The organism is Actinomyces gaoshouyii (assembly GCF_002072175.1).
Taxonomy (GTDB): domain Bacteria; phylum Actinomycetota; class Actinomycetes; order Actinomycetales; family Actinomycetaceae; genus Actinomyces; species Actinomyces gaoshouyii.
Window position 1 is genome coordinate 56,315 of record NZ_MVIV01000006.1, and the last position, 57,671, is coordinate 113,985.

Sequence of the window (57,671 nt, forward strand, 5' to 3'; positions counted from 1 at the left end):
GGGCAATGACGACGCCATCCGCTCCGTCAGCCTGCTCACCCGCGTCGTCGCCGACGCCGCCGCCGAGGGCCTCCTCGCCCGCTCCGCCGGCCGCGCCCGCACCGGCTCCGAGGCCGGCACACCCGAGGCTGAGCCGCTGCCCGAGTGGGAGGCCGAGCTCCTCGCCGGTGCCGAGGCCGCCGCGGCCGAGCAGCCCGCTGAGGCGGCCGCCGAGGCTCCCGCCGACGCCCCGGCTGAGGCCGACCCCGACGGGCCCTCGGCCGAGCAGGCCTGAGCGCCCCTGACGACATTCCCCACGCTTCAACACCAGGAGAATCCATGGCGAACTACACCACTGCTGACATCAAGGCGCTCCGCGAGAAGACCGGCGCCGGCATGCTCGATGTCAAGAAGGCCCTCGACGAGGCCGACGGCGACGTCGACAAGGCCATCGAGATCATTCGCGTCAAGGGCCTCAAGGGCATCGCCAAGCGCGAGGGCCGCGCAGCCTCGGCCGGACTCATCGCCGCCAAGGTCGTTGACGACGCCGACGGCCAGACCGGCGTGCTCGTCGAGATCAATGCCGAGACCGACTTCGTGGCCAAGAACGAGAAGTTCCTCGACTACGCCGACAAGGTCCTCTCCGCCGCTCTGGCCTCCTGCGCCGAGTCCGCCGAGGCCCTGGCCGAGGTCGAGGTCGACGGCTCCACCGTCAAGGACCTCACCGACTCCATGCAGGCCGTCATCGGCGAGAAGATCGTCGTGCGCCGCGTTGGCCGCCTGAGCGCCCCCAAGGTGGAGCTCTACCTGCACCGCACCAATCCCGACCTGCCCGCCCAGGTGGGCGTGCTCGTCGGCACCGACGCCAAGGCCGCCGAGGTGGCTCACGACGTTGCGATGCACACCGCCGCCTACTCCCCGGCCTACGCCACCCGTGAGGACGTCCCCGCCGATATCGTCGACAAGGAGCGCGCTATCGCCGAGGAGACCACTCGCGCCGAGGGCAAGCCCGAGAAGGCCATCCCGAAGATCGTCGAGGGCCGCCTGGGCGGCTTCTTCAAGGAGAACTGCCTCGTCGAGCAGGCCTTCGCGAAGGACCCCAAGACCACGGTCGGCAAGGTCATCGAGGCCACCGGCGGTGAGCTCGTCGGCTTCGTCCGCTTCCGCGTCGGCGCCTGATCACGAAAGCCCGCTGACTCAGCGGTCAGCGATAGCACGGCCCCCGGTCCCTCGTGGACCGGGGGCCGTGGCGCGCAGCGCGACCAACGCGGAACCCGGCCCGTTGAGGATGCGCTTGGTGCTTGTGAACGCGCCCGGGGCTTGACGACGCGCGCCGGGGGCGCGTCCGCAAGCATTCCGCGCGTCCGCACGCGCGCGACGGTAACCGGGAGGCGCGATGCGGCGATGGGGGATCCGAGTAGTGGCCGGGCTCAGCCCTGGCGGTGGGCCCCGGGATCGGAGGGCGAGTCGCCCGATCCCTTGCCGGAGTCGCCGGGGGAGACGCCCCACCACAGGGCCATGAGCACCGCGACGACGACGAGGGCGATGCCTGCCCACAGGTTCGCGTTGACGCCGCCCGTCTTGGCCATCTCCTCCGCGCCGTTGAGGAATCCCGAGCAGATGAGCAGGAAGAGGCCGAAAATACCGAGGACAGCGGCGATCACCGTGCGGATATCGGCCAGGATCTTTGACAGCAATGACATGTCTGCGGCTCCTCAGTGGAAGATCGAGTTGAGCAGGATGACGAGTGCGCCCGCGCAGATCGCCAGCGGGACCGGCTTGCGGAACCAGGGCAGCGCCGCCTCGTTCGGGTCCGTGCGCGCCTCCTGCGGCGTGAGGGAGTAGACGAAGCCCTCCAGCTCCGCGGCGGGCTTGGGCGCGGTCATCAACGAGACGACGACGGTCACGAGGATGTCGACGGCGAAGGCCGTGCCCGCGGCGAGGAAGGCCAGGCCCTGGCCGGGCAGCGTCAGGTGCCCCGTCCGGGACGCCACGTTGAGGGCGAGCGCCGCCAGTGTCCCGCAGGCCAGCCCGGACCAGCCCGCGTGGCTCGTGGCCCGGCGCCAGAACATCCCGATGATGAACGTGGCGAACAGCGGCGCGTTGAACATGGAGAAGAGCTGCTGGAGGTAGTCCATGAGGTTGGAGTAGTTCGAGGCGATGAGCGCGGTGAAGATCGCGACGATCGTGGCGATCGCCGTCGTGAGCTTGCCCATGCGCAAATAGGTGGCGTCATCGGCCTTCGTGTTGATGTAGCGCTCGTAGAGGTCCACGGTGAACACCGTGTTGAAAGCGGAGATGTTCGCCGCCATGCCCGCCATGAAGGAGGCCAGCAGACCGGTGATCGCCAGGCCCAGCAGGCCATTGGGCAGGACCTCGCGCATGAGCAGCAGGACGGCGTCGTTGTAGGTGATCTCCCCACTGGCGGTCGCGCCGCTGAGCGAGGACTGCTTGAGTGCGATGATCTCGGAGACGAGGACCGCGGACACCATGCCCGGGATGATGACGAGGAAGGGCACGGCCATCTTGGCGAAGGTGCCAATGATCGGGGCTGAGCGCGCCGCCGAGATCGAGTCGGCCGCCATGGCGCGCTGGACCTCCACGAAATTCGTCGTCCAGTAGCCGAAGGACAGAACGAAGCCCAGGCCGAAGACGATGCCGAAGACGGACAGGGCCGAGGAGTCGAAGCCGGACAGCAGGTTGCCGGGCCAGGAGTGCAACTGTGCGCTGGGGTCCGCGTAGGCCCCGGTGCCGTGGGTGGTGGCCGCCTCTGTGATCCTCTCCTTGAGGCCGCTCCACCAGCCCACGCGGTTGAGGCCGACGAGGGTCAGCGGCAGCAGCGCCACGATGATGACGAAGAACTGGAGGACCTCGTTGTAGATGGCTGCGGACAGCCCGCCCAGGCTGATGTAGCTGAAGACGATGACGGCGGCGACGATGAGCGCCACCCACAGCGGCCACCCCAGCAGGCGGTGGACGATCGAGCCCAGAAGATACAGGTTGACGCCGGCGATGAGCAGCTGGGCCAGCGCGAAGGAGAGGGCGTTGATGAGGTGAGCGGCCTTGCCGTAGCGCTTGAGCATGAACTCGGGCACCGACCGCACTCCGGAGCCGTAGTAGAAGGGCATCATGACCAGGCCCAGGAAGATCATGGCCGGGATGGCGCCGATCCAGAAGTAGTGGAAGGTCGGCAGGCCGTACTGGGCGCCGTTGGCGGACATGCCCATGATCTCGACGGCGCCGAGGTTGGCCGACACGAAAGCGATGCCGGTCACCCAGGCGGGCAGGGAGCGGCCGGAGGTGAGGAAGTCATCGGATGAGGCCGTGCGCCGTTTGGCCATGAAGCCGACTCCCATGACGAAGGCGAAGTAGACGATGATGGGGAAGTAGTCGTACCAGCGGGCCTCCAGCAGTGTGGAGGAGCCCGACGCGGCGAGGGGAGGGATCAAGTGGGATGCGGTCATCAACGCCTCCTGGATGTGAACCGAGACACATGAATGGGTCTTCTGTGCGAGCCTAGCGTTCGTGTTAAGGGCTTGTGACCGTTTTGGTACACCGATCTGCCTGGATCGCCTGCCTGCGCGCCGCCGTCCCGCCGCCCCATGCGGGTCTCCCGCGACGGTGCGAGCGGGTAGTCTCTACCAGACGGCTCAAGGCCCGCCCGCGACCACCGCCCCGCCGAAGCGCGGGCGTTGTCCGGCGGCCGCGCGGGCGGGCCACGGCACAGGCAGAGAAGCGGAGAGGCAGAGATGGCAGACAAGAGCAGCAGAGACGACCGCGTCGCGCACGGCCACCACCCGCGGCGCGTCCTGCTCAAGCTCTCGGGCGAGGTCTTCGGCGGAGGGTCCATCGGCCTCGATCCCGACGTCGTCTCCGATGCCGCCACGCAGATCGCCGACGCCGTGCGCGCCGGGGTCCAGGTCGCCGTCGTCGTCGGCGGGGGCAACTTCTTCCGCGGCGCCGAGCTGTCGGCCCGCGGTATGGAGCGCGCCCGTGCCGACTACATGGGCATGCTCGGCACCGTCATGAACGCCCTGGCACTCCAGGACTTCATCGAGAAGGCCGGGGTGCCCGCCCGCGTGCAGACCGCCATCGCCATGGGGCAGGTCGCCGAGTCCTACATCCCGCTGCGCGCCATCCGCCATCTGGAGAAGGGACGCGTCGTCGTCTTCGGGGCGGGCGCGGGCCTGCCCTACTTCTCCACGGACACCGTCGCCGCCCAGCGGGCCTTGGAGACCGGCTGCGACGAGCTGCTGGTCGGTAAGAACGGGGTCGACGGCGTCTACACGGCGGACCCCCGCAAGGACCCCAGCGCCGTCAAGCTCGACCACCTCACCTACGAACGCGCCCTGGCGGACGGGCTCGCCGTCGTCGACGCCTCCGCCTTCGCCCTCTCCCGCGACAACGGCCTGACGATGCGCGTGTTCGGGATGGGCGAGGACGGCAATATCACCAGGGCCCTCCTGGGTGAGAAGATCGGCACGCTCGTCTCCAGGGGGAGGCCCTGAGTCACGGGGCGCGAGAACCGGTTCAGTCCGATCCAGCACGTGCCGCGCCGCGGTGCGATGACCACCCAGATACCCCCCAAGCGAAGGAAGAACGATGATCGACGATGTCATGCTCTCCACCGAGGAGAAGATGGACAAGGCCCTGGAGGCCGCCAGGGGCGAGCTCGCCGCCATCCGCACCGGCCGAGCCAACCCCTCCATGTTCAACTCGATCCTGGTGGACTACTACGGCGCCCCCACCCCCCTCCAGCAGCTCGCCTCCCTGACGATCCCCGAGGCCCGCACGGTCATCGTCAGCCCCTTCGACCGCTCCGCGATGAAGGCGATCACCACCGCCATCCGCGAGTCCGACCTCGGGGTCAACCCCACCGATGACGGAACGGTCATCCGGGTCACCCTGCCCGCGCTCACCGAGGAGCGCCGCAAGGATTATGTCAAGCTCGCGCGCTCGCGCGCCGAGGAGGCCCGTGTCCAGGTCCGCGGCGTGCGCGGCAAGGCCAAGAAGGAGCTCGAGGCCATCAAGCGCGATGGCGAGGCCGGTGAGGACGACGTCAAGCGCGCCGAGGGTGAGCTCGACCAGCTCACCAAGCGTTTCGTCGACGCCATCGACAAGTCGCTGGCCTCCAAGGAGGAGGAGCTCCTCTCCGTCTGATCCGCCCGAGCCCGCCGGCCTCTCGCGGGACTTGACGGAACGGCGACGCCCCACCCCGACCCGAAGAACCCCTCGTGACCATTCTGAGCGCTCTGCTGACACCGCCACCGACGCGCAATCGCGCGCCCCTGCCCGCCACGGGTCGGGCCGGCCGCAACCTGCCGGCCGCGATCGGCGTCTCCGCGGTCCTCATCGGCGGGATCCTGGCCTCCCTGGTCTTCGAGAAGAAGTACTTCGTCGGCGTCGTCATCCTCGCCGTGTGCGGGGCGCTGTGGGAGCTCGCGGGCGCTTTCGCGCGCAAGGGCATCGCCCTGCCACTCCTGCTCCTGTGGGTGGGGACCGCCGGTATCGCCATCACCGCCTGGACCCTCGGTGCCGAGAGCGCCTTCGGCGCCTACCTGGCGACCGCCGGGGCCTGCGTCCTGTGGTCCTTCGTGGAGCACGCCGAGGCCGAGGACGGGACCGTCCTCGAGGCCAGCCCCCACGACGTGCCGCGCACCGATGCTCACGACGAGGTCCGGCGCTCGCGCTCCGTGGACGCCACGGCCTCCGTCCTGGCCGCCACCTACCTCCCGTTCCTCGCCAGTTTCGCCGTGCTGCTCGTCGCCCAGGACCACGGCGTCGCCAAGGTCATCACCCTGCTCGCCCTGCCGATCGCCAACGACACCGGGGGCTGGCTGGCCGGCATCACGATGGGTCGCCACCCCATGGCCCCCGCGGTCTCCCCGAAGAAGTCCTGGGAGGGATTCGCCGGATCGTTCATCGCCGCCGTCGGGGCGGGCGCGGCCTGCCTGCTGTTCCTCGACGGGCCGCTGTGGGCGGGCGCGGCGCTCGGCGCCTGCTGCACGATCGTGGCCACGCTCGGCGACCTGGGGGAGTCGCTCCTCAAACGCGATCTCGGCCTGAAGGACATGGGTAGGCTTCTGCCCGGGCACGGCGGCCTCATGGATCGGCTCGACTCGATCCTGGTCACTGCGCCTATCGTGTACCTGTTCACCCTCATCCCCTGGTGACGGCCGCGCGGGACGAGACCATGAGCCACCAGTGAGACAAATTGAGAGAAAGGACCCCGAGCCCCGTGAGCTCCACCGTCGGTCGCGCCCGCACCGGGCGCCCTGAGCCCGTCGCCCTGCGGCGCCGGGCCAGCGGTCCAGTGCCCGGCGAGGTCCAGGTGATGCCCACGGACCAGCCTCCCGAGGGCGCCGCTACCTCTGACGCGCGCCCCCGCCTGTCCTTCGCCGTCCCGCCCGCCCGCGGCAAGGCTCCCCGCCACCTGGCCGACCTCGACCTCGCGGGCAGGAAGGCGGCGCTGGCCGAAGTCAGCCTGCCAGCCTTCCGCGCCGACCAGCTCTCCCGCCACTACTTCACCCGCTTCACCCGTGACGCCGCGGAGATGACGGACCTGCCCGCCTCCGTGCGCGAGCAGCTGGCCGCCGAGCTCCTGCCCGAGCTCATCACCGAGGTGAGGACCATGCGCGCCGACGGCGGCCGCACCCTCAAGCACCTCTGGGAGCTCCACGACGGGGTGCGCGTGGAATCCGTGCTCATGCGCTACAAGGACCGCACCACCCTGTGCGTCTCCTCTCAGGCCGGCTGCGGCATGGCCTGCCCCTTCTGCGCCACCGGGCAAATGGGCCTGACCCGCAACCTCACCACCGCCGAGATCGTTGAACAGGTCCGCCACGCCGCCCGTGTCTGCGCCGACGGTGCCCCGGCCGACGGCCCCGCGCGCCTGAGCAATGTCGTTTTCATGGGCATGGGCGAGCCGATGATCAACTACAGGAACGTCGTCGCCGCCCTCCACCGCCTCATCGACCCCTCACCGGAGGGCTTCGGCCTGTCCGCCCGCGGCATCACAGTCTCCACTGTCGGCCTCGTGCCGCTCATCCGCAAGCTGGCGGGGGAGGGGATGCCCGTCACGCTCGCCGTGTCCCTCCACGCCCCCGACGACGAGTTGCGGGACGCCCTCATCCCGGTCAACTCCAAATGGCGGGTTGGCGAGCTCCTCGACGCCGCCCACGACTACTTCCGCGCCACCGGCAGGCGCGTATCCATCGAGTACGCCCTGATCAAGGACATGAATGACCACGCTTGGCGGGCTCAGATGCTCGCCGATGAGCTGAACCGGCGGGGCCGCGGCTGGGCGCATGTGAACCCGATTCCGCTCAACCCCACGCCGGGATCGATCTGGACGTGCTCCGAGCCCAGCGTGCAAGATCTATTCGTGGGCACGCTTCGGCGCGCCGGCATCACCACCACCGTGCGCGACACGCGCGGAAGCGACATCGACGGCGCCTGCGGCCAGCTGGCGGCGGAGGTTCTCAAGCAGGAGAGGATCAGGTCATGACCATGTTCCCCAGGACGTCGTTCTTCCGCCGGGGATACCGTCCCTCGCAGGTGGACGGCTACTTCGAGACGGCCAAGGACATCTACGAGTCCGAGGACCTCGACGAGATGGACTCCGAGGGCGTGCGCACCGTCGCCTTCGACATCGTGCGCCGGGGCTACGAGCCCGGCGCCGTCGACGCGGCCCTCGACCGTCTCGAGACCGCCTTCCTGCAGCGGCGCCGGGCCGAGTTCGTCGCCCAGAACGGGCGCCAGGCCTGGATGGACCAAGTGGCCGAGCTCGCCACCACGCTCTACCCCCGCCTCCTTCGCCCCGCTGGGGAGCGCTTCGCCCCGGCCCGCCGCCACGGCTACGCCAAGGCCGACGTCGACGCCCTCATGGACCGCATCGCCGCCTACTTCGACTCCGAGGAGCCCCTGACCTCCGCCGAGGTCCGCACGGCCGTGTTCAGCAGCGCGCGCGGCTCCAAGGCCTATGACGAGTCCAGCGTCGACCGCTACCTCGCGCGCGTCGTCGAGGTCGTCTTCTCCGTTGAGTGAGGCCCGCCCGGGCCGAGTCCGGAAGGGGACGAGCATCATCAGCATGACCGCCCGCGCCGGCGCCCCCGGGGCTCTCGTCCTCCTGGGCTCCACGGGATCCATCGGCACCCAGGCCCTCGAGGTCGCCCGGCGCCTCGGGCGGGGCGCCCCCCGTGTCGCCGCGCTGGCCGCCGGCGGCTCCCGCCTCGATCTCCTGGCCGAGCAGGCTCTGCGCTTCACCGTTCCGCTCGTGGCCCTGGCCGATGAGCGTCCGGGAATCGAGCGGGCGCTGCGCGACGCCCTGACCGCCGCCTCCGAGCGCCTGGGCCGCCCCGACCCCGTCACCACGATCCTGACCGGCCCGGACGCCGCCGCGGACGCCATCGAGGCCTCCGGCATAGGGGAGGGGGACACGGTCCTCAACGGCATCACCGGCTCGGTGGGCCTTCGCCCCACCCTGGCCGCGCTCGCCAGCGGGGCGCGCCTGGCCCTGGCAAATAAGGAATCACTCGTTGTCGGCGGGGCGCTGGTCAAGGAAGCGCTGCGCCGCCCCGGCCAAGTGGTCCCCGTGGACTCCGAGCACTCCGCGATCGCCCAGGCCCTGGCCTCCGGCCGTCATGAGAAGGGCCTGACCAGTCCCGTCATCACCGGGACCAGCGAGGTGCGCCGCCTGATCCTGACCGCCTCCGGCGGCCCCTTCCGCGGACGCGACCGCGCCTCGCTCGCCGGTGTCACCGCCGAGCAGGCCCTGGCCCACCCCACCTGGGCGATGGGCCCGGTGGTGACCATCAACTCCTCCACCCTTGTCAACAAGGGGCTCGAGCTCATCGAGGCGCACCTCCTGTTCGACATCCCGCCCGAGCGCATCGACGTCGTCGTCCACCCCCAATCGGTCATCCACTCAATGGTCGAGTTCATCGATGGCGCCACGATCGCCCAGGCCTCCCCTCCGGACATGCGCCTGCCCATTGCGCTGGGCCTCACCTGGCCCGAGCGCCCGGACCTGGCCGGGCTGGTGGCCCCCAACGACTGGAGCGCCCCTGTGGCCTGGGGCTTCGAGCCCCTCGATGACGACGCCTTCCCCGCCGTCGGCCTGGCGCGCTCCGCCGTGGCCGCCTCAGCCACCCACCCCGCCGTCCTCAACGCCGCCAACGAGCAGGCCGTCGCCGCCTTCCTGGCGGGCGGTCTGGAATGGCTGGACATCGTGGGCATCGACGCAGCCGTCCTGGGCGAGCACGAGGGCTTGGCCGCGCCGGGCCTCGACGAGGTGGCGCAGGTGGAGGCCTGGGCGAGGGCGCGCGCCGACGAGCTCATCGCCTCCCATGGCAGACTGCGCGCATGACTCAGGCCCTCGCATACGCCCTCGGCATCCTCGTCCTCGTGATCGGCATCGGCATCTCGGTCGCGCTTCACGAGCTCGGGCACATGATCCCCGCCAAGCGCTTCGGCGTGAAGGTCCCCGAGTACTTCATCGGTTTCGGGCCCCGCGTCTGGTCCACGCGCCGGGGGGAGACCGAGTACGGGGTGAAATGGATCTGGCTGGGTGGCTATGTCAAGCTCGTCGGCATGATCCCCCCGGCCAGGTCGGGCCGCCCGGATAAGCCCGGCTCCCAGATCGCCGAGGCCCGCGCCGAGGCTCTGGCGGAGATCGGGCCGGGCGAGGAGCACCGCGCCTTCTACCTCCTCAGTGTGCCCCGCAAGCTCCTCGTCATGGCGGGCGGAATCCTGACCAACCTCGTGCTGGGCGTCCTCCTGCTCGCCGTCGCCTTCTGCGGCATCGGCATCCCGGGCGGCACCACCACGCTCAAGAGCGTCTCGACCTGCCTGACCTCCGACGTCGACTCCGACACCGCCTGCACGGACGCCGATCCGGCGGCGCCCGGGGCGGCCGCGGGCCTCCGGGCGGGTGACGAGATCCGCTCCTGGGACGGCGCGCGGACATCCTCATGGAAGGACGTCCAGGCCGCGATCGCCGCCTCCGGCACGCGCTCCGTGCCCGTCGTCGTCGAGCGCGACGGCGCTGAGGTCACCCTGACCGTCACCGCCGCCGAGCTCCAGCGAAAGGTCCTCGATCTCCAGGGCAACCCCGTGCTCGACTCCGACGGCAGCCCCACGACCACCAGCCGCCCCTACGTCGGCATCAGCCCCGTGTACGGGGCGGTGCCCCTGCCGATCGGCGAGCTCCCATCCACGATCGGGCAGGCCGTGACCGGCACGGTTGAGGTGATCGCCACCCTGCCGGTGGGCCTCTACCACGCAGTGGCCGCCGGGCTCGGTCACGAGGAGCGCTCCGCCGGCGTCATCGGCCTCGTGGGCGTCGGGCGCATCGCGGGCGAGGTGTCCAGCGCCGGCACGGGCACATCCGCGGTGAGCGTCCCGCTGGAACTGCGCGTGGCCCAGATGCTCATGCTGCTCGGCTCGCTCAACCTGGCGCTCTTCGCCTTCAACCTCATCCCCCTGCTGCCCCTCGACGGCGGCCATGTGGCCGGCGCCCTCTGGGAGGGGGCCCGACGCCGCTGGGCGCTGGCGCACGGGCGCCCAGACCCCGGCCCCGTGGACACCGCCCGCATGCTGCCCGTGGGGCAGGTGGTCTTCGGCATCCTCATCGTCATGACCGTCATCCTCGTGTGGGTCGACCTCGTGGCCCCGATCGCCGGATAGGCGCGCTGCCCAAGTGATCTCCTGCTGACGGGCCGGACTCGTGGCGCGGTGGCGGCATGTCTCCGCACTATCCGAGTGACACACCAGGTGACCTGGTCGGCTGCGGCATCGCGCGCACCACACCCTCCGGCGTCGTGCGCGCGCGCAGCGCGGTGCCATACTGGGGCGCGTGACTGAAGCGATCGCCCTTGGCATCCCCTCCATGCGCGAGGAGCGCCCTGTTCTCGCCCCCCGCAGGCCCACCCGGAGGATCCGGGTCGGCGACCTCTCCGTCGGCGGCGATGCCCCCATCACCGTGCAGTCGATGACGACGACGAAGACCCACGACATCGGGGCCACCCTCCAGCAGATCGCTGAGCTCACCGCCTCCGGCTGCGACATCGTGCGCGTCGCCTGCCCCACGGACAAGGATGCCGAGGCCCTGCCCATCATCGCCAAGCAGTCTCGCATCCCCGTCATCGCCGATATCCACTTCAAGCCGAAGTACGTCTTCCAGGCGATCGAGGCCGGATGCGGGGCCGTGCGCGTCAACCCGGGCAACATCCGCAAGTTCGACGACCAGGTCGCCGCGATCTGCAAGGCCGCCTCCGACGCCGGCGTGAGCCTGCGCATCGGCGTCAACGCCGGCTCCCTGGACCCGCGCCTGCTCAAGAAGCACGGCAAGGCGACCCCGGAGGCCCTCGTGGAGTCCGCCGTCTGGGAGGCCGGCCTCTTCGAGGAGTGCGGCTTCCACGATTTCAAGATCTCGGTCAAGCACCACGACGTCGTCACCATGGTGCGGGCCTACCAGCTGCTCAGTGAGATGGGCGACTGGCCCCTCCACCTCGGCGTCACCGAGGCCGGCCCCGCCTTCCAGGGCACCATCAAGTCCTGCGCCGCCTTCGGCACGCTGCTGGCTCAGGGCATCGGGGACACCATCCGCGTCTCCCTGTCCGCCCCGCCGGTCGAGGAGGTCAAGGTCGGCACCAAGCTCCTGGAGTTCATGGGCCTGCGCGAGCGCAAGCTCGAGATCGTCTCCTGCCCCTCCTGCGGCCGCGCCCAGGTGGACGTGTGGTCCCTCGCCGAGTCCGTCGAGGAGGGCCTGAAGTCCATCAGCGCCCCGCTGCGCGTGGCCGTCATGGGCTGCGTCGTCAACGGGCCCGGAGAGGCCCGCGAGGCCGACCTCGGCTGCGCTTCGGGCAACGGCAAGGGCCAGATCTTCGTCCACGGCAAGGTCGTCGAGACCGTCCCGGAGGACCAGGTCGTCGAGACCCTCATCAAGCATGCCGAGGCCATGGCCGAGCAGATGCGCGCCGAGCTCGGCGAGGACGCCCTCAAGGGCACGGCGCCCTCGGTCCTGGCGCTCTGAGGGACAGCAGTGGCGGGTGCGGTCCGCTCCGTCCGCCTCGGTATGCCCCTGTTCACGCGCCGACTGACCCCCGTGAGCCCCCGCCGCGCCGGGGGCGTGCTCGCCCTGTGCTCCCGCGATCCCGTCCTGTTCCTGCCGCTCGCCCAGCAGCTCGAGCGCTGGAGGCACTGGGGATCGGGGGACGTCGTCGTCCTGGGACGGCCCGCGGCCCCCGACGCCGCCGCCTGGTCCACGGGCTCCCTCATCGTCATGGGCCTTGCCCCGCGCCCCGAGCTGGGCCTGCCCGGGGCGGGCCGCGTCGGCGCCCAGGCGCTCGCCGAGCACGCCCGCCCGCGCCTGACGCGCAACGGCTCGATCCTCGGCAGCCCCGAGGACGTCTCCCTGCTGTGGGAACGCCTGGAGGCCGCCGGGATGCGCTACCGGGAGGCGCGGTGGAACCAGCCCGTCCTCATCGCACCGAGCCCACCCGGGGGACTCGCCGCCCAGGCGGTGGCCCGGCGCCCATCCTTGGACTGGGCCGCGCGCGGGACTCGCCGGGCGCGCCCCGAGGAGGAGCCCCTCGTCCTGCCGGCCTCGGTGGCCATGTTCACCGAGGAGGTCGGCTACGACCCCATATCCTCCGGCGGCTCCTACGCCCGCCACGTCTCATGGCTCGTGGGCGAGGGCCGCAGTTACGTACTCCTCGACGACGGCCAGGGGCGCCCCGCGCGCCCCGGGGGCCCGGCGCGAGTGGCCTTCAAGGTCGACGTCGGTGGGATCTGGCACGCTCCTGACGGCGCGGTCGCCCAGCTCACCGGCGTGTGGACGCGCCCGGACCTGCGAGGCAGGGGAGTGGGCAGCGCGGCGCTGGCCGCGGCCGTCGACGCCGTGCGACAAGAGCACGTGGGGCCCGATGGTGGGGTGAGCCTGTACGTCAATGACTTCAATGCCCCGGCGCAGGCGCTCTACCACTCGCTCGGCTTCACCCAGCACGGCGCCTTCGCCACGGTGATGCTCTGATCCATCAGGGGCCGCACGGCGGGTGCCAGCACCCACCGCTCGGCCACGTCATGTCGAACCAGGGGGCGCCCGTCGCCCCAGGGCCAGTGCCCGCAGCATCCCGGGCCTCGCCGTCCCGGCGCCGCCCATCCCGCCCTGATTCGGGCGCCCGTGCGCTGAGCACGTAGGATCGGCACGTGCTACAGACGATGTCGAACGCCTTCATCCGTACTCTGCGCGAGGACCCCGCCGACGCCGAGGTCGCCAGCCACAGGCTCCTCGTGCGCGCCTGCTACATCCGCCGCGCAGCGCCCGGCATCTACACCTGGCTGCCGCTGGGGCTGCGCACGCTGCGCAAGATCGAGGCGATCGTGCGCGAGGAGATGGACGCCATCGGCGGTCAGGAGGTCCACTTCCCCGGGCTGCTGCCCGCCGACCCCTACAAGGCCTCCGGTCGCTGGACCGAGTACGGCCCCACCCTGTTCACCCTCAAGGATCGCAAGGGCGGCGACTACCTCCTGGCCCCCACCCACGAGGAGATGTTCACCCTTGCGGTCAAGGACATGTACTCCTCGTACAAGGACCTGCCCGCCATCGTCTACCAGATCCAGACCAAGTACCGCGACGAGGCCCGTCCCCGCGCCGGCATCATCCGCGGCCGCGACTTCGTCATGAAGGACTCCTACTCCTTCGACATCGACGAGGCCGGCCTGGACGCCTCCTACCAGCTCCACCGCGACGCCTACGAGCGGCTCTTCATGCGCCTCGGCCTGGACTACGTCATCGTCAACGCCATGTCCGGTGCCATGGGCGGCTCCCATTCCGAGGAGTTCCTCCACCCCTCGCCCATCGGGGAGGACACCTTCGTGCGCTCCGCCGGTGGCTATGCCGCCAACGCTGAGGCCGTCACCACCGTCGTCCCCGATGAGATCGACGCCTCCGGGGCGCCCGAGGCGCGCGTCGTCGATACCCCCGACACCCCCACGATCGACACCCTCGTCGCCCTGTGCAACGAGGCCTACCCGCGCTCCGACGGGCGGGCCTGGGAGGCCGCCGACACCCTCAAGAACCTCGTCGTCACCCTCACCCACCCCGGCGGTGAGCGCGAGCTCCTCGTCATCGGCATCCCCGGCGATCGCGATCTCGACATGAAGCGCCTGGAGGCGGCCGTCGCCCCCGCAGAGGTCGCCATGGCCGAGGAATCGGACTTCGAGGGCCACCCCGAGCTCGTGCGCGGCTACATCGGCCCGGAAGCCGTCGGTCCCAACTCGCCCCTGCGCCGCGTGGAGAGGGACCAGGACGGCTCCGAGCGCCTCGTGGGCTCCGTGCCCTACCTCGTCGACCCCCGCATCGTGAACGGCACCAGCTGGGTGACCGGTGCCAACGAGCCCAAGAAGCACGTGCTCGGCCTCGTCATGGGCCGCGATTTCACCGCCGACGGCACCATCGAGGCCGCAGAGGTTCGCCAGGGCGACCCCGCCCCCGATGGTTCCGGTCCGCTCAGCCTCGCCCGCGGCATCGAGGTCGGCCATATCTTCGCCCTGGGACGCAAGTACTCCGAGGCCCTGGGGCTGAGCGTCCTCGACGAGAACGGCAAGTCCCGCGTGGTCACCATGGGCTCCTACGGCATCGGCGTCTCGCGCGTCATGGCGGCCCTGGCCGAGGCCAACCACGATGAGCGCGGCCTGGCCTGGCCCATCGCCGTGGCGCCGTACCACGTGCAGATCCTGGCCACCGGCAAGGACGACGCCGTCTTCGCCACGGCGGAGCGCATCGCCGCCGCTCTGGATGCAGACGGCATCGAGATCCTCTACGACGACCGCCGCAAGGTCTCCGCCGGCGTCAAGTTCGCCGATGCCGAGCTCCTGGGGCTGCCCTACACCATCGTGATCGGCCGCGACCTCGCCAAGGACGGCACAGTGGAGATCCGCGACCGCCGCAGCGGTGCGCGCCGCTCCGTGCCCGCCGACCAGGCGGCCGAGCAGGCCTGCGCGCTCGTGCGCGACGCCCTCGCCCAATAACCGGTGGTGACGGCGCGGCGGCGCGCCCGCCGGCCTCCTGGTCCCAATGGGCGCCTCAGCCCGCGGTACCGGGCAGCGCCTCGGCGGTCTCGACCCCCCAGGAGATCGCTCGGAGTGCGGCTGCCACGGAGGCGTCGGCGGACACCAGGCGCTGCTCGCCCGAGCCGGAGACGGCGATCGACATCTCCTCGACCATGATTGAGCGCCACAGCGCGCCCATCCACTGGCCGGAGGGGGAGTCCGCGGAGTCGGCCCCGGCGGGCGCGCCGTAGGCGGGCTGGCGCGGGTCGGAGGGCTGTGCCGTCGCCGGCCCCTTGGCGGCGATCGAGGCGTTGACCACCGCGGTGGCGGCCGCGGCGTCCTCGACGGCACGCCTCCGCGCGGTCGAGTCCGAGGCCGACTGCGCCGCCAACAGCTCACCGGTGTAACGCAACTGGTCGTAGAGCGCCAGGGTGGTGTCGGGCAGCGGCGAAGTCGTCGTCGAGGCCGATCGGGCGGACGTCGCCACCGAGCCGGGGGAGAGGGCCTCCTCGCGCAGAGACCAGGCGATGTGCAGCGAGACGACGAGTCTCGCGAGCTCCTCCGCCTGGGCGGACTCCAGCGCCGAGCGCGCCGACGCCGCGCCGTCGCCCAGCGCTGCGACCAGATCCTCGCTCGTGGCCGTCCCGGCCGCCGTCTCCACGGGAGTGGCGGTGGGGTAGCCCGTCGGGGCGCCGGTCGGCCAGGGCTCCCAGACGCCCCCGAGAGCTGCGAGCTGGGTATCCGCCTCCTGCGCGATCACCTCCGCCTGTGCGCTGGTACTGCCCCGCCCGCCCTGGGCGATGACGGCGCGTGCGGTGGAGCCGATGAGCGCGGCGCGGCGGGCCAGGGCCTCGCGCGAGGCCTCGTCGCCCGTCATCGTCGGCAGCGGATCCGGATCGGAGGAGCCCACCGGCACCTCGCACGCCGCGGCCCCCGCCATAGCGGCCGTCCCGAGCACGGCGGCGCCCATTCTGACCAGGGCGGATCGTCTGGAGGGAAGGGCGCGGGCCGGCTGGGGGGAAGAGCGCGGGGAGCGTGGGCGCGCGGTGTCGTTCACGCCCCGATCCTCCCACGCCGCGGCGCATCCTTCAGCGTGAGGCGCCCCAGGGGGCGCGAAGGGCACGGCGCGCAGCGCGAGAGCCCGATGCGATCGCGGCACCGCGCCGCCCACCCGCCCTCTCGGCCATCCGCGGCGGGCGGGTACGATTGTCCCGACCGAACGCGCGGTGCCCGCCGGCATCGCGCCACCGCAATGCCGGCGCTCAGCCGGCACCACGCCGATGAGGAACGAGGGACACCATGACGGACACGCTCGCGTCGCGGCTCACCGACCTGCTGGCCCCCGTCGTCGAGGCCGAGGGCCTCTTCCTCGAGGGCATCGAGACCACCCGGGTCGGCAAGCACTCGGTGGTGAGGGTGATCGTCGACCTCCCCGACGGTCCCGGCGATCTCGATCTCGACCGCATCGGCGAGGCCACCGCCGCTCTCTCCGCGGCCCTCGACGACGCCGATCCCGTCAAGGGCCAGTACTCCCTCGAGGTCTCCACCCCCGGCGCCGAGCGCGAGCTGCGCTCTCCCCGGCACTTCCGCCGCGCCGTCGGCCACAGCGCCACCCTCACCACCGCCGGCGGCGTCGAAACTCCTGAGAGCACTGGGAGCGCCGCCCCCATCACTGTCACCGGCGTCGTCACCCAGGTCGACGACGAGACCGTCACGATCCAGACCGATGGCACTGCCGCGGTGCTCCGCCTCGACGACATCGCCAGCGCGCGGATGATCGTCGTCTTCTGACCGCACGAACCGTCCGGACCCCACCCCCGAATCCGCACACGGCACCAGACAAGAGGAACCATGGACATCAACATGCCGGAGCTGCGCGTCGCAGCAGATGAGCTGGGCATCGACCTCGAGGCCCTGCTGCCCGCCATCGAGGACGCCATCCTCGGCGCCTACTCCAAGGTGCCCGGGGCCATCCGGGGCGCCCACGTCGAGATCGACCGCAAGACCGGGCACATGTCGGTGCTGGCCCCGGAGGTGGATGAGGAGGACGAGCCCACCGGCGAGTTCTTCGACGACACTCCGGACGACTTCGGGCGCATCGCGCAGGCCACAGCCCGATCCGTCATCGTCCAGCGCATCCAGGACCGCCGCGACTTCGAGGTCCTGGGCGCCTTCAAGGACAAGACCGGGGAGCTCATCTCCGGCGTCGTCGAGCAGGGCCGCGACCCCCGGATCATCCACGTGCGCCTCGACGAGGAGCACGAGGGGATCATGCCCCCGCACGAGCAGGTGCCCGGCGAGCGCTACCGCCACGGGGACCGCGTCCGCGTCTACTGCACTGAGATCTCCCGGGGCATGAAGGGCGCCCAGATCATCCTGTCGCGCACCCACCCGGGGCTGGTCAAGAAGCTCTTCGAGCGCGAGGTCCCGGAGATCGCCTCCGGCGACGTCGAGATCGTCGCCATCGCCCGCGAGGCCGGGCACCGCACCAAGATGGCGGTTCGCGCCCGCACCCGCGGCGTCAACGCCAAGGGCGCCTGCATCGGTCCCATGGGCCAGCGCGTGCGCGCCGTCATGGCCGAGCTCGGCGGGGAGAAGATCGACATCGTCGACCACTCCGAGGACCCGGCCCGTTTCGTGGCCAACGCCCTGTCCCCGGCGCGGGTGGCCTCCGTGACGGTCATCGACGAGGCCGAGCGCACCGCCCGCGCTGTCGTCCCGGACTTCCAGCTCTCGCTGGCCATCGGCAAGGAAGGGCAGAACGCCCGCCTCGCCGCGCGCCTGACCGGCTGGAAGATCGATATCCACGCCGACGCCGAGCTCGGCGAGATCGCCCCGGGCCATGGATCGCGCGCCGACGACGTGACAGGTACCTCAAACCCCGACGACGGCTCCTGACAGCGCTTTCGGTAGAATTCCCGCGGGCCCTGAGCGGGTCGCGGGACGCCGAGCAGCGCTCTCGCGCCCGCGAGCGGTGGGAGATGAGATCCCGGAAGGACACGGTGAGTCGGTGACAGCCTCCTCGCATGTGCCTGAACGGACCTGTACCGGCTGCCGCGTCAAGGCCCCCAGATCGCAGTTGCTGCGGCTGGCTCTGACCGCGAGTGGCGAGCTCGCGGTCGACGCCCGGGCCCTCATGCCAGGGCGCGGCGCCTGGATCCATGCGGATCCGGTGTGCCTCGATCTCGCCGAGCGCAGGCGCGCCCTCGGGCGTGCTCTGCGCGCCGAGGGCCCGCTCGACGCGGCCCATGTGCGCGACTGGATCGCCGCCCACGCGGCGCCCTCGGGAGCGCATGATCCGACCGGCCCCTTGCGGGGCCGGACCACCGATAGCGAAGGCGGGTAGGAAGCCGATGGGCACCCGATGAGTACCCAGCGATGAGCTGCCTCTACTAGCGCCCGCTCCTGCCAGGGAGCGGGCAACCTGACAGGAGAAAAGTGGCAAAACCACGCGTTCACGAGCTCGCCAAGGAGCTCGACCCCACTGGCAAGAAGATCACCTCGAAGATGATCCTCTCGTGGCTTAAGGACCAAGGGGAGTTCGTCAAGGCGGCCTCCTCCGCCGTTGAGCCCCCGGTCGCGCGCCGCGTGCGCGAGCACTTCGCGGTGCAAGCGGCCGCGGCCGCCAAGCCCGCCGAGGCGAATAAGGAGGCCAAGGCGCCGTCCGCGCCCAAGCCCGGCGCGAGGCCGGCGACCCCCAAGCCCGGCGCGAGGCCGACTGAGCCCGCCCCGGCCCCCGCCGCCCCGTCGGCGCCCGAGGCCGTGCCCGCTCCTCAGCCGGCCCCCGTGCCGGACAGCCCCCGGGAGCCCTCCAAGCCCCAGGCCGCGACGCCCTCGGCTCCCCGGCCCTCGGCCCCCCGCCCGGCAGCCCCAGGCCCTCGCCCCGGCGCCCCGCGCCCGGGCAACAACCCCTTCGCCTCCAGCCAGGGCATGCCCAGGCACGATGGCCGCTCCGACCGGCAGGACCGCTCGGAGCGCGGTGAGCGCTCCGACCGCGCCCCCCGACCCGGAGGCCCGCGACCCGGAGGCCCGCGCCCGGGCAACAACCCCTTCGCCTCCAGCCAGGGCATGCCCAGGCCCGGCGGCAGCGGCGGCCCCCGTCCCCGGGGCGGTGCCGCCGGCCGCGGCGGTTCCGGAGGCCCGCGCCCCCAGGGCGCCGGCGGTCAAGGCGGCCGCCCGGCTCCCGGGCCCCGTCCCGGCGGCGGCCCCCGCCCGAACCCGGGCATGATGCCCGGCCGCTCCTCGGTCGGCCGGCCCGGCTCCTCCTCCCGGGGCGGCGCCGGCGGCCGCGGCGGCTCCGGTGGCGGCCGCGGGTCTCGCCCCGGTGGCGGCGGCCGTCCCGGTGGCGGCTTCGGCGGCGCCCCCCGCGGGGGCCGAGGCGGCCGCGGCTCCACGCAGGGCGCCTTCGGGCGCGGTGGCGGCGCCCCCCGCGGGCGCAAGTCCAAGCGGGCCAAGCGCCAGGAGTTCGAGCAGCAGAGCGCGCCGTCGCTCGGCGGCGTCATCGTTCCGCGCGGCGATGGCTCCACCGTGGTGCGCGTGCGCCAGGGCGCCACGCTGACCGACCTCGCCGAGAAGATCAACGCCAACCCGGCGGCCCTGGTCACCGTCCTGTTCCACCTGGGGGAGATGGCCACGGCCACCCAGTCCCTCGATGAGGACACCTTCGGCCTGCTGGGCGCCGAGCTCGGCTACGACGTCCAGATCGTCTCCCCGGAGGACGAGGACCGCGAGCTCCTGGGCTCCTTCGACATCGACCTGGAGGCCGAGGAGGCCGCCTGGGACGACGAGGACATGGCCCCCCGCCCGCCCGTGGTCACCGTCATGGGCCACGTCGACCACGGCAAGACCAAGCTCCTCGACGCCATCCGCTCCACGGATGTCGTGGCGGACGAGGCCGGCGGCATCACGCAGTCGATCGGCGCCTACCAGGTGCGCGTCCCCGTGGGCAACGAGACCCGTCCGATCACCTTCATCGACACCCCCGGTCACGAGGCCTTCACGGCCATGCGCGCCCGCGGTGCCGAGGTCACGGACATCGCGATCCTCGTCGTCGCCGCGGATGACGGCGTCATGCCGCAGACCGTCGAGGCCCTCAACCACGCCCAGGCCGCGAATGTGCCGATCGTGGTGGCCGTCAACAAGATCGACAAGGAGGGCGCGAACCCGGACAAGATCCGCGGCCAGCTCACTGAGTACGGCCTCGTGCCCGAGGAGTACGGCGGCGACACCATGTTCGTCGACATCTCCGCCAAGCAGCGCCTTCACATCGATGAGCTCCTCGAGGCCGTCGTCCTCACCGCCGACGCGGCTCTGGACCTGCGGGCCAACCCGAGCTCGGACGCGCGCGGCGTGACGGTGGAGGCCAAGCTCGACAAGGGCCGCGGCGCCGTCACCACGGTGCTCGTCCAGCAGGGCACCCTGCATGTGGGGGACCCGATCGTGGCCGGCTCGTCCTACGGGCGCGTGCGCGCCATGTTCAACGAGCACGGGGACAACCTCGACGAGGTCGGGCCCGCCCGCCCGGCCCTGGTCCTGGGGCTGACGAGTGTGCCCAGCGCGGGCGACTCCTTCATCGTCGCCCCGGACGACCGCACCGCCCGGCAGATCGCGGACAAGCGCGAGGCCGCCGAGCGCGCCGCTCTCCTGGCCAAGCGCCGCAAGCGCGTGTCCCTTGAGAACCTCTCCGACGTCCTCAAGGCCGGCAAGGTCGACACCCTCAACCTCATCCTCAAGGGTGATAGCTCGGGCGCCGTCGAGGCCCTGGAGGACTCGCTGCTCAAGATCGACGTCGGCGAGGAGGTCGCCCTGCGCGTCATCCACCGCGGTGTCGGCGCTATCACGCAGAACGATGTCAACCTCGCGACGGTCGACTCGGCCGTCATCATCGGCTTCAACGTCCGCCCCGCCGAGCGCGTAGCGGAGCTGGCCGACCACGAGGGCGTCGACATGAAGTTCTACTCGGTCATCTACAACGCGATCGAGGACGTCGAGGCCGCCATGAAGGGCATGCTCAAGCCCATCTACGAGGAGGTCGAGCTCGGCACCGCCGAGATCCGCCAGGTCTTCCACTCCTCGAAGTTCGGCTCGATCGCGGGCTCGATCGTCCGCTCGGGCGCCATCAAGCGCGGGGCCAAGGCCCGCCTGGTGCGCGACGGCGTGGTCGTGGGCGGCGACCTCACCGTCGAGACCCTGCGCCGTGAGAAGGACGATGTCACCGAGGTCCGCGAGGGCTACGAGTGCGGAATCAACCTGGGCTTCAAGGACATCGCGGAGGGCGACGTCATCGAGACCTGGGAGATGCGCGAGAAGCCCCGCTCCTGAGCGCCTCCGAGCGGCGGCGGCCGGTCACCCTCGTCGTGGCCGGCCGCCGTCGGGGGAACGGCTGGGCGGCTCGTGCGGGGCGCAGATGCGCTCGCCCTCGCCCCCGCCGTCGACCACCGCCGCATCCACACAGTATCCGGCCGCCGCGCGCTCAGCGCGCCCGGCCCCAGATGAGAGACGCACCATGATGAGAGCCGCACCATGATGAGAGCCGCCGTTCAGACCTCCTACGACGCGAAGAACCCCCGCGTGGAGCTCACGCGGGTCCGCCGACCCGAGATCGGCCCGCACCAGGCCCTGATCAAGGTCTCCGCCGCCGGAGTCAACCCGCTCGACGTCATGATCGCCCGAGGCGAGGTCCGCCTCATCACTCCCTATGGCCTGCCGCTGGTCGTCGGCAACGAGATGGTCGGGATCGTCGAGCATGTCGGCTCGAGCGTGCGCTCCCTGGAACTGGGGCAGCGCGTCTTCTCGCGCCTTCCCCTGGGCTCCATCGGCGCCTTCGCCGAGTATGTCGCCGTTGACGCCGACGCGCTGGCGGCGGTCCCCGAGCACCTCAGCGACGAGGAGGCCGCCGCCGTGCCCCTGACGGCCCTCACGGCCGTCCAGGCGCTCGATCTCATGGGCGCCACCGCCGGGGGGACGATCTTCATCTCGGGCGGTACGGGCTCGGTGGGCGCGATGGCGATCCCGATCGCCAAGTCCAGGGGCCTGACCATAACGACCAACGGCAGCGCCCCCAACCGCGAGCGGGTCCTCTCCCTGGGCGCGGACCGCTTCCTCGACTACCGCACCGAGGACTACGCGCAGGTCCTCAGCGGCATCGACTACGTCCTGGACACCCTGGGGGGCGAGGAGACCCGTCGGCAGATGGGCATCATGAGGCGCGGTGGGCACCTCGTCTCCCTGCGCGGCCTGCCCAACGGGGCCTTCGCCTCACGGATGGGGATGCCGACCTGGAAGCGGGCGCTCTTCACGGCGGCCGGATGGCGCCTGGACCGCGCCGCCCGCAGATACGGGGTCCGCTACGACTTCATCTTCGTGGAATCAAACGGGGCGCAGCTCCAGGAGATCGCCGACCTTCTCTCGACTCGGCGGATCGTCCCGTCCGTCGACGAGGTGTTCCCCTTCGACGAGGTCGGCGCCGCTCTGGATAAAGTGGCCAACGGGCACTCGCGCGGCAAGACCGTTCTGAGCATGACGGCACGGCGCTGACCACCGTGATCCTGCTCGCCCCGCCCTTCCCGTCCCCGACGAGGAAGGGCTTGCCTCCCGACGGCGTTCCCCGGAGTGAAGTATTTGCACGCAGCGATGTACCTGCGTCCGTCTCTCTCCATTCTGAGGTCCAGCCCGCCGTCATTGGTCGGCAGCGTGACCTCGGCCCGGTGGCCCATGGCGCGGAACAGGCCGGCGCATAACTCCTGGTGCCTCCATCTCTCCTCGTGGGTCTCCGCGATCGGCTCGCCCTGGCGCCGCAGCGATTGGACGAGCTCGTAGAGTTCGAAGACGTCCTTGGACGACATGCGCCAGGAACCGATCTCGAGAGCGGATCTGGGCCACGAGATCGATGACGAACACGGCGACCGCCGCCCATACCAGCGCCATAGCGGCCCAGCGCGCGCCGGAGATCTCCTCGTGGAACACCAGCCACGCCAGGAGGAATTGAAGGATCGGCCCCAGGTACTGCACCATGCCGATCGTCGTCAGGGTCACTCGGCGGGCGCCCGCGGCGAAGAGCAGGAGGGGGACGGCGGTCACGGGCCCCGCTATCAGGAGCAGCGCCCCGATGCTCGGCGAGGCCTGCGCGCCCTGGAAGACCGTCCGGCCCTGGGCGGCGAGGCAACCCAGGTAGGCGGCGGCGAGCGGTGCTACGGCCAGGGATTCCACGGTGAGCCCCGTGAGGGCATCCACATGCGCCCCGGAGCGCTTCTTCGCCAACCCGTAGAGCCCGAAGGTCCCCGCCAGTCCGAGGCTCACCCACGGCAGCGTCCCCTGGGCGACGACGAGCACGAGCACACCGACCCCCGCCAGGGCCAGCGCCACCAGCTGGAGCCGACGCAGGCGCTCCCCGAGGAAGAGTGCCGCCAGCGCCACGGTGACGAGCGGGTTGATGAAGTAGCCCAGGGCGGCATCGGCCGTGCGCCCCGAGTTCACGCCATAGACGTAGATGAGCCAGTTGAGGGTGATGATGACGCCTGAGACCACGAGGGATCCGGCCAGCCGGGGCATGGCCAGCGCGGCTCGCAGCCGTCCCCAGTGGCGCAGCAGGGCCACGGTGACGAGGCAGGTGGCCAGCGTCCACAGGATCCGGTGCCCGATGATCTCCAGGCTGCCGGCGGCGGCCAGCAGGCGGAAGTACAGTGGGAACATCCCCCACAGCAGATAGCAGCCGAGCACCATCGTCAGGCCGACGGTGGCCGGGGCGGGGGACCGGGTGGGTGGGAAGGGAGTGCTCATGCGGTGCTCATCGTGCGCTCATGGCGTGGTCGACCTGGCTTTCGTGCCTGCAGGGGCGGGCCCGATACTATCGGCGCGCCGGGCGCCCCGCCCGGATGTCTCACCGTCCCGCATCGACCCGCATGCCGTGTGAATCCGCATGCCGGATGAAGGAGAGCCCCATGGCCGACTCCGCCCGCGCCCGCAAGGTCGCCGACCGCATCCATGAGACCGTGGCCCGCCTCCTCCAGGGCCGCATCAAGGACCCCCGCCTGGGGTTCATCACCATCACCGACGTCCGCGTCACCGGCGACCTGCAGCAGGCCACCGTCTTCTACACCGTCTACGGCTCCGACGAGGAGCGCCGGGACACCGCCGCCGTGCTGCGCTCGGCCACCGGCCTCATCCGCTCCGAGGTCGGCCGCGCGCTCGGCATCCGGCTCACCCCCACGATCGCCTTCCAACTCGATGCCCTGCCGACGACGGCCAAGTCCATCGAGGACGCCCTCGCTCAGGCCCGTGTCAACGACGAGCGGATCGCCCGCGCCGCCGAGGGCGCCGCCTACGCCGGGGACGCCGACCCCTACCGGCATGACGACGAGGAGCCCGCTGAGGACTTCGCCGAGGGTCCTGACGACGACCCCGCCCCCGGGGGCACCTGGGCACCGGGCACGGCGGCCGAGCGGTGAACCGTCCCCGGGTCGCCCGCGGCGCCGTCACCGCCGACGACGGTCTCCTCCTCATCGACAAGCCCGTGGGCGTCACGAGCCATGATGTCGTCGCCGCTGCGCGCCGTATGGGCGCCACCCGCAAGGTCGGCCACGCCGGCACCCTCGACCCCATGGCCACCGGCCTGCTCATCCTCGGCGTCGGCCGCGCCACCCGCTTCCTCACCCACCTCGTGGGTGCGGACAAGACCTACGAGGCGACCGTGCGCCTGGGCCAGGAGACCCTCACCGAGGACGCCGAGGGCGAGCCCACCGCCTGGCGGGGCTGCCCGGCGCCCGCGGGCGAGGCGCGGGAGACCGATCTCAATGGGCGCCTCGACGCCGTGCTGGCCGGCTTGACCGGCCCGATCATGCAGGTCCCCAGCGCCGTCTCCGCCATCAAGGTCAACGGAGTGCGCTCCTATAAGCGCGTGCGCGACGGCGAGGAGGTCGCCCTGGCGGCCCGCCCCGTCACGATCCACTCGATCACCCCCCTCGGGGCCCTGCGCCCGGGAACCGTGACGGGCCGGGCGGGACAGGAGGTGCCCGTCGTCGACCTTGATCTGCGGGTGTCCTGCTCCTCGGGGACCTATATCCGTGCCCTGGCACGCGATCTCGGCGAGGCCCTGGGCTGCGGCGCGCACCTGACCGCCCTGCGCCGCACCCGCGTCGGCCCCTTCGATGCGGCCGAGGCCCTCTCCCTGGACCAGGCCGGTGCCCAGGTGGAGGCCGGCGCCGGAGATGACCCGCCATCGGGGCTGCGCACGCTGCCCCTGGCCGAGGCCGGGAGGCGCTGCTTCCCCGCCGTCGAGCTCGGCCGCGACGAGGCTCGCGCGATCCGCCATGGGCGGGGACTGCCCGCGGCGGTGCTGGACCGCGCAGGTCCGGCGCCCGAGCGCCCCGTGGTCGCGAAAGCGGCGAAGGCCGCCGGTGACGAGTACGACGAGGGGCGCGGCATCGTCGCCGGGTTCGATCCCGACGGCGTCCTCGTGGCACTGTTGATCCGAAAGGGCGGGCGGGCCCGGCCGGCCCTCGTCCTCTCATCGGCATGATGAGCCCCGGCGAAGGGAGTACGGCGATGGGTGGATGTGGCTGCGGAGGATGCGCGTGCGGCGGCCCCGGCGCAGAGTCCGCCGAGGTCCGGGCCGGTCGCGCCCCTGCCCCCCAGGTGGCCCGGCCCGTGGCGGCCACGGCCGGAGGCGCCGCGAGTCCCGGGGGCATCGTCCCCGGCCGCAAGGCCGGCAACGTCCTGGGCCTGCGCGCCGCCAGCACCGCGCCGGCCACCCCCGGTGGCTGCGGCTGCGGGCACCAGGGGAACTGAGGCCCCGCTCGGCCGCGGCGGCTCAATTCGACGGTGCGGAGGGGGGGGAGAGGACGGGGCCCGTTGCCTCCTCCTGGTTCGCGCCGTCGTCGCCTCCGTGGCAGGGTTGCCCCAGTGACGCAGGCCGGCCCGGCGGGGCCGCCCACCCGCGGGCGCCCGCCGGCCATGAGAAGAGCAGGATCGCACCCGGTGGAGATCTGGTACGGCGCCGAGCAGGTGCCCGAGTCGCCGCGCCCCCCCAGAGGCGCCGCTAACGCTGGAAGCGCCGTGACCGTCGGCGTCTTCGACGGCGTCCACCGCGGCCACCAGCGGATCCTGGCCCGCGTCGTCGAGCGCGCCCGTGCCCTGGGGCCCGGCTGCCTCGCCGTCGCCGTCACCTTCGACCCGCATCCCCTGACCGTCCATCGCCCCGGGATCGACCTGGCGATGATCGCCTCCCTGCCCGACCGCCTCGAGGCCATGGCCGCCACCGGCCTGGACGCCGCCCTCGTCATCCCCTACACCCTGGGCTTCGCCGACCAGTCGCCCGAAGGCTTCGTGCGCGACTGGCTCGAGAGGCTCCTCGGCGCGCGGGCCATCGTCGTCGGGGGCGACGTGCGATTCGGCCGGGACAACTCCGGCGACGCCGACTCCCTGCGCGCCATCGGCGCCGCCGACGGCGTCGAGATCGAGATCGTTCCCGAGGTCCTGGCCCCCGGCGGGCGGCGATGGTCCTCCACCTGGGCGCGCGAGTGCCTCGCCGCCGGGGACGTGCGCCAAGCCGCTGAGATCCTGGGGCGGCCCCATCGCGTGCGCGGCGTCGTCATCCATGGGCTGCGGCGCGGTCGCGAACTCGGCTTCCCCACCGCCAACCTCGACGCCGCCACCGCCGGCGTCGTGCCCCCGGACGGCGTGTACGCCGGATGGCTCGTGCGAGGGGGGCGCGGCGGTGCCTCCGAGGGCGAGCGCCTGCCCGCCGCGATCTCGATCGGCACCAACCCCACCTTCGACGATGTCCCGGCACGCACCGTCGAGGCCCACGTCCTCGGCCGGGCGGACCTCGATCTCTACGGCGAGGATGTGGCCGTGGACTTCGTGTCCCACCTGCGCCCCATGCTCGCCTTCGACTCCCTGGAGCCGCTGCTGGAGCGGATGCGCCAGGATGTCATCGAGACCGCCGGGGCCCTGGGTGTCCCCGTTCCCGAGCCCCTGCGCCCGCAGGATGTCACCGCCTGAGTGCGCCCCGCCGCGAGGGGCCGTCCGCCCTGTGCCCGGTCCCACAGGCCCCGGGGAGGGGAGGCGAGCGGTCTGCTGGTACTGTTGGCGCGCCGTCGATCGGCCGCGGAATCGTCATGCCCGGGTGAACATGCCCCGGCGCTCCGCGCAACGAGAAGTGAGGAGCCCGCATATGTCGGTCACCCCTGAGCGCAAGTCCGAGATCATCGCCGAGTACGCCACCCATGAGGGTGACACGGGCTCCCCCGAGGTGCAGGTCGCCGTTCTCACCGAGCGCATCTCCAACCTCACCGAGCACTTCAAGACCCACACGCACGACCACCACTCGCGCCGCGGCCTCTACCTGCTCATCGGCAAGCGCCGCCGCCTCCTCGACTACCTCATGAAGGAGGACATCGAGCGCTACCGCTCGCTCATCGCCCGCCTCGGCATCCGCCGCTGAGGCCCGCGCCCGAGATCCTCGACCCGGCCCCGTCATCCCCCGGATGGCGGGGCCGGGCGCGTTCGTGCTGATCCGGCCGCGCTCGTCCTCCCCGGTCGTCTAGGATCGCAAGGGCCGCCGTCCGCGCAGAGCGGGCCCGCGCCACCGCCGACGTCCCGCCCGAGGAGGCCCCAATGCCCGCAGCGCCCAACGCGTCCGATCAGCCGGCCGGTCCCGCTCGCCCCCGTTACCGCGATCCCGCCGCGCCCATCGGCGAGCGCGTCGAGGACCTGCTCGGGCGCCTGAGCCTGGAGGAGAAGGCCGGCCAGCTCACCCAGTACTTCTACCTGCGCTCCATGATCCCCGGGCTCCCCGGGCCCGATGGCGCCGATCACCTCGCAGAGCAGGACCGGAAGGCCCTGGCCCAGTCCGAGATGGTCGAGGGCGAGGTGCGCGCCGGGCGGGCCGGGAGCCTGCTCTTCGTGCGCAGCCCCGAGACCATCAACGCGCTTCAGCGCATCGCCGTCGAGGAGGGCCCCCACGGCATTCCCCTCCTCTTCGGCTACGACGTCATCCACGGCCTGCGCACCATCATGCCCGTGCCCATCGCCATGGCCGCCTCCTGGGACCCCGCCATGACCGAGGAGGCGCAGGCCGTCGCCGCGCGCGAGGCCCGCGCCGTCGGCCTGTCCTGGACCTTCGCCCCCATGGTGGACATCGCCCGGGATCCGCGCTGGGGCAGGATCGTCGAGGGGGCGGGGGAGGACCCCTGCCTGGGCGCCGCAGCCGCCGCCGCCCAGGTGCGCGGCTTCCAGGGGGAGCGGATCGGCGCCCCCGGGCGCGTCATCGCCGGCCCCAAGCACCTCGCGGGCTACGGGGCGGCGCGCGGTGGCCGCGACTACGAGGACGCCGAGATCTCCGACAACGAGCTGTGGAATGTCTATCTCCCGCCCTTCCGCGCCGCCATCGAGGCAGGGGCGGGCAACATCATGAGCGCCTACATGGATCTGGGCGGCGTGCCCGCCTCCGGCAATGCCTGGCTCCTCACCGACGTGCTGCGCGAGGAGATGGGCTTCGAGGGCTTCGTCGTCTCCGATGCCAATGCCGTGCGCTCGCTCACCACCCAGCACTTCGCCGCCGACCTGCCCGACGCCGCCGCCCGCGCCCTGACGGCGGGCCTCGATATGGAGATGGCGTTCGAGGACGCCGCCTTCAGGCGCCTGCCGGAGGCCGTGCGGGCCGGGAGGGCGGATGAGCGCGACGTCGATGAGGCCGTGCGCCGCGTGCTCACCGCCAAGTTCGCCATGGGCCTGTTCGAGAGCCCCTACGCCGATGCTGAGGCCGCCCCCGCGGTCCTCGCCGATCCCGCCCACCGCGAGGTCGCCCGCCGCGCCGCTGAGCGCAGCCTCGTCCTGCTCAAGAACGAGCCCTGGCAGGGGCCCTCGGCGGGCGAGGCGCATGGCGGCATGCCCGGCGGGGCTCCCGTCCTCCCCCTGGGCGAGGGCGTCCCCTCCATCGCCGTCATCGGCCGGCTCGCCGACTCGCCCCGCGACACCCTGGGGCCCTGGGTCTTCGACGAGGACCTCGCAGAGGTCACCACGATCCTGGCCGGTATCCGCGCGCGAGCGGGAGGCGCGCGCGTCGACTACGCGGTGGGGGAGTGGGCGCCCCCGCGGGTCTTCCCCTCCATGTTCGACGACCAGGAGGCCCCGGGATCCCTACCCGTGCGCCCCGAGGGCTTCGACGACGATGCGGCCCTCGCCCAGGCGGTCGAGACCGCGCAGGGCGCCGAGGTGGCGATCGTCGTCGTCGGGCAGGCACAGAACCAGATCGGCGAGAGGGCCTCCACCTCCACGCTGGAGCTCCCCGGCCGCCAGCTCGAGCTGCTCCGGGCCGTGGCCGCCACCGGCACGCCCACCGTCGCGCTCGTCATGTCCGGGCGCCCCCTCAACCTCAGCTGGGCGCAGGAGAACCTGCCGGCCATCATGCAGGTCTGGTACCCCGGAACGCGTGGCGGCGAGGCCGTGGCGGCAGCCCTGTTCGGGGACATCGACCCGGCCGGGCGCCTGCCCTTCACCTGGCCGCGCACCGTGGGCCAGGTCCCCATGATCCACTCCCACTACCGCACCTTTCAGCCCGAGGGCGCGGGCGAGCGCTACTGGGACGAGGCCTCCACGCCCCTCTACGCCTTCGGGCACGGGGGCTCCTACACGGCCTTCTCCTACTCCGAGCCGCGCCTGTCCTCGCCCAGCATCGCCGTGGGGCGGAGCGTGACCGTGAGCGTGGACGTGGCCAACATCGGCCCGCGCGACGGCGAGGAGGTCGTCCAGCTCTACATCCACCAGCGCCACGGCACCTCCAGCCGCCCTGAGCGGGAGCTCAAGGCCTTCGCGCGCGTCGCCATTCCCGCCGGCCGATCCCGCTCCGTCGAGTTCGTGCTCGGCCCGGATGAGCTGTCCTACTGGTCGGCCGCCACCCGCTCGCGCGTCCAGGACGCCACCACGATCGATGTTTACGTGGGCGGCTCCAGCGCGGCCAGCGCCCACGCGGCATTCGACGTCGTGTAGCGGGCGGGGCGGCCGAAGCGGTTGGCGGGGCCGGCATCGGGGCTGGTGGGGGGCGCTGGTGGGCGGGGATCGGCCGCGACCGCTTCCGCCGCCCGCGGCCCTCCTCGCGGCGCGTCCCATCTCACGTGATGGATCCGGCCGCCCGGGCGGCTTCCGGATTAAACTTTTCCTGCCATATCTTTGTGAGAAAGAGACACATCGACGATGTTCATTGATGACCCCGAGGTCACCGCCGCTGAGGCAGTGATCGACAACGGCTCCTTCGGCAAGCGCGTGATCCGCTTCGAGACCGGCCGCCTGGCCAAGCAGGCCGCGGGCAGTGCCATGGCCTATCTCGACGGCGAGACCGCCATCCTGTCCGCCACCACCGTGGGCAAGCACCCCAAGGACCAGTTCGACTTCTTCCCGCTGACCGTGGATGTCGAGGAGCGCCAGTACGCCGCCGGCCGCATCCCCGGCTCCTTCTTCCGCCGCGAGGGCCGCGCCGGCACCTCCGCCGTCCTGGCCTGCCGCCTCATCGACCGCCCCCTGCGCCCCTCCTTCGTCAAGGGCCTGCGCAACGAGGTCCAGGTCGTCGAGACGGTCCTGGCGATCCACCCGGACGACGCCTACGACGTCCTGGCGATCAACGCCGCCTCCATGTCCACTCAGATCGCGGGCCTGCCCTTCGCCGGTCCCGTGGCCGGCACCCGCCTGGCACTCATCGACGGCCAGTGGGTGGCCTTCCCCCGCTGGTCCGAGCTCGAGCGCGCCACCTTCAACATGGTCGTGGCCGGCCGCGTCCTGGAGGACGGCGACGTCGCCATCATGATGGTCGAGGCCGGTGGCACGGAGAACATGATGGACCTCATCGCCGCCGGCGCCACCGCCCCCACCGAGGCCGTCGTCGCCGAGGCCCTGGAGGCCGCCAAGCCGCACATCAAGGCCCTGTGCGAGGCCCAGATGGAGGTCGCCAGGCACGCCTCCAAGCCCACCGCCGACTTCCCCCTCTACCTGGACTACTCCGACGAGCAGTACGAGGCCGTCGAGAAGGCCGCCCAGGCCCACGACCTCGCCGCCGCGATCGCCACCGAGGGCAAGCACGCCCGCGACGAGGCCATCGACGCCGTCCGCGACCGGGTCCTGGACGACCTCGCCGAGGCCTTCCCCGCCGAGGAGGCCGCCAAGGCCCTCAAGGCCGCCTTCCGGTCCGTGACCAAGAAGGTCGTGCGCCACCGCACCCTCACCGAGGGCATCCGCATGGACGGCCGCGGCCTGAAGGACATTCGCACCCTGGGCGCCGAGGTCGAGGTCCTGCCCCGCGTCCACGGCTCGGCGATCTTCGAGCGCGGCGAGACCCAGATCATGGGCGTGACCACTCTCAACATGCTGCGCATGGAGCAGCAGATCGACGACCTCTCGCCGATCACCCACAAGCGCTACATGCACCAGTACGTCTTCCCGCCCTTCTCCACCGGGGAGACCGGCCGCGTCGGCGCCCCCAAGCGCCGCGAGATCGGTCACGGCGCCCTCGCCGAGCGGGCCCTCGTGCCCGTCCTGCCCAGCCGCGACGACTTCCCCTACGCCATCCGGCAGGTCTCCGAGGCCCTGGGCTCCAACGGCTCGACATCCATGGGCTCGGTCTGCGCCTCGACCCTGTCGATGTCCCAGGCCGGCGTTCCGCTGCGCGACCGCGTGGCCGGCATCGCCATGGGCCTCATGCACGAGGTGATCGACGGCGAGACCAAGTGGGCCACCCTCACCGATATCCTCGGCTCCGAGGACGCCTTCGGCGACATGGACTTCAAGGTCGCCGGGACCCGTGACTTCATCACGGCCCTCCAGCTCGACACCAAGCTCGACGGTCTGCCCTCCGAGGTCCTCGCCGGTGCGCTCGGCCAGGCCCGCGACGCCCGCTTCCACATCCTCAACCTCATCGACGAGGCCCTGGGCGATGAGCCCTTCGAGATGGCCCCCACCGCTCCGCGCGTGCTGACCGTCAAGATCCCCGTCGACAAGATCGGCGAGGTCATCGGTCCCAAGGGCAAGATGATCAACCAGATCCAGGAGGACACCGGTGCGGACCTGACGGTCGAGGATGACGGCACGATCTACATCGGCGCCACCGACGGCCCGTCCGCCGAGGCCGCCCGCGAGGCCGTCAACGCCATCGCCAACCCGCAGATGCCCGAGATCGGCGAGCGCTTCATCGGTACGGTCGTCAAGACCACGACCTTCGGCGCCTTCGTGTCCCTGTCCCCGGGCAAAGACGGCCTGCTGCACATCTCGCAGATCCGCCGGCTCGTCGGGGGCAGGCGCGTGGAGAACGTCGAGGACGTCCTGGCCGTGGGCGACAAGGTCCAGGTCGAGCTCGCCGAGATCGACCCGCGCGGAAAGCTCAGCCTGCACGCCGTCCTTACCGAGGAGCAGCAGGCCGCGGAGGACGAGGCCCGTGCCCACCGCGGCGAGCGCTCTGAGGGGGCCGAGCGCCGTGAGCGCCGGCCCCGCCGCGCCCGCGCCGCCTCCGCCGAGTCGGAGGATGCCGAGGCGGGCGACGCCGAGGGCTCTGAGCGCCGTGAGCGCCGCCCGCGCCGTCGTCGCACCCGTACCGCGGAGGCCGCCGAGGACTGATCCTCCCGCGGCGAACCGCGTCTGACGTTCCTCGCGCAGGCGGAGCATCACGCTCCGCCTGCGCGAGGAACGTCTACCGGGGCGGTTAGGCTGCGCGGGTGACTGAGACGAGCACGAGCAAGACGGACACGGGAACCAGGGGCGCGCGGAGCGGAGCCGATTACGCCGAGGCGGAGCTCATCCGCGCCAGCGCGGGAGCCCCCGGAACAGAGCTGACCCTCACCGACGACGGCGCCCGGCTGCGCCGCTCCATTCTGCCCGGGGGAGTGCGGGTCATCACCGAGCAGGTGCCCGGGCTGCGCTCGGCCGCGCTCGGCATGTGGCTCGGGGTGGGCTCGCGCGACGAGGCCCCCGGTCAGGAGGGCTCCACTCACTTCCTGGAGCACCTGTTGTTCAAGGGCACGCCAACGCGCGACGCCCGCGGCATCGCCGAGGCCTTCGACGTGATCGGTGGGGAGTCCAATGCCGCCACCGCCAAGGAGCACACCTCCTACTACGCCCGCGTCCAGGGCGAGGACGCTCCGACCGCCCTGGACATCCTGGCCGATATGGTCACCTCCTCCCTCCTCGACCCCGCCGAGGTGGAGACCGAGCGCACCGTTATCGTCTCCGAGCTCGCCGATGCCGCCGACGATCCCCAGGACGTCGCGCAGGAGGCCTTCGCCCGCGCCGCCTTCGGTGAGGGCACGCCGCTGGGCCGTCCGATCGGCGGCACGCCGGAGACAGTGACCGCCGTGCCACGCGACGCCGTGTGGGCGCACTACCGGCGCACCTACGCCTCCGACACGCTCGTGGTGGCCGCGGCCGGCGCCGTCGACCACGACGAGATCTGCGAGCGCGTGGTCGCCGACCTCGCCTCGGCCGGCTGGGACGCCTCGGCCGATGCCGTGCCGCGCCCCCGCCGCTTCGAGACCGAGCCGATCGTCGATCTCGATGTCCACGACGTCACCATCGGGCGCGATAGCGAGCAGAGCCACCTGTACCTCGCCTGCCAGGGCATCCCCGTGCGCGACGAGCGCCGCTGGGTGATGAGCGTGCTCACGACCATCCTGGGCGGGGGCATGTCCTCGCGCCTGTTCCAGGAGGTGCGCGAGAAGCGCGGCCTGGCCTACACGACTTACGCCTTCGACGCCGCCTACACGGGTTCGGGCGCCTTCGGCATGTACGCGGGCTGCGCCCCCGGGGACGCCCAGGAGGTCGCCGCTGTCATGGCGGGGGAGTTCGAGCGCTTGGCCGCCGACGGGATCACCGAGCGCGAGCTCGCCCGTGCCCGCGCCCAGCTGCGCGGCTCCATGGTGCTGGGCGGGGAGGACTCCCTGGCCCGCATGGGCCGCCTCGGCCGCGGCGAGGTCTCGACGGGCCGCCTGCGCTCCATGGATGAGAACCTGCGGCTCCTGGAGGCTGTCACCGCCGAGGACGTGCGCGCCCTGGCCGCCTGGCTGGCCGCTCAGAGGCGCGCCCGAGTCCTCGTCGGGCCCGCTGCCTGAGGCCCGAGAGACCGGCCACCCCGCGGTCACGTCCGGTGGCACGCGGGGGCGGCTGCGTAGACTGCCGGCATGATGATTCGTGTTGCCGTTGTCGGCGCCGCCGGGCGCATGGGGTCGACCGTCTGCCAGGCGGTGGAGGAGGCCGAGGGGCTTGAGCTCGTCGCCCGCCTCGACGTCGGCGATGAGATCACCTCCGAAACCCTCGCCGGAGCGGGCGTCGCAGTCGACTTCACCGTCCCCGACGTCACCGAGGCCAACGTCCACGCCCTCGTCGACGCCGGCGTCGACGTCGTCGTCGGCACCACCGGCTGGACCGAGGAGTCCTACGGCCGCGTCCGCGAGCACCTGGCCCGCCCCGAGGCCGCCGGGCGCAGCGTCCTCATCGCCCCCAACTTCGCCCTCTCGGCCGTGCTCTCCATGCGCTTCGCCGCCCTGGCCGCCCCCTACTTCGAGTCCGTCGAGGTTATCGAGCTGCACCACCCGAACAAGGTTGACGCCCCCTCCGGCACGGCCGTCGCCACCGCCAAGGGTATCGCCGCCGCCCGCGCCGAGGTGGGCCTCGGCCCCTCGCCCGACGCCACCCGGACCGACCCCGACGGCGCCCGTGGGGCGGTCGTCGACGGCGTTCACATCCACGCCGTGCGCCTGCGGGGCCTGACCGCGCACGAGGAGGTCGTCCTGGGCAACCCGGGCGAGCAGCTCACCATTCGTACGGACTGCTTCGACCGGGCCTCCTTCATGCCCGGCGTGCTGCTGGCCGTGCGCCAGGTCGGAAACCGCGAGGGCCTGACCATCGGCCTGGAGAACCTCCTCGATCTCTGAGGCGCTTCGATAGTGGCGAGATTTGAGGATTGCTCGCCCGCAGATGGGCCCTGAATGCCCGATTCTCGAATGAGGTAACGCTCTGACCAGCATTAACGTGTAATATGGAATCGCGTCAGAAAAAGGAATCCTCAAACCTCGCCATTCCGCGCGATCAGTCAGATGACGGCGGCCCAGCAGTCCTCGATGACGCCATCGCCGATCGGCAGTTCGCGCCGCATCCCCGTGGGAGCCATCCCCACCGCCGTGAACAGCCGGGACATCGACTCATCCCCGCGCACCGCCCATACGCTCACCGCGCCCGCCCCGTCCTCACGGGCCACGTCCACCGCTGCCGCCATGAGCCGCGAGCCGTGCCCGAGCCGCTGGTGCTCCGGCGCCACCCCGATTGCCGTCACCTCCACTGCCTCGGCGCCAGCCACCGGCCGCCCGGAATCATCAAGGCCCTGCGTGGGGGCGAGCCCCACCAGCCCCACCACCAGAGCTCCCTGTGTGGCTACCAGGACATGATGCCGCGGGCTCGGCGGCGCGGTCACCGCCTCCTCCCAGCCCGCCGCCACCACGGGCGCCGCGATCATCGCCCGCACGCCGTCGGGAAGGCCTGCGCCACCGTGAGCGCTGGCGTGGCCCGCCTCCATGGAGGCCAGCATCGTCACCGCGTGGACCCTCCCGATCAGAGGCAGGTCCGACTCCCGCGCGGGGCGCACGAAGCCCGCCCGCGCCGTACCGTGGCCCGCCGCCGGCTCCTCGGCCACGGGGCTCAGCCCGGAGGAGGGATCGGCGTCGAAGACGGAAGGCGCTTGGTGCCGCTCGCTGGTCTCACTCATGAGCGCGAGCCTATCGGCTGCCCCCTCCCCTGCCGGCCCCGGCCTGGCTATGGTGGTTGGCAGGCGGCGGGAACGGGCTCGAGCGCCCCACGCGGAGGAGGAAGCGAATGATCCACACCATCGCCTGCATCGGGGTCGGCCGCATGGGCGGCGGCATCGCGAGGAACTTGGCCAGGAGCCGCCGCTTCGAGGTGCGCGTGGTCGGGCGCAGCAAGGCTCCTGTCGAGGCCTGCGTCGAAGCCGGGGCCATCGCCGCGGCCGGCATGAGGCAGGCCCTCGACGGCGCCGACCTCGTCATCACCTGCCTGCCCATGCCCGAGACGGTCCTCGAGGTCCACCAGGCCAACCGCGAGTACTCGCCCGCAGGGGCGATCTGGATGGACACCTCCACCGTCGATCCCGCTACCGCCCGCGCCCTCGCCGATGGCGCCCGAGCCACCGGCCGCCGTTTCGTCGCCTGCCCACTGGGCAAGGGCCCGGCCCAGGCCGAGGCCGGCGAGCTGCCGCTCTTCGTGGGCGGGGACGAGGGCGCCCTGGAGGAGCTGTCGGAGGTCCTCGGGGTCATTGGCGCCGTCGTCCACCGCATGGGCACGGTGGAGAGCGCCGCCGCCTTCAAGCTCGTCTCCAACCTCATTGGGATGACCACCGTCGCGCTCGTTGCTGAGGGCTATGAGCTGTGCCGCGCCAGCGGTGTGGAGCCCGCCGTCTTCCACGAGGCGCTCAAGGACACCGGCGCCTGGTCCTACCAGGCCGACCTGCGCCTGCCGTGGATGATCGAAGGAGACCTGGCTAACCGATTCGGCATCGACCTGGCCCTGAAGGACCTGCGCCTGGCCGTCGAGGCGGCCGCCCGCTTGGGGGTGCCCGTACCCGTCGGCGCGGCTGGGCTCATGCAGCTGGCCGCCGCCCACGCCCAGGGCTACGGCGGCCTCGACGTCGCCGCCATCGACAGGGTCGTCGCCCCGAGGCAGTAGCCGCGAGCCCGAGCAGAGCCGAAGACCCAGGAAGACTCGGAGAGGCCCTGAGACGCCCTGTCCTCGGCGCGTGATCGCCGTTACCCTCAGGGCATGACCCCGAACACCCTGCCCCCGCGCCCCTTCGGATCCGTCGGCGTCGCGATGGTCACTCCTTTCCACCCCGACGGCTCGATCGACATCGAGGCCGCGCAGGCCCTGGCCCTCAGCCTTGTCGAGGACGGGGCCGACATGATCCTGCTGGCCGGCACGACAGGGGAGGCTCCTACCACCCACCTGCCGGAGAAGCAGACCCTGCTTCGCGAGGTGGGTGACGCCCTGGACGGGCGCGCGATGCTCGTGGCCGGCGCGGGATCCAACGACACCGCCCATGCCGTGCGCATTGGGGCTGGCTCCCAGGAGGCCGGGGCGCAGGGGCTGCTCATCAACGCCCCCTACTACAACCGGCCGAGCCAGGAGGGCGTCTACCAGCACATCATGGCCGTCGTCGAGGCCACCGACCTGCCCGTCATGGTCTACGACATCCCTGGCCGTACCGGGGTGAGGATCGAGGACGACACCCTGGCCCGGCTGGCCGAGCACGAGCGGGTGCTCGCCGTCAAGGACGCCACCGGCGACGTCGAGCAGGGATTCAGACGGATGGAGGCCACAGGGCTGGCCTACTACTCGGGCGACGACGGGCTCAACTTCGCCTGGCTGGCGCACGGGGCCAGCGGCGTGGTCTCCGTGGTAGCCCACGCTGACGCGCACTCCTGGCGCGAGATGGTGGCCGAGGTCGATGCCGGGGACCTGCCCGGGGCGCGGGCTGTCGCCCAGCGGATGCGGCCGCTGACGGCCGCGATCATGGGAGGCGGTCAGGGCGCCGTCATGGCCAAGGAGGCCCTCCTCCTCCAGGGGCGCATCCCCAGTGCCGCCCTGCGTCTGCCGCTCGTGCGCGCCTCCGCCGAGGAGATCGATGCCCTGCGCGCGGTGCTGGCCGCCTCCGGCCTCCTGTAAGAGCCCCGCCACTGCGCCCGTCACCGCGGCGACCACCGCAACCTCTTCACCGCGAGGGGGATCCTCATGACCACTGCTCTATCCAGCCCTGAGGTCTCCACCACCACCCTCAACAACGGCGTCGCCACGCCGGTCATCGGCTACGGCGTTTTCCTCACCCCGCCCGAGGAGACCGAGCGGGCCGTGCGCGAGGCCATCGAGGTCGGCTGCCGCCCGATCGACGCCTCCCTGCGATGCCTGGGCACCGACGACGCCGACCTCCTCCTCGTCCGCCGGCCCTTAGGCGACTACTACGGCACCTACCGCGCCATGGAGGCTGCCCTCGGGGCCAGCAAGGCCCGCACCATCGGCGTGTCCAACTTCTTCCCGGACCGCTTCGCCGACCTGGTGCAGAACGTCGATTCGGACTGGGGCCCTCACTGATCGGACTGGGGCCCCTGGCCTCCCGCGCCTTCGCCCCGGACGGCCATGATCTGGTCGCGCACCGCGCGGCGCAGCACCTTGCCGATCATCGAGCGGGGGAGCTCGGACAGGATCGCGATCTCACGGGGGAGGGCGTAATGGGAGAGCGTCCGCTCGGCCCACGCGCGCACCTGCTCCAGGGTGACGGTCTGCCCCTCATGGGGGACGATCGCCGCCACCACGCGCTCATCGCCGGCGCGACTGGGCACGCCCACCACGGCCACGTCGGCGATCTCCGGCATGGAGCGCACGGCGGCCTCGACCTCGGTGGGGTAGATGTTGAAGCCGCCGGAGATGATGAGCTCCTTGCGGCGGTCGGCGATGACGTAGAAGCCGTCGGCCTCCTGGCGCACGAGATCGCCGGTGCGCAGCCACCCTCCGGGCAGCAGGACGGCGTCGGTCTCCTCGGGGTTGTCCCAGTAACCGGCGAAGACCTGGGGGCCGCGCACGAGCAGCTCACCAACCTGCCCGGGCTCGACGTCGACCTCGGTGTCCTCCGGGTCGACCAGGCGCACGTCGGTGGAGGGGTAGGGCACGCCCAGCGCCCCTGCGCGCCGCTCGGGGGAGATCGGGTTGCCCAGGATGATGGGGGAGGCCTCGGTCATGCCGTAGCCCTCGATGATCGTCCCGCCGGTGGCCTCCTCCCAGGCCTGGGCGACGGCCTTGGGGTTGGCGGCGGCCCCGCACACGGCGATCTTGCAGCTTGACAGGTCGGCGCCAGTGGCGTTGGCCCGGGTGAGGATCCGGTCGAACATGACGGGCACGCCCGGGAAGAAGGTGGCCGGGCGGCGCTTCCAGGCCGTCAGCACCATATCCGCGCTGAACTTGGGCAGCACCACCTGGGCGGCCGCCAGGCCGACGGCGCACAGCAGGTTGAGGGAGAGCCCGAAGGCGTGGAAGAAGGGCAGCACCGCGTAGAAGGTCTCGCGGCCAGGCGCGCAGACCTGCGAGGCCCACTCCAGGCTCATCTCGGCGTTGGAGCGCAGGTTCGCATGGGTCAGCCGCACGGCCTTGGGGGCTCCCGTGGTGCCGCCGGTGTAGAGGAGCACGGCGGCGTCGTCGACGCCGGGCAGTGGGTGGCTCGTGGGCAGCAGGGGGGAGGCGGCCACGAGGTCGTCCCAGGAGCGCACGCCCGCGGGCACCTGCCCGCGCAGTTCGTGGCGCTGGGAGCGGGCGGCGGCCACCGGCAGTTTGAGGGCGAGGCGGCTCGTCAGGGGCAGGCGGCGCGAGAGGTCGACGCTGAAGATCTGGCGGCCCTCCAGCGAGGCCTCGGCCAGCGATCCGGTGGCCGCCGCGACCCGGGCGATCGTCTTCTCCCAGGCGATGATGACTTCGCCCTGATGGATCTCGATCTGCTCACGGATCTGGGCGGCCGGGGCCAGGGGGTTGTGCTCGGCGACGATCGCGCCGATCCGCCAGGCCGCGTAGGCGAGGACGACGTGCTGGGGGCAGTTGGGCAGGATGAGGCCGACGACGTCGCCGGCCCGCACCCCCAGGCCCCGCAGCGCCTGCGCGGCTCGGGCCACCTGTCGGGCCAGTCGCTCATAGGTCGTGGTGGCGCCCAGGAAGTCCAGGGCGACCCGGTCCGGGTAGTCGCGCGCGGCGTCATCGAGCATCCGGGACAGCGGCTCGGTGATGGGCGGGATCGTCGCTGCCACGCCCGGGGCGTAGTGCGGCCGGCTCGCCCGCCCGGGTGCCGAGGCCCCTGGGCCGGTGGCCCGAGGGGCCGGCGCGGTGGGGCCAGCAGGGGTGGCGGCGGGGCCGTCCTGGTCCTGATCCACTCGTCCTCCTCGCGTTGGTCGGCGCCGCCGGGCGCAGCGCGCGCTCCTACGCAACCGTAACCTACGGTGCCGTAAGCCCGCTCGGCAGTGGCCCGGAGGAGATCACGCGCAGGCGCCGGGTCGGGCGGGTCATGGCCACGTACAGGTCGCCCGGACTCGCCCGGCCGATCCGGCCCGGCTCCACGAGCACGACGACGTCGAACTCCAGTCCCTTGGACATCACCGGGCCCATGACCGCCAGGCGCGAGCGCAGCACGTCCCCGCCCGGCGCCCCCATCGCGGCGGCCAGTGCGGCGTCGGCCGCCAGGCGCGCGGCCCAGGCCTCGGGATCGGTTGCGATGACGGCGATCCGGCCCCCCTCGGGCCCCACCGCCTCATCGAGCGCCGCCATCTCCTCTCGCACCGCCGTCAGGACCGCCCCCTCGAGGGCGGTGCCCCCGGCGCCCTCCGTCCGGCCCGCCGGGCCCACGCGGTCCACCCGCAGGCAGTCCGGCAGGTCGCGCACCGAGGACACGGGGTAGACCGGTGGGTGCCCCAGCGAGGCCACCGCCGCGTCCGCGGCCTCCATGACCGTGGCCGGGGTGCGATAGCACACGGTGAGGATCTCCTCGCGCAGCGGCGTCGAGCCTTCCTGCGCGACACGCCGCCCTCGGCCTCCGTGCCTTCCGCGGGCGCGCCGACCGCGCTGGTGATGATCTGCCTGGGGGCTCCTCCCGCCATCCGCCGACGGGCTCGTGCCCAGCGCCCGCAGAGCCTGCTCCCAGCTCGACGGCGCCGTCGGCCCCGAGTACTGCGCCAGGTCGCCCACCACCGTGAAGGAGCGCACCGGGCAGCGCCGCGCCAGCGCACGCCAGGCCATCGCCCCCAGCTCCTGCGCCTCGTCGACGACGACGTGCCCGTACGTCCAGCTCCGATCCGCCCGGGCACGCTCGGCGAGGGTGAGGGAGGGCCCGTGATCGGCGACGCGATCGGCCAGCATCTCGGCCGTCACGATCCCGCCGCCCAGCTCCTGGGACTCGATCGCCTCGGCGGCGTAGGCCACCAGCTCCTCGCGGCGACGCGCCTCCAGGCGGGCCCGCTGCGCCTGGGCGTCGTCACTGGGGCCCAGCAGCTCGGCGAGCTCATCGATGAGGGGGATGTCCGCGGGCGTCAGCTCGGAACCGGGCGAGCGGCGCAGGGCCTCGCGCTCGGCGCCGGTGAGCTCGGGGGCCAGGCGCTCCAGCAGGGCCGGGCGCGCCCACAGGCGCTCCAGGAGGCCCTGCGGCGTCGTCGGCATCCAGCACAGGTTGATCTCCCGGCGAGCGTCGCGCGAGGTGCGGATGTCCTCGCGGATCCACGCGCGCGTCTCCGGGTCCGAGGCGTCCTGGCGGGTCGCGGCGGCGAATTGGTCAGTCAAGCGCTCCAGCAGCCACAGCACGAAGGGCTCGCGGGCCAGGTTATGCGGCTTGCCGCCGCGCCGCGCCCGGGACATCGCCTCTCGCACGTCGTCGGGCCTCAGCTCCAGCGCCGTGCCCTCCACCACGATGGGGCGCGGCCCGTCAGGCACGCGCTGGAGGCCCTTGACCGCCCGGGCCAGCACCCGAGCCCACATGGCCCGCCCCTTGATCTCCGCGGTGGCGGCGCTCTCGGCGCCGCGAGCCCGGATCCCGGGCACCAGGTCGCCGATGGTCGTGGAGACCACGCCCGTCTCTCCCAGCGAGGGCAGCACCTGCTCCACATAGCGCAGGAAGGTCCGCGAGGGGCCCACCAGCAGCACTCCGGAGCGCTCTAGGCGCTCGCGCTCGGCGTAGAAGAGGTAGGCCACCCGGTGCAGCGCCACCGCCGTCTTGCCGGTGCCCGGCCCGCCCTGGACCACGAGCACCCCCGTGCCCGGAGCCGTGACGATCCGGTCCTGCTCGGCCTGGATCGTCGCGACGATGTCCCCCATGCGGCCATCGCGGGCCGCCGACATCGCCGCCAGGAGCGCCCCCTCGCCCTGCAGCCCCTCCGCCGCCAGGCGCGCCGGCTGCCCGCCGACGGACCCCGCGCCGCCGAGGGCCGAGATATCGATGAGCTCGTCCTCCACCCCCAGGACGCGCCGGGCGCGCGTATCGATATGGCGGCGCCGCACCAGCCCCATCGGATCCGAGGCGGTCGCCTGGTAAAAGGCCCTGGCCAAGGGCGCCCGCCAGTCCAGGACCACCTCGCGGCGGGCGGCGTCGTGCAGTCCGATCCTGCCCACGTAGTGCCGCTCGGGCCCGCCGACGGCGCCAGTTGCGCCCGCTCCATCCCCCGGGGGCGGGGCGCCCGCGCCGTCGGCATCCCCACCGCTCCCGCCCGCCTCGGTGGCGGCGGGATCGTCTGCGCGCATGTCCATCCGCCCGAAGACCAGGCGCTCCTCGACGCCCTCCAGGGTGGAGATCAGCCCGGAGTAATGAACGGCGTAGGCGTCGCGCTCGCCCCGGGACTGATGGGTGCCGCTCGCGCCGCGCGCCTCAGTGCGCCTCAGAGCGGACCTGGCCTCGGCGAGCCGGCGGTCCAGCTCTCCGTAGGCGCCGTCCACCACCCGCTGCTCGACGGCGATCTCGCGCTCACGGGCCGCCGCCTCCGGGCCCTGGTCGGCGGGGAGCGCCTCGGGGGTGGGATCGGGCGCAACCTGGGGGGACCGGCTCGACGTGCTCACGGGGCCTCACTGAGATCAATGACGGAATATGACGGGCCGTCGGACGGCCCAGCGCGCTTCCGGGCGGGCCCGGGCGCGGTCGTGCTGCGGTGGCGCGGACGTCCGATGCGCCCGCAGCACAGGGGCGTCCATTATTCTCCTCATGGGGGCGCCGTGGCGCGGCCCGGGCGACGCCCACCGCGAACACGCCCGTCATCTGCGCCGCACCGCGCTCCCGGGCACGGGCCGGGCCGGGCGGGAACACTCCGGGGCGGCAGCGTGTTGGCCTTGAGGCGCCCCTCGCCCGGAGCGATGAGGAGCGCCCCTGCCCTCCTCGGGCAGCCGGGCAATCATCGCCACAACTGCGACGACGATCACGAGAGGAGACCAGGGATGATCCAACCGCCGCTCTACACCTTCGCCAACCTGACGCGCCCCATCGCCCCGCGCGTCCTCCTCCACCACTTCGACGGCGCCATGGACGCGGGCCACGCCGGGGCGCTCGCGGTCGAGCAGTTGCTCCTCGCCCTCCCGCACGAGCGCCTCGCAACCTTCGACGTCGACGGGATCATCGACTACCGGGCCCGCCGCCCCGTCGCGCGCTTCGAGTCCCGCCAGTTCACGAATGTGGAGATGCCCAGCCTCGTCCTGGACCTCCTCACCGACGACGACGGCGCCCAGCTCCTGCTCCTCCACGGCGCCGAGCCGGACTACCGCTGGCAGGATGTCGCCGGTGCCATCACCCACCTGGCCGTCTCGCTGGGCGTCGGCCAGGCCATCAGTATCCACGGGCTGCCCCTGGCCGTGCCCCACACCCGCCCCACCTTCATCCACCAGCATGGAAGCCGCCTCGATCTGCTGCCCGAGCAGCCTGATTTCTTCGGCACCGTCGAGATCCCCAGCACCTTCGCCACCTACATGGAGGTCCGGCTGGGCGAGACCGGGCTCGACTCCCGCGGGCTGGCCGCGGGCATCCCGCACTACGTCGCTCGTGACGACTATCCGGCCGGCGCCTCAGCGCTCCTGGCCGCGGTCGCCGATGTCACCGGGCTCGCCCTGCCCCTGGGCGACCTCGAGGCCGCCGCCAGCCTCAACAGGCTCGAGATCGACGCCGAGGCCTCCCAGCAGCCCGAGGTCACCGCGATCGTCAAGGCCCTGGAGGCGCAGTACGACGCCCTGGCCCCGAGCAAGGACGAGGAGGGCATCGGCGAGTTCGCCTCTCTGCTCGACCTGCCCAGCGCCGATGAGATCGGCGCGCGCCTCGAGGCCTTCCTCGAGACGAAGGACCCCGGCACCAACCCGTCCTGACCCTGAGGGAAGAGGCGGGGGCGGGCTCAGCGCCCGCGAGGCGCCAGCGCGTCCGCGCCCCACGTGCGCACCGGCAGCGGCAACCGCCGCACCGCCCGCTCGACCGCTTCCTCCTCAGCCGGTCCGAAGGGCTCGCGGCGGGCCACGATCACCACATTGCCCTGGCGCTTGCCACGGGCCACTGCCGGATCGGCCACCACGAGGACCCCGCCGAAGAGGCGGGAGGCCGCCTCCAGTTCGCTATGGGCCTGCTCGCGGGGCATCGCCGGTGAGTTCGCCAGGAGCAGCCCGCCGTCGGCCAGCGCCTCGCGGCAGCCCCTCAGGAAGGACTCGTCCCGGCAGGACGCGGGCACCTGCCCAGCGGCGAACACGTCGCGCACGATGACATCCCACTCGCCGGCGCGCAGCCCGGGCACCACCCGTGCCGCATCGCCCACGCGGATCCGCAGCCGTGGCGAGCGCGGGAGGTCGAACCACTCCCGCACGCTTCCCGCCAGGACCTCGTCGATCTCCACCGCCGTCTGCGTCGAGCCCGGCCGGGTGGCGTCCCAGGCGCGCGCCAGCGCGCAGCCCGCCCCACCCAGGTGCAGGGCATGGACCGGCGCGCCGGGCCCGTGCGCCGTGCCCACCCGCCCGGTCCTGCTCAGCGCGTTGAGCACGGCCTCCATCTGCTGCTGGTACTCGAAGTCCAGGTGCGCCGGATCGCGCAGGTCGATCCACGATGACTCCGTCTCATCGAGCAGGAGGAGCACGCCCGACTCGCGCACCCGCAGTTCCGCCACTGCCAAGGATGTGGGCACCGGGCCCACCGGGAGGGCCGCCAGTGAGCGCGCGGGGGAGCGCGCCGCGCCTGCGCGCCGTCGATCGCCGCTCCGGGCCTGCTTGCGTGTCACAGGAGCACGCTAGCCTGAGGCCGTCACGAGCACGATCGGATCAGCACGGCGCCGCGCAGGGCGCCGGCGGGGGAGGAGGACCCATGAGCAGGGCCCCGCGCGCCGCCGGTGCCCGCCGCGACTGGGGCGACGACGACTCCGCCGCCCCCATCCTCCACGTCGACATGGACGCCTTCTTCGCCTCCGTCGAGCTCCTCGACCATCCCGAGCTTGTCGGCCGCCCCGTCATCGTCGGCGGCACTGAGGGGCGCGGGGTCGTCTCCGCCGCCACCTATGAGGCCCGCGCCTACGGGGTGGCCTCCGCCATGCCCATGGCCGAGGCCATGCGCCGCTGCCCGCAGGCCGTTGTCCTGCCCGTGCGCCACCGTCACTACAGCCAGGTCTCCCGGGCCGTCATGGGCATCCTGGGAGAGGTCACCCCCCTGCTGGAGAAGGTCAGCGTCGACGAGGCCTTCCTCGACGTCGCCGGATCCCGGCGCCGCATGGGGAGCCCCACCGCCATCGGCCGCTGGATCCGCCGCGAGATCCGCGACCGCCTGGGTCTGCCGGCCTCCGTGGGCATCGCGTCGACCAAGTTCGTCGCCAAGCTCGCCTCCTCCCACGCCAAGCCCGACGGGCTCCTTCTCATCCCCGCCACCGCCACCCAGGACTTCCTGGATCTCCTGCCGGTGGGCGCCATGTGGGGAGTGGGCGCCAAGAGCGAGGCCGCCCTGGCCCGCTGGGGCATCACCGACGTGCGCGCGCTGGCCGTCACGGACACCCGCACCCTCACCCGCATTCTCGGCCCCTCCGCCGCCCACCACCTGTCCGCCCTGTCCCACGGGATCGACCCTCGCCCCGTCAGCCCTTCCCGCGAGGAGAAGTCCGTGGGCACGGAGTCCACCTTCTTCGACCTCCTGCACGACCGCGATCACGCCCGTCGTGTCCTGCTCGACCAGTGCCACCAATGCGCGGCGCGCCTGAGGGCGGGGGATCTGCGGGCCCGTGTCGTCGTCCTCAAGGCCCGCGGCGCCGACTTCACCACGGTGACCCGCTCACGGACCTTGGCCGAGCCCACGGACCTGGCCCGCGATGTGTGGCAGACCATCGAATCCCTCTTCGAGGCCCTGCCCGCCCCGTCGGGCGGGTACCGTCTCCTCGGCGTGCGCTGCGAGGGCCTGAGCCGCGGCGATGACGGTGTCCAGCTCCTCCTCGACGACGACTCCCGCCGCGGGGCGCCCGAGCGCGCGGCGGACGAGGTGCGGCGCAGATGGGGAGCCGGAGCCGTGGCCCCAGCCAGTCTTCTCCGCCGTCCGGTTAGCGGTCGGTGAACCAGAGCAAGTAGACTCGGTGACGAATCCCTGGGCTCGGCGTACCTGCATGAGCGACCGACTCGGGGCTTCAGGCCGGGCTCCGAGAGCCGGTCCCGGCCCTGCCCCGCTCCCATCACCCCAGGGCGGCGAGGCTCAAGTGGTGAACAGGAAGCGAGGCACTGGCATGTCGCTCTCGGAGCGCGAGCAGCGGGTGCTGCGAGACCTCGAGCGCCAGCTCCACGAGGAGGATCCCACCCTCGCGGAGACCATCCAGTACCCCGAGCGCCATCTCGCGCGCGTCTCCCCGAGGAATATCGGATGGGGGATCGCCCTGGTGCTCGTCGGATTGGTCGTGGTCATCTCCGGCGTCGTACTGGGCCACGGCAACGGGCTCGTCTCCATCATCGTCGGCGTGACCGGCTTCGGCCTGGCGGTCGCCGGCGTCGCGCTCATGGTGCGCCGGCCCCCGGTGCTCAAGGATGCCCGTGGCGGGATGGGTAAGGACCGCACCGGGCGCTCCACCTTCATGGAGCGCCAGTCCGAGCGCTGGGAGCGCCGCCGGGACGGCGACCGCTGAGCATCCTCCTGATCAGCGCTCCCCGCATCTCTCTACCTCCCCTCCGGGCTCGGCACTCCTCCCTCCGCCCCGGTGCCCTCGGCATCTCCCGCAGGCCTCCTCCACTCCCCTCCACGGGAGCCCCCGCACCCCCCGTCCCTACCCGTCGAGACCCCTGTATCGGCCCTTCTCCTGACTCCATATCCGCCCGCCGGGCCCGTCACCACCCATGGTTGACGGGCCCGGCGCCGTCGTGTCCCCCACTTCCCTCCACCGCGTGAAACCGCGGAATCCCGCGGATCCTCTGTCAACGGTTGGTGGATATCCATCACAAGTGAATGTCGATGTGGTTGGAAAGGGAGGAAAGTGGAGTATGGTGGAGTCCACTGGATCGCCGAGGGGGAGGAGTGGACCCGATGTTCCTGGGCACCCACGCCCCCCGCCTCGACGACAAGGGCCGCCTCATCCTCCCGGCCAAGTTCCGCGAGGAGCTGGCCGGGGGGATCGTCTTGACCCGGGGCCAGGAGCACTGCCTCTACGCCTTCACCACCGCGGAGTTCGAGCGCATGTACGCCCAGCTCCGCGAGGCGCCCCTGGCGCAGAAGCAGGCGCGCGACTACGTGCGCGTCATGCTCTCCGGCGCCGATTCCCAGATCCCCGACAAGCAGGGCCGTATCACCCTGCCCGCTCCTCTGCGCGCCTACGCCGGCCTGGATCGCGACCTGGCCGTCATCGGCGCCGGGTCGCGCGTCGAGATCTGGGATGCCACCGCCTGGGAGAACTACCTGCGCGCCCAGGAGCAGGTCTTCGCCGACACCGCCGAGGAGATCATCCCCGGCTTCTTCTAACCGATCGGCCCAGCCGGATCGCCCCGTGAGGTCTCCGCCCGCCGCCGCATCCGACGTCTCTTCCCCGGCGCCGGAACCTGCGGGAGGAGTCCTGGCAGGACGATCCGCGGCCGACTCGGCCCGGCGCCGACGGCGCCACCCCCACCAGCACCGCAGCACGACAGGAAGGAGGAGCACCGATGAACGCGATCACCGCCCCCGCGGGTTCCGCGGCGCAGCGGCACACCCCGGTGCTCCTCGCCCGCTGTCTCGACCTCATGGCCCCCGCCATCGAGGAGGCCGCCGCCCGCGGCACCACCCCCGTCCTCATCGACTGCACGCTCGGCATGGGCGGGCACAGCGAGGGAGCCCTGGAGCGTTTCAAGACCCTGCACGTCATCGGCATCGACCGCGACCCCCAGGCCATCGCCCTGGCCCGCGAGCGCCTCGCCCCCTTCGGCGAGCGCTTCACAGCCGTGCGGGCCACCTACGACGCCGTCGAGGACGTGGCGCGCGAGCGAGCCGTGACCACCGAGGAGGGCGTGGGCGTCGTCGACGCCGTCCTCATGGACCTCGGGGTCTCCTCCCTCCAGCTCGACGACGCCGAGCGCGGCTTCTCCTACGCCCGCCCCGCCCCGCTGGACATGCGCATGGACCAGGGCGCGGGCCCCACCGCCGCGCAGATCCTCGCCACCGCCGACGCCGCCGAGCTCACCCGCATCCTGCGCGTCTACGGCGAGGAGCGCTTCGCTCCCCGCATCGCCCGGGCGATCATCGCCCGGCGCGATGGCGGAGTGCCGCTGGCTCGCACCGACGAGCTCGCCGAGCTGGTGCGCGACGCGATCCCCGCCGCCGCCCGGCGCACTGGCGGACACCCCGCCAAACGCGCCTTCCAGGCGCTGCGGATCGCGGTCAACGCCGAGCTCGACGTCCTCGAGCGCGCCGTGCCCCGGGCCCTCAACTCCCTGAGGGTGGGCGGGCGCCTCGTCGTCGAGTCCTACCAGAGCCTGGAGGACCGAATCGTCAAGCAGGCGATCGCCGCCGGAACCACCAGCAGGGCCCCCCAGGGCCTTCCCATCGTCCCCGAGGAGGACCGCCCCTACCTGGAGCCCCTCACCCGGGGCGCCGAGCGGGCCGATGAGGCCGAGCTCGACGCCAATCCCCGCAGCGCCCCCGTGCGCCTGCGGGCCGTTACCCGTACCCGCCCCGCCTCCCTTGCACCGGCCCCTGAACCGGCACACCGCCGCAGAGCACAGACCGATCGAGGAAGGAGGAGCCGATGAGCGCAGCGACTGCCACGGCCCGCCCCACCAGCCCCGCCCCGACCACCTGGGAGGGCGAACGCCGCGCCGTCCGGCCCCGCTCCGGCGTCCGGGAGTCCTCACCGTCCCAGCGCCAGTTGCACGTGGTGCGGGGCATCGCGCCCGGGCGCTCCACCATCCCCTTCGTCCTGCTCATCGCCGCGATCCTCGTCGGCGCGCTGGCCACTACGATGGTCCTCAACGCCAAGATGGCCGCCACCGCCTACGACCTCCAGAAGGCCTCCGCCGAGCTCGACGTCGTCCAGGACCACGTCGAGACCGTGCGCGGCCAGGTGAACGCCGCCGCTGCGCCCGACGCCCTGGCCAAGCGCGCCGCCGAGCTCGGCATGGTGCCGGCGGCCGCCCCCGGCGTGGTCGACCTGCGCGGCGGCACCGTCACCGGCGGCAGCGCCGCCGGAGCCCCCGGCGCGAGTGGCGCCGGGGGCGCGGATGGCGCTGCCAGTGCTCCCAGCGCCGGCAGCACAGGCGCGAGTGGGCAGTAATCGCCGATGAACCCGAGTCGACGTCGTGCCCTGCAGCTCCTCGGTCTGACCGGCTTCGTCGCCGTGGCGGGCAAAACCGCCTGGCTCCAGGTGGTCCAGGGCCCGGACCTCGCGGAGAAGGCCCGCGCCGAGCGCACTCTGACATGGACCAACGTTGCCCTGCGCGGCAACATCTGCGGCCGTGATGGCACCGTCCTGGCCACCTCCTCGGTGAGCTTCGACATCGGTGTCAATCAGGTGCTCGTCGCCCAATGGGAGGACAAGGTGGAGCAGGACAGCCCCACCACCGGCCTGCCCGAGACCGTCGTCGTCGGGCACGGACCCGCCGCCGCGGCCGACAGGCTCGCCCCCATCCTCGGGGTCGACGCCGCCGAGCTCGGGGCCAGGATGGTGGGGGAGTCCACCTACTCCGTCATCGCCGAGGCGGTCCCCCCGGATACCTGGCGCCAGATCAAGGCCCTGGGCATTCGCGGCATCGAGCCGGACCAGCGGGTGCGCCGCACCTACCCGGCCGGCTATGTCGCCGGCAACGTCGTCGGCCTGACCGCCGAGGGCGAGGGCCGCGTCCTGGAGGGCACGGCCGGTGTCGAGATCACGCAGGACGAGCAGCTCACCGGCATCAACGGTTCCGGCTCCATGGAGGTGGGCCGCACCGGCACGCAGATCCCCTCGGGGAGAGTTACCGAGACCGCCTCGATCCCCGGGGCCACCGTCACCCTCACCATCGACCCCGACCTCCAGGTCCTCGCTCAGCAGGCCATCGACGAGGTCGTCACCGCCCAGGGCGCCGAATGGGGCTGCTGTGTCGTCATAGAGCCCTCCACCGGCGAGGTCCTCGTCATGGCGGACAGCCGCACCGTCGATCCCGCCAACCCCATCGGCTCCGCCGCGGGGGACCGCGGCGTTCGCTGCGTCGAGGCCGTCTTCGAGCCCGGCAGCGTCGGCAAGGTCGTCACCTTCGCCGCCGCCCTGGAGGAGGGTGCCGTCACGCCCGAGGACACCTGGACCGTCCCCTACTCCTGGACCTCGGCCAACGGCCAGAGCTTCGTCGACTCCCATGCCCACGGCGTCGAGCAACTGACGACGGCGCAGGTCCTCGCCGAGTCCTCGAACGTCGGCACCGTCCAGATCGGGGAGAGGCTCGCCGACGACGTCCGCTACGCCTACATGGAGCGCTTCGGTTGGGGCGCCCCCACCGGCATCGAGCTGCCGGGGGAGTCCGCCGGGCTGCTCACGCCCCCCTCGGAATGGGACGACCGCACCCGCTACACCACGATGTTCGGCCAGGGCATCGCCGGCACCACACTCCAGTCCGCGCAGGTCCTGGCCACCATCGCCAACAACGGCGTGCGCGTGGCGCCCCGCGTCATCGCCTCCTGGACCGCCGCGGACGGCACCGTCACGCGGCAGGCCCGGCCCGAGGGCGTGCGCGTCGTCTCAGAGGCCACCGCCAGGACCCTCACAGACATGCTCGTCGGCGTCACCCAGGAGGGGGGCACCGCCAAGGAGGCCTCGATCGACGGCTACCTCGTGGCCGGCAAGACCGGCACCACGGAGATCATCTCCGAGGACGCCACCGTCGCCTCCTTCGTCGGCTTCACCCCCGCCCATGACCCGGCCATCGCCGCCGCCGTCATCGTCAACAAGCCCTCGGGCATCTACGGCGGCGTCGTCGCCGCCCCCGTCTTCCGGACCATCGCCCTGGCCGCGCTCCACAAGCTCGGCATCGCCCCGGACCCCTCTGTCATCGCGACGGCCAAGGCCCACCAAGGGGCCCAGGCCGCCCCCTCCGACCAGGACCGGGCGAGCGCGACCCCGGGGCAGGGCTGAGCGATGGCGCCGGTTCTCACGAGTCCGGCCGGGCCCGAGCAGGGAATCATGGGGCCGACCGCCGGGCGCGCCGCCCGGCGGACCCCCACGCGCCTGCGCCTTCCCGGTTCGGGGGAGATCCTGCTCACGCCCCTCAAGCGCCGTATGGGAGAACGCGGGGATCACAGAACCAGCTCGCCTCTCCTGATCTGCGCGCGCCGCCGGTCACGATAGATTGTGGGACTATGAGCAACCACGCGTACGAGTCGGCCGCGGCCCTGCGCCCGCACCGAAACGCTCCCATCGCTCTGAGCGACCTCGCCCAGCGATTCTCCCTGACCCCTGCCGCTCCCGCCGATGCCCAGGGCATCAACGCCCCCGCCCCCCTGACCGTCACCGGGGCCTCCGTGGATTCCGGCGACATCGCTCCCGGAGAGCTCTTCGTCGCCCTGCCCGGCTTCCGCGCTCACGGCGCCGACTACGCCGCCCAGGCCGTCGAGGCCGGCGCCGTCGCCGTCGTCACCGATGAGGCGGGAGCGAGCATCGTGCACGAGTCCTGCCCCGCAATCCCCGTGCTCATCAGCGCCGACCCGCGCGCCATTGTGGGCCCCCTGGCCGCGGAGATCTACCACCACCCCTCGCGCTCGCTGGTCGCCACGGCCGTCACCGGCACCAACGGGAAGACCACCACCTCCTACTTCCTCGACGCCATGCTCACCGCCCACCTCGGCGGCTGCATGATGGCCGGCACAGTGGAGCTGCGCGCGGGCGGTCTGTCCGTGGAGTCGCCCCGCACCACTGTCGAGGCGCCGGTCCTGCAGCGCATGATGGCGCTGTGCGTCGAGCAGGGCGTGGGCGCCGCCTCCCTGGAGGCCTCCAGCCATGCCATCGTCCTGCACCGCCTCGGCGGCACCCGGATCGATGTCGCCGGCTTCACCAACCTCCAGCGCGACCACCTCGACTTCCACCGCACGATGGAGGAGTACCTCGACGCCAAGGCCCAGCTCTTCACCCCCGAGCACGCCCGGCGCGCCGTCGTCTGCGTCGACGACTCCTGGGGGGCCGCGCTCGCCGAGCGAATCGCCCGGGCAGGCGAGCTCCCCCTGGACCGCGTGCGGGCCTACGGCGGCGACGCCCCCGCCGACTGGTGGGTCGCTGACGCGGCCGTGTCCCTGACGGACTCGGCCACCACCTTCACCCTTCACGGGCCCGACGGCGTGGAGATCGCCGCCAGCTGCCCCCTGCCCGGGCTCGTCAACGTCCAGAACGCCGCCCTGTCACTCGTCATGGCGATCCGCGCCGGTGTGCCCGCCGAGGTCGCCGTCCAGGCGCTGGCCACCGCGCACAACATCCCGGGACGCATGCAGCGCATCAGCCAGCGCGACGGCACTCGGGGCCTGACCATCGTGGATTTCGCCCACACCCCCGACGCCATGGAGCTGGCGCTCGCCGCCGTCCGCCCGATCACCCCCGGGCGCCTCATCGTCGTCTTCGGCTCCGACGGAGACCGCGACCAGGGCAAGCGCTCCATGCTCGGCGAGGTCGCCGCGCGCCTGGCGGACGTGCTCGTCATCACCGATGAGAACCCCCGCAGCGAGGACCCCCAGCTCATCCGCGACGCGATCCTGGACGGCGTGCGCTCCGTGCGCCCCGATCTGACCGACGTCGAGGAGATCACCACCTGGCGCGGCGACGCCGTGCGCCGCGGAGTCGAGCTCTGCGGCCCCGAGGACACCGTCATCGTCACCGGTAAGGGCCACGAGCCCTTCCTCGAGGCTGCCGGCGAGTTCATCCGCTACAACGATGCCCCCGTCATGCGCGAGGCCGTCGACGCGAAATGGGGTGCCGCGTGATCGCCCGCACGATAGACGAGCTCGCCTTCTGGGCCGGGGGCCGCCTCATTCCTCCCGGCCCGCCGGCGGCTCCCGTGACCGGAGTCGTCACCGACTCCCGCCGGGCCGGGCCGGGCGCGCTCTTCGTGGCCATCAAGGGCGAGCGCGCTGACGGCCATAACTATCTCACCGCCGTCGCCCGCGCCGGCGCCGCGGCCGCCCTCGTCAGCGACGAGGCCGCGGCTCGCGCCGCCCTCGCCGAGGCCGGCCAGGCCGACGGGCCCGGCGCGGCGATGGCACTCATCGTCGTGGGGGACACCGTGGCCGCCCTCGGGCGCATCGCCCGGGGGCACCTCGCGGACCTGCGCCAGCGCGCGGGGGATCGGGGCCTGGCCGTCATCGCGATGACCGGATCGGTGGGCAAGACCACCACCAAGGACCTCACCCGCCAGCTCCTGGCCGCCCAAGGGCCCACGATCGCGCCGGTCGCCTCGTTCAACAACGAGATCGGCCTGCCCCTGACCGTTCTCGAGGCGGACGAGTCCACCCGCTACCTCGTTCTCGAAATGGGCGCCTCCGGACCGGATGACATCGCGGAACTGGTGGAGATCGCTCCGCTGGACGCCGCCGCCGTCCTCATGATCGGCCACGCCCATATGGGCGGTTTCGGCTCCATCGAGGGTGTCGCCACCGCCAAGAGCCATATCGTGCGCGGCCTTCTGCCCCACGGCACCGCCGTCCTCAACCTCGACGACGAGCGGGCCGCCGCCATGCGTCCCCTCGCGCCCGGCAGGGTCCTCACGTTCTCCGCCAGCGGTGACGAGCGCGCGGACCTGCGCGCCACCGGCGTGGAGCTCGATGAGGCCGCCCACGCCGTCGCCGATATCCACCTGCCCGGCGCCGCGCCCCGCCGCGCGCGCCTGGGACTGCCCGGCGCTCACAACATCGCCAATGCCCTGGCTGCCCTCGGGCTGGCCCTCGCCGCGGGCGTGGGCGCCGATGATCTCCTGGATGCCATCGCCGCCGCGGGTCTGGAGAGCCCCCACCGCATGGCGGTCAGCGACCTGCCCGGAGGCGGCCGCCTCATCGACGATTCCTACAACGCCAACATCGACTCGATGACCGCCTCGCTCGCCTCCCTGCCCGCGCTGGCCGGGGACCGCCGCCGTGTCGTCGTCATCTCGGAGATGCTCGAGCTCGGCGAGACCTCCGCCGCCGATCACGCCACCACGGGGAGGCTCGTCGCGGACGCCGGCGCCGCCCTCCTGGTGTCCATCGGCGCGGGCGCGGCACCCGCCGCCGAGGCCGCCCGCCGGCGCGGCGTGGAGGTCGTCGAGACCCCCGACGCCGACGAGGCCATCGCTCGCATCCCCTCACTCCTCGCCCCCGGGGACGCGGTCCTCGTCAAGGGCTCGCACGGGTCGGGCGCCTGGCGCGTGGCCGACCACCTGGCCGCCGGCGGCCCGACGTCCGCCAGCCACGACGCGACCGACGGACGCGATGGAAAGGACGCCCGATGACCGCCATCCTCGTCTCCTCCGCCGTCTCCCTGCTCGTCGCCCTTCTGGGCACACCCGCCCTCATCAAGTTCCTGGAGCGGCGCCATTACGGACAGTTCATCCGGGACGACGGCCCCGAGGGGCACTTCATCAAGCGCGGCACCCCCACGATGGGGGGCCTCGTCATCATCATCGCCCTCGTCCTGGGCTACGCCGCGGCCAACCTCGTCGAGCTCCGCACGCCGCGGGCCAGCGGCATCCTCCTGCTCTTCCTCATCGTCGGGCTGGGGCTCATTGGCTTCCTCGACGACTTCGAGAAGATCTCCCGGCAGAGATCCCTGGGCCTGACCCCCTGGCAGAAGATGCTCGGCCAGGCGGTCATCGGGATCGCCTTCTCCGTGGCAGGCCTCCTCTTCGCCGATCGCAACGGCCTGACCCCCGCCTCCACCCGCATCTCCTTCGCCCGCGACTCCCTCATCGACATGGCCTTCCTGCGCGGCGGGAACGGATCGTTCAGCCTCGGCGGCGCCACCGGCCTGACCCTGGCGGGGGCGGCCGTCGCCCTCCTGCTGTTCATCCTGTGGTCGAACTTCCTCATCACCGCCTGGTCCAACGCCGTCAACCTCACCGACGGCCTCGACGGCCTCGCGGCGGGCGCCTCCGCGATGGTCTTCGGCGCCTACACCCTCGTGAGCGTCTGGCAGTCCAACCAGTCCTGCGTCTACGGGCACCCGGACATCGTGGTCAACACCTGCTACCAGGTCCGGGACCCCCGCGATCTCGCCATGATCGCCGCGGCCCTCATGGGCGCCTGCTTCGGGTTCCTGTGGTGGAACGCCTCCCCGGCCAAGATCTTCATGGGGGACACTGGCTCACTCGCCCTGGGCGGGGCGGTCGCCGGGATGTCCATCCTGTCGCGCACCGAGTTCCTCGCCGTCATCCTGGGCGGCCTGTTCCTGGCGGAGGTCATCTCCGTGATCCTCCAGGTCGTCTCCTTCAAGTCCACGGGCAAGCGCGTCTTCCGCATGGCGCCCCTGCACCACCACTTCGAGCTTGGCGGTTGGACCGAGGTCAATGTCGTCATCCGCTTCTGGATCGTCGCGGGCCTGTGCGTCGTGGCGGCCCTGGGCCTGTTCTACGCCGAGTTCCTCGTCTCCTGATCCCGTCCCCGCCCGCATCGGCGCCCACGGCGCCGCACCCGACGGCGCCCACGGCGCCTCCCGAGCACATGAAGGAATGGAAGTCCCGAGATGAACGAGCTGGACGGTGCGCGCGTCGGAGTGGTGGGCCTGGGCAGGACCGGGGCCGCCGTCGTCGATGCCCTGACGACCCTGGGAGCCGAGGTACACGCCTACGACGGCCGCGCCGAGGCAGTTGAGGCCCTCGTCGCCCCAGTGGCCTCGCGCATGGCGGGCAGCCCCGAGGACATCGCCGCCGCCCTGGAGCCCTCAGATCTGCGCTTGCTCGTGGTCTCCCCGGGAGTCCCCGCCACCGGCCCGATCCTCACCGCCGCCCAGGCCGCCGGCATCGAGACCTGGTCCGAGATCGAGCTCGCCTGGCGCCTCCAACGCGCCTCGGCGCGCCCGGGCGTGCCCTGGCTCGCCGTCACCGGCACCGATGGCAAGACGACGACGGTCGGCATGCTCGCGTCCATACTCACCGCCGCAGGGCTCGCCGCCCCGGCCGTCGGCAATATCGGCGACCCGGTCATCTCCACCGTCCTGGCGGGGAAGGCCGACGTGCTGGCCGTCGAGCTTTCCAGCTTCCAGCTCCACACCACCCGCACCCTCTCGCCGACCTCGGCGGCCTGTCTCAACGTGGCCGCTGATCACCTCGACTGGCACGGCGGTCCCGAGGCCTACGCCGCGGACAAGGCGCGCGTCTACGCCCGCGCGCAGCGCGCCGCCATCTACAACTGCCAGGATGAGGCCACCCGCGCCATGGTGTCCGATGCCGATGTCGTCGAGGGCTGCCTCGCCGTCGGCTTCACACTGGGCGCACCCGGCCTGGGACAGGTCGGCCTCGTCGAGGACCTCCTCGTGGACCGCGCCCTGCACTCGGCCCGCCACGCCGAGGGCCGCGAGATCGCCACCCTCGACGACCTCGCCCACCTGGCGCCCGGCGGGAGCGCCGACCGCCTCCCGGCCCATATCGTCGCCGACGCCCTCGCCGCGGCCGCCCTCGCGCTGGGCTCGGGCCTTCCCGGCGTCGGAGCCGAGGCCGTGGCCGCAGGACTGCGCGCCTTCGCCCCCGGCGCCCACCGCATCGTCACAGTCGCCGAGGCGGGTGGGGTCGCCTGGGTGGACGACTCCAAGGCCACCAACCCGCACTCCGCACGGGCCGCCCTCGCCGGGCTGCCCGCCGGCACCGGCGTATGGATCGCCGGCGGGGACACCAAGGGCGCCACCTTCCACGAGCTCGTGCGCGCCGTCGCCCCCGCCCTGCGCGGCGTGGTCCTCATCGGGCGCGACCAGTCCGCGATGTCCGAGGCCCTGGCCGCCCAGGCCCCCGGTCTGCCCGTCACCCGCGTGGCCGACGGCTCCCCCCGCGAGGTCATCGAGGGCGCCGTGGCCGCCTCGGCCGCCATGGCGCAGCCGGGGGACACCGTCATGCTCGCCCCGGCCTGCGCCTCCTGGGACCAGTTCGCCTCCTACGCCGAGCGCGGCGACCTCTTCGCCGACGCGGCGCGCCATCACGCCGCGAGTGTCGAGAACGAGGATGATGAGCGGTCATGAGCGCCCAGCAACGTCGGCCCGCGCGCACGGGCCCCAGCGGTCGTGCGCGCGGACAGCGTTCTCGGCCGCCCATCATCCCCCTGCCGGGGGAGGGCTCGCCCTCCGGGTGTGAAGCCGCTGCGCCGCCCGCCGCCGCGCCCGAGCGCCGGCCCGGGCCCATAGGCCGCGCCCTGCGACGCGCGGCCAGGCGTATCGGCGGCCCCGACGGGCCGAGGGACGCGGATATGAGCCTGCTGAGCTTCTACGCGCTGCTGCTGGCCACCGTCCTGCTCCTCACGCTCGGCCTCATGACGGTCTTCTCCGTCCAGCAGGTGGTATCCGCCGCCCGCGGGCGCGACGCCGTCGTCGACTTCTCCAAGTACCTCATCTTCGCCGGGGTCGGGCTGATCGGCATGTGGGGCATGTCCCTGCTCTCCGAGCGCGCGCTGCGCTACCTGGCGATCCCCGTCCTCATGGGCGCCACCGCGCTCCAATCGCTCGTCTTCACGCCTTTGG

General features: G+C 72.4%; 49 protein-coding genes and 1 pseudogene (2 of these 50 running past the window's edge). 41 read left to right on the forward strand and 9 right to left on the reverse strand.

All coding sequences use genetic code 11. The features are described 5' to 3' along the window. Window positions 1–274, forward strand: partial view of a 30S ribosomal protein S2 gene (gene rpsB, locus B1H50_RS06530; protein ID WP_080462974.1) — the 3' portion only. 605 nt of this gene lie to the left of the window's left edge; 274 of the gene's 879 nt are visible here — the last part of the coding sequence; the start codon falls outside the window, past its left edge; it ends in the stop codon at window positions 272–274. A 44-nt stretch (window positions 275–318) separates the two neighbouring features. Further along, window positions 319–1,158 carry a translation elongation factor Ts gene (tsf, locus tag B1H50_RS06535; RefSeq protein WP_080462975.1) on the forward strand — a complete coding sequence of 280 codons (840 nt, stop codon included), beginning with the start codon at window positions 319–321 and terminating at the stop codon, window positions 1,156–1,158. Between the two features lie 251 nt (window positions 1,159–1,409). On the opposite strand, the gene B1H50_RS06540 is transcribed toward tsf, so the two are convergent. Then, a complete protein-coding gene (locus tag B1H50_RS06540; protein ID WP_080462976.1) occupies window positions 1,410–1,682 on the reverse strand; it encodes a hypothetical protein in 273 nt (90 codons plus the stop codon). A 12-nt stretch (window positions 1,683–1,694) separates the two neighbouring features. Continuing rightward, window positions 1,695–3,443, reverse strand: a complete 1,749-nt coding sequence (locus B1H50_RS06545) for a sodium:solute symporter family protein (RefSeq protein WP_080462977.1) — start codon at window positions 3,441–3,443, stop codon at window positions 1,695–1,697. A gap of 285 nt (window positions 3,444–3,728) precedes the next feature. Between B1H50_RS06545 and pyrH the strand changes: the two genes are divergently transcribed. The 10 genes from pyrH to B1H50_RS06595 all read left to right on the forward strand — a co-directional run bounded on the left by pyrH (window position 3,729) and on the right by B1H50_RS06595 (window position 15,012). Then, entirely contained in the window at window positions 3,729–4,487 is a 759-nt protein-coding gene (gene pyrH / locus B1H50_RS06550) for a UMP kinase (protein WP_080462978.1), read from the forward strand. A gap of 94 nt (window positions 4,488–4,581) precedes the next feature. Further along, window positions 4,582–5,139 carry a ribosome recycling factor gene (frr, locus tag B1H50_RS06555; RefSeq protein ID WP_080462979.1) on the forward strand — a complete coding sequence of 186 codons (558 nt, stop codon included), beginning with the start codon at window positions 4,582–4,584 and terminating at the stop codon, window positions 5,137–5,139. 83 nt (window positions 5,140–5,222) lie between these two features. Next, window positions 5,223–6,152 carry a phosphatidate cytidylyltransferase gene (locus B1H50_RS06560; RefSeq protein WP_080463048.1) on the forward strand — a complete coding sequence of 310 codons (930 nt, stop codon included), beginning with the start codon at window positions 5,223–5,225 and terminating at the stop codon, window positions 6,150–6,152. 65 nt (window positions 6,153–6,217) lie between these two features. Then, the gene (gene rlmN / locus B1H50_RS06565) at window positions 6,218–7,486 is read left to right on the forward strand and encodes a dual-specificity RNA methyltransferase RlmN (protein WP_080462980.1); all 1,269 of its coding nucleotides are present in this window, start codon (window positions 6,218–6,220) and stop codon (window positions 7,484–7,486) included. Further along, on the forward strand, window positions 7,483–8,025 hold the full coding sequence (locus B1H50_RS06570) for a DivIVA domain-containing protein (protein ID WP_373284814.1): 543 nt from the start codon (window positions 7,483–7,485) through the stop codon (window positions 8,023–8,025). Before rlmN ends, B1H50_RS06570 begins: the two co-directional genes overlap by 4 nt. 43 nt (window positions 8,026–8,068) lie before the next feature. Next, complete coding sequence (dxr, locus tag B1H50_RS06575) at window positions 8,069–9,346, forward strand: 1-deoxy-D-xylulose-5-phosphate reductoisomerase (RefSeq protein ID WP_080462981.1); 1,278 nt, start codon at window positions 8,069–8,071, stop codon at window positions 9,344–9,346. Next, on the forward strand, window positions 9,343–10,665 hold the full coding sequence (locus B1H50_RS06580; RefSeq protein WP_080462982.1) for a M50 family metallopeptidase: 1,323 nt from the start codon (window positions 9,343–9,345) through the stop codon (window positions 10,663–10,665). Before dxr ends, B1H50_RS06580 begins: the two co-directional genes overlap by 4 nt. A gap of 202 nt (window positions 10,666–10,867) precedes the next feature. After that, complete coding sequence (gene ispG / locus B1H50_RS06585; RefSeq protein ID WP_229657903.1) at window positions 10,868–12,013, forward strand: flavodoxin-dependent (E)-4-hydroxy-3-methylbut-2-enyl-diphosphate synthase; 1,146 nt, start codon at window positions 10,868–10,870, stop codon at window positions 12,011–12,013. 42 nt (window positions 12,014–12,055) lie between these two features. Next, window positions 12,056–13,012, forward strand: coding sequence for a GNAT family N-acetyltransferase (locus tag B1H50_RS06590; protein ID WP_080463050.1), 957 nt, complete (start codon window positions 12,056–12,058; stop codon window positions 13,010–13,012). 188 nt (window positions 13,013–13,200) lie between these two features. Beyond that, window positions 13,201–15,012 (forward strand): proline--tRNA ligase, encoded by a 1,812-nt coding sequence (locus B1H50_RS06595; RefSeq protein WP_373284816.1) that lies wholly within the window; start codon window positions 13,201–13,203, stop codon window positions 15,010–15,012. Between the two features lie 55 nt (window positions 15,013–15,067). Here the strand turns inward: B1H50_RS06595 and B1H50_RS06600 are convergent, their stop codons facing one another. Continuing rightward, entirely contained in the window at window positions 15,068–16,090 is a 1,023-nt protein-coding gene (locus tag B1H50_RS06600; RefSeq protein WP_143231766.1) for a hypothetical protein, read from the reverse strand. A 242-nt stretch (window positions 16,091–16,332) separates the two neighbouring features. Between B1H50_RS06600 and B1H50_RS06605 the strand changes: the two genes are divergently transcribed. From B1H50_RS06605 to B1H50_RS06625, 5 genes are all read left to right on the forward strand, one after another. Further along, window positions 16,333–16,824 carry a ribosome maturation factor RimP gene (locus B1H50_RS06605; protein WP_080462986.1) on the forward strand — a complete coding sequence of 164 codons (492 nt, stop codon included), beginning with the start codon at window positions 16,333–16,335 and terminating at the stop codon, window positions 16,822–16,824. Between the two features lie 60 nt (window positions 16,825–16,884). Beyond that, window positions 16,885–17,931 (forward strand): transcription termination factor NusA, encoded by a 1,047-nt coding sequence (nusA, locus tag B1H50_RS06610; RefSeq protein WP_080462987.1) that lies wholly within the window; start codon window positions 16,885–16,887, stop codon window positions 17,929–17,931. 130 nt (window positions 17,932–18,061) lie between these two features. Beyond that, the gene (locus tag B1H50_RS06615; RefSeq protein ID WP_229657895.1) at window positions 18,062–18,379 is read left to right on the forward strand and encodes a YlxR family protein; all 318 of its coding nucleotides are present in this window, start codon (window positions 18,062–18,064) and stop codon (window positions 18,377–18,379) included. A 92-nt stretch (window positions 18,380–18,471) separates the two neighbouring features. Then, a complete protein-coding gene (gene infB, locus B1H50_RS06620) occupies window positions 18,472–21,354 on the forward strand; it encodes a translation initiation factor IF-2 (protein WP_095532506.1) in 2,883 nt (960 codons plus the stop codon). A 201-nt stretch (window positions 21,355–21,555) separates the two neighbouring features. Further along, window positions 21,556–22,569, forward strand: coding sequence for an NADP-dependent oxidoreductase (locus B1H50_RS06625; protein WP_229657997.1), 1,014 nt, complete (start codon window positions 21,556–21,558; stop codon window positions 22,567–22,569). A gap of 104 nt (window positions 22,570–22,673) precedes the next feature. Here B1H50_RS06625 and B1H50_RS10140 read toward each other — a convergent pair. Further along, window positions 22,674–22,724: pseudogene (locus tag B1H50_RS10140) on the reverse strand (hypothetical protein); the annotation flags it as partial. Further along, window positions 22,711–23,811 carry an EamA family transporter RarD gene (gene rarD, locus B1H50_RS06630; RefSeq protein ID WP_080462989.1) on the reverse strand — a complete coding sequence of 367 codons (1,101 nt, stop codon included), beginning with the start codon at window positions 23,809–23,811 and terminating at the stop codon, window positions 22,711–22,713. The pseudogene B1H50_RS10140 and the gene rarD, both read right to left, overlap by 14 nt. A 161-nt stretch (window positions 23,812–23,972) precedes the next feature. On the opposite strand from rarD, the gene rbfA reads away from it, so the two are divergent. The 9 genes from rbfA to dapB all read left to right on the forward strand — a co-directional run bounded on the left by rbfA (window position 23,973) and on the right by dapB (window position 34,940). Then, on the forward strand, window positions 23,973–24,479 hold the full coding sequence (gene rbfA / locus B1H50_RS06635; RefSeq protein ID WP_080462990.1) for a 30S ribosome-binding factor RbfA: 507 nt from the start codon (window positions 23,973–23,975) through the stop codon (window positions 24,477–24,479). After that, complete coding sequence (gene truB, locus B1H50_RS06640) at window positions 24,476–25,549, forward strand: tRNA pseudouridine(55) synthase TruB (RefSeq protein ID WP_080462991.1); 1,074 nt, start codon at window positions 24,476–24,478, stop codon at window positions 25,547–25,549. Before rbfA ends, truB begins: the two co-directional genes overlap by 4 nt. A gap of 128 nt (window positions 25,550–25,677) precedes the next feature. After that, a complete protein-coding gene (locus B1H50_RS09995) occupies window positions 25,678–25,818 on the forward strand; it encodes a hypothetical protein (protein ID WP_229657998.1) in 141 nt (46 codons plus the stop codon). A gap of 189 nt (window positions 25,819–26,007) precedes the next feature. Further along, window positions 26,008–27,033, forward strand: coding sequence for a bifunctional riboflavin kinase/FAD synthetase (locus tag B1H50_RS06650; RefSeq protein ID WP_080462993.1), 1,026 nt, complete (start codon window positions 26,008–26,010; stop codon window positions 27,031–27,033). Between the two features lie 172 nt (window positions 27,034–27,205). Continuing rightward, entirely contained in the window at window positions 27,206–27,475 is a 270-nt protein-coding gene (gene rpsO, locus B1H50_RS06655; RefSeq protein WP_017176975.1) for a 30S ribosomal protein S15, read from the forward strand. 173 nt (window positions 27,476–27,648) lie between these two features. Next, window positions 27,649–30,021, forward strand: coding sequence for a glycoside hydrolase family 3 N-terminal domain-containing protein (locus B1H50_RS06660; protein WP_080462994.1), 2,373 nt, complete (start codon window positions 27,649–27,651; stop codon window positions 30,019–30,021). Between the two features lie 204 nt (window positions 30,022–30,225). Next, a complete protein-coding gene (locus tag B1H50_RS06665; RefSeq protein WP_080462995.1) occupies window positions 30,226–32,631 on the forward strand; it encodes a polyribonucleotide nucleotidyltransferase in 2,406 nt (801 codons plus the stop codon). 98 nt (window positions 32,632–32,729) lie between these two features. Further along, on the forward strand, window positions 32,730–34,118 hold the full coding sequence (locus tag B1H50_RS06670) for a M16 family metallopeptidase (RefSeq protein WP_080462996.1): 1,389 nt from the start codon (window positions 32,730–32,732) through the stop codon (window positions 34,116–34,118). Between the two features lie 69 nt (window positions 34,119–34,187). Further along, window positions 34,188–34,940 carry a 4-hydroxy-tetrahydrodipicolinate reductase gene (dapB, locus tag B1H50_RS06675; protein WP_080462997.1) on the forward strand — a complete coding sequence of 251 codons (753 nt, stop codon included), beginning with the start codon at window positions 34,188–34,190 and terminating at the stop codon, window positions 34,938–34,940. A gap of 158 nt (window positions 34,941–35,098) precedes the next feature. Here the strand turns inward: dapB and B1H50_RS06680 are convergent, their stop codons facing one another. Further along, complete coding sequence (locus B1H50_RS06680) at window positions 35,099–35,767, reverse strand: GNAT family N-acetyltransferase (protein WP_080462998.1); 669 nt, start codon at window positions 35,765–35,767, stop codon at window positions 35,099–35,101. Between the two features lie 107 nt (window positions 35,768–35,874). Between B1H50_RS06680 and B1H50_RS06685 the strand changes: the two genes are divergently transcribed. From B1H50_RS06685 to B1H50_RS06695, 3 genes are all read left to right on the forward strand, one after another. Further along, window positions 35,875–36,741 (forward strand): NAD(P)-dependent oxidoreductase, encoded by an 867-nt coding sequence (locus tag B1H50_RS06685; protein WP_080462999.1) that lies wholly within the window; start codon window positions 35,875–35,877, stop codon window positions 36,739–36,741. Window positions 36,742–36,834: 93 nt separating this feature from the next. Beyond that, window positions 36,835–37,737: a 4-hydroxy-tetrahydrodipicolinate synthase gene (gene dapA / locus B1H50_RS06690; protein ID WP_080463000.1), complete on the forward strand. Its 903-nt coding sequence runs from the start codon at window positions 36,835–36,837 to the stop codon at window positions 37,735–37,737. Between the two features lie 66 nt (window positions 37,738–37,803). After that, window positions 37,804–38,160 (forward strand): aldo-keto reductase family protein, encoded by a 357-nt coding sequence (locus B1H50_RS06695; RefSeq protein ID WP_373284830.1) that lies wholly within the window; start codon window positions 37,804–37,806, stop codon window positions 38,158–38,160. On the opposite strand, the gene B1H50_RS06700 is transcribed toward B1H50_RS06695, so the two are convergent. Continuing rightward, window positions 38,154–39,980 carry an AMP-binding protein gene (locus tag B1H50_RS06700; protein ID WP_080463001.1) on the reverse strand — a complete coding sequence of 609 codons (1,827 nt, stop codon included), beginning with the start codon at window positions 39,978–39,980 and terminating at the stop codon, window positions 38,154–38,156. The genes B1H50_RS06695 and B1H50_RS06700 overlap by 7 nt on opposite strands. A 61-nt stretch (window positions 39,981–40,041) precedes the next feature. Then, the gene (locus B1H50_RS06705; RefSeq protein ID WP_080463002.1) at window positions 40,042–42,642 is read right to left on the reverse strand and encodes a HelD family protein; all 2,601 of its coding nucleotides are present in this window, start codon (window positions 42,640–42,642) and stop codon (window positions 40,042–40,044) included. Between the two features lie 372 nt (window positions 42,643–43,014). Here B1H50_RS06705 and B1H50_RS06710 point away from each other — a divergent pair, with 372 nt between their 5' ends. Then, window positions 43,015–43,929 carry a PAC2 family protein gene (locus tag B1H50_RS06710; protein WP_080463003.1) on the forward strand — a complete coding sequence of 305 codons (915 nt, stop codon included), beginning with the start codon at window positions 43,015–43,017 and terminating at the stop codon, window positions 43,927–43,929. A gap of 26 nt (window positions 43,930–43,955) precedes the next feature. Here the strand turns inward: B1H50_RS06710 and B1H50_RS06715 are convergent, their stop codons facing one another. Continuing rightward, a complete protein-coding gene (locus tag B1H50_RS06715; RefSeq protein ID WP_373284833.1) occupies window positions 43,956–44,753 on the reverse strand; it encodes a spermidine synthase in 798 nt (265 codons plus the stop codon). A 152-nt stretch (window positions 44,754–44,905) separates the two neighbouring features. Between B1H50_RS06715 and dinB the strand changes: the two genes are divergently transcribed. The 11 genes from dinB to B1H50_RS06770 all read left to right on the forward strand — a co-directional run. Further along, the gene (gene dinB / locus B1H50_RS06720) at window positions 44,906–46,132 is read left to right on the forward strand and encodes a DNA polymerase IV (RefSeq protein WP_080463005.1); all 1,227 of its coding nucleotides are present in this window, start codon (window positions 44,906–44,908) and stop codon (window positions 46,130–46,132) included. A gap of 166 nt (window positions 46,133–46,298) precedes the next feature. Then, window positions 46,299–46,691, forward strand: coding sequence for a DUF3040 domain-containing protein (locus tag B1H50_RS06725; RefSeq protein ID WP_080463006.1), 393 nt, complete (start codon window positions 46,299–46,301; stop codon window positions 46,689–46,691). 395 nt (window positions 46,692–47,086) lie between these two features. Beyond that, window positions 47,087–47,518: a division/cell wall cluster transcriptional repressor MraZ gene (gene mraZ / locus B1H50_RS06730; protein WP_080463007.1), complete on the forward strand. Its 432-nt coding sequence runs from the start codon at window positions 47,087–47,089 to the stop codon at window positions 47,516–47,518. Between the two features lie 179 nt (window positions 47,519–47,697). Further along, window positions 47,698–48,780 carry a 16S rRNA (cytosine(1402)-N(4))-methyltransferase RsmH gene (gene rsmH / locus B1H50_RS06735; RefSeq protein WP_080463008.1) on the forward strand — a complete coding sequence of 361 codons (1,083 nt, stop codon included), beginning with the start codon at window positions 47,698–47,700 and terminating at the stop codon, window positions 48,778–48,780. Continuing rightward, on the forward strand, window positions 48,777–49,301 hold the full coding sequence (ftsL, locus tag B1H50_RS06740) for a cell division protein FtsL (protein WP_080463009.1): 525 nt from the start codon (window positions 48,777–48,779) through the stop codon (window positions 49,299–49,301). Before rsmH ends, ftsL begins: the two co-directional genes overlap by 4 nt. 6 nt (window positions 49,302–49,307) lie before the next feature. Further along, window positions 49,308–51,131, forward strand: a complete 1,824-nt coding sequence (locus B1H50_RS06745) for a peptidoglycan D,D-transpeptidase FtsI family protein (protein ID WP_080463010.1) — start codon at window positions 49,308–49,310, stop codon at window positions 51,129–51,131. A 224-nt stretch (window positions 51,132–51,355) separates the two neighbouring features. Then, entirely contained in the window at window positions 51,356–52,963 is a 1,608-nt protein-coding gene (locus tag B1H50_RS06750) for a UDP-N-acetylmuramoyl-L-alanyl-D-glutamate--2,6-diaminopimelate ligase (RefSeq protein WP_080463011.1), read from the forward strand. Next, entirely contained in the window at window positions 52,948–54,462 is a 1,515-nt protein-coding gene (locus B1H50_RS06755; protein ID WP_080463012.1) for a UDP-N-acetylmuramoyl-tripeptide--D-alanyl-D-alanine ligase, read from the forward strand. The genes B1H50_RS06750 and B1H50_RS06755 overlap by 16 nt, the downstream gene beginning before the upstream one ends. Continuing rightward, window positions 54,459–55,601 (forward strand): phospho-N-acetylmuramoyl-pentapeptide-transferase, encoded by a 1,143-nt coding sequence (mraY, locus tag B1H50_RS06760; RefSeq protein WP_080463013.1) that lies wholly within the window; start codon window positions 54,459–54,461, stop codon window positions 55,599–55,601. The genes B1H50_RS06755 and mraY overlap by 4 nt, the downstream gene beginning before the upstream one ends. Before the next feature lie 90 nt (window positions 55,602–55,691). Continuing rightward, a complete protein-coding gene (murD, locus tag B1H50_RS06765) occupies window positions 55,692–57,176 on the forward strand; it encodes a UDP-N-acetylmuramoyl-L-alanine--D-glutamate ligase (RefSeq protein ID WP_080463014.1) in 1,485 nt (494 codons plus the stop codon). Between the two features lie 224 nt (window positions 57,177–57,400). Beyond that, on the forward strand, window positions 57,401–57,671 hold the 5' end (the start) of the coding sequence (locus B1H50_RS06770) for an FtsW/RodA/SpoVE family cell cycle protein (protein ID WP_229657999.1). The gene runs 914 nt beyond the window's last position; 271 of the gene's 1,185 nt are visible here — the first part of the coding sequence; its start codon is at window positions 57,401–57,403; the stop codon falls past the right edge of the window.

Bases quoted from the DNA above. Each gene is read 5' to 3' on its own strand.
- mraZ (WP_080463007.1), top strand. From the start codon at position 47,087: ATGTTCCTGGGCACCCACGCCCCCCGCCTCGACGACAAGGGCCGCCTC.
- frr (WP_080462979.1), top strand. From the start codon at position 4,582: ATGATCGACGATGTCATGCTCTCCACCGAGGAGAAGATGGACAAGGCC.
- B1H50_RS06605 (WP_080462986.1), top strand. From the start codon at position 16,333: ATGACGGACACGCTCGCGTCGCGGCTCACCGACCTGCTGGCCCCCGTC.
- B1H50_RS06545 (WP_080462977.1), bottom strand. From the start codon at position 3,443: ATGACCGCATCCCACTTGATCCCTCCCCTCGCCGCGTCGGGCTCCTCC.
- tsf (WP_080462975.1), top strand. From the start codon at position 319: ATGGCGAACTACACCACTGCTGACATCAAGGCGCTCCGCGAGAAGACC.
- ispG (WP_229657903.1), top strand. From the start codon at position 10,868: ATGCGCGAGGAGCGCCCTGTTCTCGCCCCCCGCAGGCCCACCCGGAGG.
- dinB (WP_080463005.1), top strand. From the start codon at position 44,906: ATGAGCAGGGCCCCGCGCGCCGCCGGTGCCCGCCGCGACTGGGGCGAC.
- B1H50_RS06590 (WP_080463050.1), top strand. From the start codon at position 12,056: ATGCCCCTGTTCACGCGCCGACTGACCCCCGTGAGCCCCCGCCGCGCC.
- B1H50_RS06570 (WP_373284814.1), top strand. From the start codon at position 7,483: ATGACCATGTTCCCCAGGACGTCGTTCTTCCGCCGGGGATACCGTCCC.
- dxr (WP_080462981.1), top strand. From the start codon at position 8,069: ATGACCGCCCGCGCCGGCGCCCCCGGGGCTCTCGTCCTCCTGGGCTCC.
- rarD (WP_080462989.1), bottom strand. From the start codon at position 23,811: ATGAGCACTCCCTTCCCACCCACCCGGTCCCCCGCCCCGGCCACCGTC.
- B1H50_RS06755 (WP_080463012.1), top strand. From the start codon at position 52,948: ATGGGGTGCCGCGTGATCGCCCGCACGATAGACGAGCTCGCCTTCTGG.
- B1H50_RS06750 (WP_080463011.1), top strand. From the start codon at position 51,356: ATGAGCAACCACGCGTACGAGTCGGCCGCGGCCCTGCGCCCGCACCGA.
- rpsO (WP_017176975.1), top strand. From the start codon at position 27,206: ATGTCGGTCACCCCTGAGCGCAAGTCCGAGATCATCGCCGAGTACGCC.
- nusA (WP_080462987.1), top strand. From the start codon at position 16,885: ATGGACATCAACATGCCGGAGCTGCGCGTCGCAGCAGATGAGCTGGGC.
- pyrH (WP_080462978.1), top strand. From the start codon at position 3,729: ATGGCAGACAAGAGCAGCAGAGACGACCGCGTCGCGCACGGCCACCAC.
- B1H50_RS06745 (WP_080463010.1), top strand. From the start codon at position 49,308: ATGAACCCGAGTCGACGTCGTGCCCTGCAGCTCCTCGGTCTGACCGGC.
- mraY (WP_080463013.1), top strand. From the start codon at position 54,459: ATGACCGCCATCCTCGTCTCCTCCGCCGTCTCCCTGCTCGTCGCCCTT.
- murD (WP_080463014.1), top strand. From the start codon at position 55,692: ATGAACGAGCTGGACGGTGCGCGCGTCGGAGTGGTGGGCCTGGGCAGG.
- B1H50_RS06710 (WP_080463003.1), top strand. From the start codon at position 43,015: ATGATCCAACCGCCGCTCTACACCTTCGCCAACCTGACGCGCCCCATC.
- rsmH (WP_080463008.1), top strand. From the start codon at position 47,698: ATGAACGCGATCACCGCCCCCGCGGGTTCCGCGGCGCAGCGGCACACC.
- B1H50_RS06580 (WP_080462982.1), top strand. From the start codon at position 9,343: ATGACTCAGGCCCTCGCATACGCCCTCGGCATCCTCGTCCTCGTGATC.
- B1H50_RS06540 (WP_080462976.1), bottom strand. From the start codon at position 1,682: ATGTCATTGCTGTCAAAGATCCTGGCCGATATCCGCACGGTGATCGCC.
- dapA (WP_080463000.1), top strand. From the start codon at position 36,835: ATGACCCCGAACACCCTGCCCCCGCGCCCCTTCGGATCCGTCGGCGTC.
- dapB (WP_080462997.1), top strand. From the start codon at position 34,188: ATGATGATTCGTGTTGCCGTTGTCGGCGCCGCCGGGCGCATGGGGTCG.
- rbfA (WP_080462990.1), top strand. From the start codon at position 23,973: ATGGCCGACTCCGCCCGCGCCCGCAAGGTCGCCGACCGCATCCATGAG.
- B1H50_RS06660 (WP_080462994.1), top strand. From the start codon at position 27,649: ATGCCCGCAGCGCCCAACGCGTCCGATCAGCCGGCCGGTCCCGCTCGC.
- B1H50_RS06665 (WP_080462995.1), top strand. From the start codon at position 30,226: ATGTTCATTGATGACCCCGAGGTCACCGCCGCTGAGGCAGTGATCGAC.
- ftsL (WP_080463009.1), top strand. From the start codon at position 48,777: ATGAGCGCAGCGACTGCCACGGCCCGCCCCACCAGCCCCGCCCCGACC.
- B1H50_RS06595 (WP_373284816.1), top strand. From the start codon at position 13,201: ATGTCGAACGCCTTCATCCGTACTCTGCGCGAGGACCCCGCCGACGCC.
- B1H50_RS06725 (WP_080463006.1), top strand. From the start codon at position 46,299: ATGTCGCTCTCGGAGCGCGAGCAGCGGGTGCTGCGAGACCTCGAGCGC.
- B1H50_RS06625 (WP_229657997.1), top strand. From the start codon at position 21,556: ATGATGAGAGCCGCCGTTCAGACCTCCTACGACGCGAAGAACCCCCGC.
- B1H50_RS06680 (WP_080462998.1), bottom strand. From the start codon at position 35,767: ATGAGTGAGACCAGCGAGCGGCACCAAGCGCCTTCCGTCTTCGACGCC.
- B1H50_RS06685 (WP_080462999.1), top strand. From the start codon at position 35,875: ATGATCCACACCATCGCCTGCATCGGGGTCGGCCGCATGGGCGGCGGC.
- B1H50_RS06695 (WP_373284830.1), top strand. From the start codon at position 37,804: ATGACCACTGCTCTATCCAGCCCTGAGGTCTCCACCACCACCCTCAAC.